At 73.8% G+C, this 57,671-nt stretch carries 43 protein-coding genes, 1 tRNA gene and 2 pseudogenes (1 of these 46 only partly in view); 22 read left to right on the top strand and 24 right to left on the bottom strand.

Translation table 11 applies throughout. The features are described from left to right. The 4 genes in view from ACIPAE_RS32210 to ACIPAE_RS32195 are tightly spaced (at most 39 nt apart) and all read left to right on the top strand, a layout consistent with a single transcriptional unit that may run on beyond the window. Positions 1-89, top strand: the final stretch of a protein-coding gene (locus ACIPAE_RS32210; protein WP_328472709.1) for a sugar ABC transporter permease. Its footprint begins 877 nt before the window's first position; 89 of the gene's 966 nt are visible here — the last part of the coding sequence; the start codon falls outside the window, past its left edge; the stop codon is at positions 87-89. Beyond that, the gene (locus ACIPAE_RS32205; RefSeq protein WP_328474830.1) at positions 89-925 is read left to right on the top strand and encodes a carbohydrate ABC transporter permease; all 837 of its coding nucleotides are present in this window, start codon (positions 89-91) and stop codon (positions 923-925) included. The genes ACIPAE_RS32210 and ACIPAE_RS32205 overlap by 1 nt, the downstream gene beginning before the upstream one ends. 12 nt (positions 926-937) lie before the next feature. Then, on the top strand, positions 938-1,558 hold the full coding sequence (locus tag ACIPAE_RS32200; RefSeq protein ID WP_402450089.1) for a hypothetical protein: 621 nt from the start codon (positions 938-940) through the stop codon (positions 1,556-1,558). A 39-nt stretch (positions 1,559-1,597) separates the two neighbouring features. Next, on the top strand, positions 1,598-2,833 hold the full coding sequence (locus ACIPAE_RS32195; protein ID WP_402450088.1) for an epoxide hydrolase family protein: 1,236 nt from the start codon (positions 1,598-1,600) through the stop codon (positions 2,831-2,833). 182 nt (positions 2,834-3,015) lie between these two features. Here the strand turns inward: ACIPAE_RS32195 and ACIPAE_RS32190 are convergent, their stop codons facing one another. The 4 genes from ACIPAE_RS32190 to ACIPAE_RS32175 all read right to left on the bottom strand — a co-directional run bounded on the left by ACIPAE_RS32190 (position 3,016) and on the right by ACIPAE_RS32175 (position 7,361). Next, the gene (locus ACIPAE_RS32190; RefSeq protein ID WP_402450083.1) at positions 3,016-3,987 is read right to left on the bottom strand and encodes an acetylxylan esterase; all 972 of its coding nucleotides are present in this window, start codon (positions 3,985-3,987) and stop codon (positions 3,016-3,018) included. A 366-nt stretch (positions 3,988-4,353) separates the two neighbouring features. Continuing rightward, positions 4,354-5,442 (bottom strand): hypothetical protein, encoded by a 1,089-nt coding sequence (locus ACIPAE_RS32185; RefSeq protein ID WP_402450080.1) that lies wholly within the window; start codon positions 5,440-5,442, stop codon positions 4,354-4,356. A gap of 135 nt (positions 5,443-5,577) precedes the next feature. After that, complete coding sequence (locus tag ACIPAE_RS32180; RefSeq protein WP_329362044.1) at positions 5,578-6,420, bottom strand: DUF1206 domain-containing protein; 843 nt, start codon at positions 6,418-6,420, stop codon at positions 5,578-5,580. A 110-nt stretch (positions 6,421-6,530) separates the two neighbouring features. Beyond that, positions 6,531-7,361 (bottom strand): SDR family NAD(P)-dependent oxidoreductase, encoded by an 831-nt coding sequence (locus tag ACIPAE_RS32175; protein ID WP_402450077.1) that lies wholly within the window; start codon positions 7,359-7,361, stop codon positions 6,531-6,533. An 89-nt stretch (positions 7,362-7,450) separates the two neighbouring features. On the opposite strand from ACIPAE_RS32175, the gene ACIPAE_RS32170 reads away from it, so the two are divergent. Together ACIPAE_RS32170 and ACIPAE_RS32165 are read left to right on the top strand one after the other, a co-directional pair. Further along, positions 7,451-7,996 (top strand): TetR/AcrR family transcriptional regulator, encoded by a 546-nt coding sequence (locus ACIPAE_RS32170; protein WP_402450075.1) that lies wholly within the window; start codon positions 7,451-7,453, stop codon positions 7,994-7,996. Between the two features lie 104 nt (positions 7,997-8,100). After that, positions 8,101-8,475 (top strand): annotated as a pseudogene (locus tag ACIPAE_RS32165) (phosphogluconate dehydrogenase C-terminal domain-containing protein); the annotation flags it as partial. Positions 8,476-8,555: 80 nt separating this feature from the next. On the opposite strand, the gene ACIPAE_RS32160 reads toward ACIPAE_RS32165, so the two are convergent. Further along, complete coding sequence (locus tag ACIPAE_RS32160; RefSeq protein WP_402450073.1) at positions 8,556-9,716, bottom strand: nuclear transport factor 2 family protein; 1,161 nt, start codon at positions 9,714-9,716, stop codon at positions 8,556-8,558. A gap of 93 nt (positions 9,717-9,809) precedes the next feature. On the opposite strand from ACIPAE_RS32160, the gene ACIPAE_RS32155 reads away from it, so the two are divergent. Beyond that, positions 9,810-10,727, top strand: a complete 918-nt coding sequence (locus ACIPAE_RS32155) for a LysR family transcriptional regulator (RefSeq protein ID WP_402450071.1) — start codon at positions 9,810-9,812, stop codon at positions 10,725-10,727. A gap of 375 nt (positions 10,728-11,102) precedes the next feature. Further along, a complete protein-coding gene (locus ACIPAE_RS32150; protein WP_402450069.1) occupies positions 11,103-12,404 on the top strand; it encodes a PQQ-dependent sugar dehydrogenase in 1,302 nt (433 codons plus the stop codon). Positions 12,405-12,425: 21 nt separating this feature from the next. Here the strand turns inward: ACIPAE_RS32150 and ACIPAE_RS32145 are convergent, their stop codons facing one another. Further along, positions 12,426-13,172 (bottom strand): TetR/AcrR family transcriptional regulator, encoded by a 747-nt coding sequence (locus ACIPAE_RS32145; protein WP_329362051.1) that lies wholly within the window; start codon positions 13,170-13,172, stop codon positions 12,426-12,428. Positions 13,173-13,426: 254 nt separating this feature from the next. Here ACIPAE_RS32145 and ACIPAE_RS32140 point away from each other — a divergent pair, with 254 nt between their 5' ends. After that, the gene (locus ACIPAE_RS32140) at positions 13,427-15,655 is read left to right on the top strand and encodes an MMPL family transporter (protein ID WP_402450067.1); all 2,229 of its coding nucleotides are present in this window, start codon (positions 13,427-13,429) and stop codon (positions 15,653-15,655) included. 81 nt (positions 15,656-15,736) lie between these two features. Here the strand turns inward: ACIPAE_RS32140 and ACIPAE_RS32135 are convergent, their stop codons facing one another. From ACIPAE_RS32135 to ACIPAE_RS32095, 9 genes are all read right to left on the bottom strand, one after another. Then, positions 15,737-16,564 carry an SDR family NAD(P)-dependent oxidoreductase gene (locus tag ACIPAE_RS32135; protein ID WP_402450064.1) on the bottom strand — a complete coding sequence of 276 codons (828 nt, stop codon included), beginning with the start codon at positions 16,562-16,564 and terminating at the stop codon, positions 15,737-15,739. Between the two features lie 246 nt (positions 16,565-16,810). After that, positions 16,811-17,332, bottom strand: a complete 522-nt coding sequence (locus tag ACIPAE_RS32130; RefSeq protein WP_402450061.1) for a MarR family winged helix-turn-helix transcriptional regulator — start codon at positions 17,330-17,332, stop codon at positions 16,811-16,813. A 188-nt stretch (positions 17,333-17,520) separates the two neighbouring features. Continuing rightward, positions 17,521-18,204 (bottom strand): hypothetical protein, encoded by a 684-nt coding sequence (locus ACIPAE_RS32125; RefSeq protein WP_402450059.1) that lies wholly within the window; start codon positions 18,202-18,204, stop codon positions 17,521-17,523. A gap of 100 nt (positions 18,205-18,304) precedes the next feature. Continuing rightward, on the bottom strand, positions 18,305-20,335 hold the full coding sequence (locus ACIPAE_RS32120) for a hypothetical protein (protein WP_402450056.1): 2,031 nt from the start codon (positions 20,333-20,335) through the stop codon (positions 18,305-18,307). Positions 20,336-20,341: 6 nt separating this feature from the next. Beyond that, positions 20,342-21,988 (bottom strand): heparinase II/III family protein, encoded by a 1,647-nt coding sequence (locus ACIPAE_RS32115; protein WP_402450053.1) that lies wholly within the window; start codon positions 21,986-21,988, stop codon positions 20,342-20,344. 1,040 nt (positions 21,989-23,028) lie between these two features. After that, a complete protein-coding gene (locus ACIPAE_RS32110) occupies positions 23,029-23,796 on the bottom strand; it encodes an SDR family NAD(P)-dependent oxidoreductase (RefSeq protein WP_402450050.1) in 768 nt (255 codons plus the stop codon). A gap of 89 nt (positions 23,797-23,885) precedes the next feature. Next, on the bottom strand, positions 23,886-24,794 hold the full coding sequence (locus ACIPAE_RS32105; RefSeq protein WP_329362066.1) for a carbohydrate ABC transporter permease: 909 nt from the start codon (positions 24,792-24,794) through the stop codon (positions 23,886-23,888). Continuing rightward, the gene (locus ACIPAE_RS32100; protein ID WP_329362068.1) at positions 24,784-25,767 is read right to left on the bottom strand and encodes a sugar ABC transporter permease; all 984 of its coding nucleotides are present in this window, start codon (positions 25,765-25,767) and stop codon (positions 24,784-24,786) included. The genes ACIPAE_RS32105 and ACIPAE_RS32100 overlap by 11 nt, the downstream gene beginning before the upstream one ends. Beyond that, positions 25,767-27,065, bottom strand: a complete 1,299-nt coding sequence (locus ACIPAE_RS32095; RefSeq protein WP_402450047.1) for an ABC transporter substrate-binding protein — start codon at positions 27,063-27,065, stop codon at positions 25,767-25,769. The genes ACIPAE_RS32100 and ACIPAE_RS32095 overlap by 1 nt, the downstream gene beginning before the upstream one ends. A gap of 182 nt (positions 27,066-27,247) precedes the next feature. On the opposite strand from ACIPAE_RS32095, the gene ACIPAE_RS32090 reads away from it, so the two are divergent. Further along, a complete protein-coding gene (locus ACIPAE_RS32090; RefSeq protein WP_402450211.1) occupies positions 27,248-28,297 on the top strand; it encodes a LacI family DNA-binding transcriptional regulator in 1,050 nt (349 codons plus the stop codon). A 130-nt stretch (positions 28,298-28,427) separates the two neighbouring features. Here ACIPAE_RS32090 and ACIPAE_RS32085 read toward each other — a convergent pair whose 3' ends face one another. Further along, positions 28,428-29,327: a LysR family transcriptional regulator gene (locus ACIPAE_RS32085; RefSeq protein WP_402450045.1), complete on the bottom strand. Its 900-nt coding sequence runs from the start codon at positions 29,325-29,327 to the stop codon at positions 28,428-28,430. Positions 29,328-29,449: 122 nt separating this feature from the next. Here ACIPAE_RS32085 and ACIPAE_RS32080 point away from each other — a divergent pair, with 122 nt between their 5' ends. Beyond that, entirely contained in the window at positions 29,450-30,538 is a 1,089-nt protein-coding gene (locus ACIPAE_RS32080) for an alcohol dehydrogenase catalytic domain-containing protein (RefSeq protein ID WP_402450042.1), read from the top strand. Positions 30,539-30,579: 41 nt separating this feature from the next. Here the strand turns inward: ACIPAE_RS32080 and ACIPAE_RS32075 are convergent, their stop codons facing one another. The 3 genes from ACIPAE_RS32075 to ACIPAE_RS32065 form a co-directional block, all read right to left on the bottom strand. Continuing rightward, positions 30,580-31,794: a protein kinase gene (locus tag ACIPAE_RS32075; protein ID WP_402450041.1), complete on the bottom strand. Its 1,215-nt coding sequence runs from the start codon at positions 31,792-31,794 to the stop codon at positions 30,580-30,582. A gap of 2 nt (positions 31,795-31,796) precedes the next feature. Further along, on the bottom strand, positions 31,797-35,381 hold the full coding sequence (locus ACIPAE_RS32070; RefSeq protein WP_402450039.1) for a protein kinase: 3,585 nt from the start codon (positions 35,379-35,381) through the stop codon (positions 31,797-31,799). 526 nt (positions 35,382-35,907) lie between these two features. Continuing rightward, entirely contained in the window at positions 35,908-40,176 is a 4,269-nt protein-coding gene (locus ACIPAE_RS32065) for a collagen-like protein (protein WP_402450036.1), read from the bottom strand. Between the two features lie 196 nt (positions 40,177-40,372). Here ACIPAE_RS32065 and ACIPAE_RS32060 point away from each other — a divergent pair, with 196 nt between their 5' ends. The 3 genes from ACIPAE_RS32060 (at position 40,373) to ACIPAE_RS32050 (ending at position 45,028) form a co-directional block, all read left to right on the top strand. Then, on the top strand, positions 40,373-41,422 hold the full coding sequence (locus ACIPAE_RS32060; RefSeq protein WP_402450034.1) for a helix-turn-helix domain-containing protein: 1,050 nt from the start codon (positions 40,373-40,375) through the stop codon (positions 41,420-41,422). A 219-nt stretch (positions 41,423-41,641) separates the two neighbouring features. Continuing rightward, positions 41,642-44,224 (top strand): PQQ-binding-like beta-propeller repeat protein, encoded by a 2,583-nt coding sequence (locus tag ACIPAE_RS32055; RefSeq protein ID WP_402450031.1) that lies wholly within the window; start codon positions 41,642-41,644, stop codon positions 44,222-44,224. Between the two features lie 162 nt (positions 44,225-44,386). Further along, a complete protein-coding gene (locus tag ACIPAE_RS32050) occupies positions 44,387-45,028 on the top strand; it encodes a hypothetical protein (protein WP_329362085.1) in 642 nt (213 codons plus the stop codon). 119 nt (positions 45,029-45,147) lie between these two features. Here the strand turns inward: ACIPAE_RS32050 and ACIPAE_RS32045 are convergent. Both ACIPAE_RS32045 and ACIPAE_RS32040 read right to left on the bottom strand, forming a co-directional pair. After that, positions 45,148-45,222: transfer RNA gene (locus ACIPAE_RS32045), tRNA-Trp, on the bottom strand. A 266-nt stretch (positions 45,223-45,488) separates the two neighbouring features. Then, a complete protein-coding gene (locus ACIPAE_RS32040) occupies positions 45,489-46,976 on the bottom strand; it encodes an MFS transporter (RefSeq protein ID WP_402450028.1) in 1,488 nt (495 codons plus the stop codon). Positions 46,977-47,089: 113 nt separating this feature from the next. Between ACIPAE_RS32040 and ACIPAE_RS32035 the strand changes: the two genes are divergently transcribed. Then, the gene (locus tag ACIPAE_RS32035) at positions 47,090-47,986 is read left to right on the top strand and encodes a LysR family transcriptional regulator (RefSeq protein WP_366411749.1); all 897 of its coding nucleotides are present in this window, start codon (positions 47,090-47,092) and stop codon (positions 47,984-47,986) included. 83 nt (positions 47,987-48,069) lie between these two features. Here the strand turns inward: ACIPAE_RS32035 and ACIPAE_RS32030 are convergent, their stop codons facing one another. From ACIPAE_RS32030 to ACIPAE_RS32020, 3 genes are all read right to left on the bottom strand, one after another. Continuing rightward, entirely contained in the window at positions 48,070-48,648 is a 579-nt protein-coding gene (locus ACIPAE_RS32030) for an alpha/beta fold hydrolase (protein ID WP_402450025.1), read from the bottom strand. A gap of 126 nt (positions 48,649-48,774) precedes the next feature. After that, a complete protein-coding gene (locus ACIPAE_RS32025) occupies positions 48,775-49,035 on the bottom strand; it encodes a hypothetical protein (RefSeq protein ID WP_402450022.1) in 261 nt (86 codons plus the stop codon). Between the two features lie 121 nt (positions 49,036-49,156). Then, complete coding sequence (locus ACIPAE_RS32020; protein WP_329362095.1) at positions 49,157-49,777, bottom strand: L-threonylcarbamoyladenylate synthase; 621 nt, start codon at positions 49,775-49,777, stop codon at positions 49,157-49,159. Between the two features lie 174 nt (positions 49,778-49,951). Here ACIPAE_RS32020 and ACIPAE_RS32015 point away from each other — a divergent pair, with 174 nt between their 5' ends. The 7 genes and pseudogenes from ACIPAE_RS32015 to ACIPAE_RS31985 all read left to right on the top strand — a co-directional run bounded on the left by ACIPAE_RS32015 (position 49,952) and on the right by ACIPAE_RS31985 (position 57,518). Then, positions 49,952-51,175: a hypothetical protein gene (locus ACIPAE_RS32015; RefSeq protein WP_402450209.1), complete on the top strand. Its 1,224-nt coding sequence runs from the start codon at positions 49,952-49,954 to the stop codon at positions 51,173-51,175. 168 nt (positions 51,176-51,343) lie between these two features. Next, positions 51,344-52,729 (top strand): MFS transporter, encoded by a 1,386-nt coding sequence (locus ACIPAE_RS32010; protein ID WP_402450019.1) that lies wholly within the window; start codon positions 51,344-51,346, stop codon positions 52,727-52,729. Positions 52,730-52,859: 130 nt separating this feature from the next. Continuing rightward, positions 52,860-54,566 (top strand): purine-cytosine permease family protein, encoded by a 1,707-nt coding sequence (locus tag ACIPAE_RS32005; RefSeq protein WP_402450016.1) that lies wholly within the window; start codon positions 52,860-52,862, stop codon positions 54,564-54,566. A gap of 26 nt (positions 54,567-54,592) precedes the next feature. Next, positions 54,593-54,982 (top strand): annotated as a pseudogene (locus ACIPAE_RS32000) (GntR family transcriptional regulator); the annotation flags it as partial. Between the two features lie 103 nt (positions 54,983-55,085). Continuing rightward, the gene (locus ACIPAE_RS31995; protein ID WP_402450014.1) at positions 55,086-55,523 is read left to right on the top strand and encodes a UTRA domain-containing protein; all 438 of its coding nucleotides are present in this window, start codon (positions 55,086-55,088) and stop codon (positions 55,521-55,523) included. Between the two features lie 142 nt (positions 55,524-55,665). Next, positions 55,666-57,132 (top strand): amidase, encoded by a 1,467-nt coding sequence (locus ACIPAE_RS31990; protein WP_402450012.1) that lies wholly within the window; start codon positions 55,666-55,668, stop codon positions 57,130-57,132. Positions 57,133-57,221: 89 nt separating this feature from the next. Continuing rightward, positions 57,222-57,518 carry a hypothetical protein gene (locus tag ACIPAE_RS31985; RefSeq protein ID WP_329362107.1) on the top strand — a complete coding sequence of 99 codons (297 nt, stop codon included), beginning with the start codon at positions 57,222-57,224 and terminating at the stop codon, positions 57,516-57,518. Positions 57,519-57,671 lie beyond the last annotated feature (153 nt).

The following is a 57,671-nucleotide window of genomic DNA, read 5'->3' as shown; positions in this document are numbered from 1 at the left end:
GGCTGATGCTGCTCGCCATCGCGGCCGTCACCGCGGTGATGTTCAAGGTCTCCCGGGCCTGGGTGTTCTACGCGGACGAGGCGGAATGATGAACCTGACCATGCGACGCTGGCTGCCCCACACGGTCGCCCTGATCGCGCTGCTCGCCCTGCTCTACCCGCTGCTGTGGCTGCTGGTGACCTCCGTGAAGCCGGCCGACGAGGTGGTGACCAGCGTCAACCTGTGGCCCAGCCACTTCGAGTGGAGCAACTACAGCACCGCGCTGGACGGCGTCTCGGGCGTCTCGGTGACCCGGCTGCTCGGCAACAGCCTGCTGATCAGCCTCGGCGCGGTGGTCGGGAACGTGATGTCCTGCTCGCTGGCCGCCTACGCCTTCGCCCGGCTGCGGTTCCGGATGCGCGGCCCGATGTTCGCGTTCACCGTGGCCACGCTGATGCTGCCGCAGCACGTGGTGCTGATCCCGCAGTACATCATCTTCAACAAGCTCGGCATGACCAACACCTTCTGGCCGCTCATCCTGCCGAAGTTCCTCGCGGTGGACGCGTTCTTCGTCTTCCTCATCGTGCAGTTCATGCGGAACCTGCCCAGGGAACTGGAGGAGGCGGCCCGGATCGACGGCTGCGGCCCGTTCCGCTCGTTCTTCCACATCGTCCTGCCGCTGAGCCGCCCCGCGCTGATCACCACCGCGATCTTCTCGTTCATCTGGTCCTGGAACGACTTCTTCGCGCAGATGATCTACCTGTTCTCGCCGCAGAAGGCCACCATCACGCTGGCGCTGCGGAACTTCGTCGACCAGTCGAGCACGTCCGCCTACGGGCCGATGTTCGCGATGTCGGTGATCTCCGTCCTGCCCATCGTGCTGTTCTTCTTCGTCTTCCAGCGCTACCTGGTGCAGGGCATGGCCACGTCCGGACTGAAGAGCTGAGGAGGGTTCCCGATGACGTCGACCCACGTACCCGATCAGGCCCGCCGGGCCCGGCGCGAGCCGGGTGAGGTGTTCGGCTCCGGCTTCACCCTCTTCGCCGACATGCTGCTGGTGGGCGTGGTCACCGCGGTGGCCTGCCTGCCGGTGGTCACCGCCCCGGCCGCGCTCTCCGCCGCGAGCGCCGTGCTGCGCCGGTCCGCCGGCAGCGGAGTCCAGGTCAAGGTGGGCGACCTGTCGGCCGAACTCCGGGCCCGGCTGACCCTGGCCACGCTCGCCAAGGGCCTGGTGCCGCCCGCGTTCGGCGTGCTGTTCCTGCTCGACGAGCGGCTGCTGCGCTCCGGGCTGCCCGGGGCCGCCGCGATGGCGCCGGTCCTGCTGCTGCTCGCGCTCGGCGCCGCCGCCGTCGGCCTGCGCGCGGTCGCCCTGGACGGGCCGCACCGGCTCTCCGGACGGGAGGCGCTGGCCCGCTCGCTGGCGGACCCGCGCGGCACCGCGCTGCTGGCCGCCGCCGTGGTGCTGGCGGCGCTGCTGCTGTGGGCCCTGCCGGTGCTGCTGCCGCTGCTGCCCGGGCCTCTGGCGTTCGCCGCCACCGCGGTGGACCTGCGGGACTCCGCCCACCGGCAGGACGGATGACCGGTCCCGCCGGTCGGCGGCCCGGTAAAATCCCCCGCCATGACCTCCGCGCGCACGTTCGCACTGGAACCCACCCCGATCCACGTGCCCGACGAGGTCCTCGACGACCTGCGCGCCCGGCTGCGGCTGACCCGGCCGCCGCTGGACGAGGGGAACGAGGACTGGTCCTACGGCGTACCGGCCGGCTATCTGGGCGAGTTGGTCGCCTACTGGCGGGACGCGTACGACTGGCGCGCGGCCGAGCGCGCCATCAACGCCTACCAGCACTACCAGGTGGACGTGCGGGGTGTCCCGGTGCACTTCCTGCGCAAGCCCGGCCGCGGCCCCCGCCCGATCCCGTTGATCCTCACCCACGGCTGGCCGTGGACGTTCTGGCACTGGTCGAAGGTGATCGACCCGCTCGCCGACCCGGCCGCGTTCGGCGGCGACCCCGCCGACGCGTTCGACGTCATCGTGCCCTCCCTGCCCGGCTTCGGCTTCCCCGGCCCGCTCACCGGCTTCCCCGACGTCAACTTCTGGAAGGTCTCCGACCTCTGGCACACCCTGATGACCGAGACCCTGGGGTACGCGAAGTACGCCGCCGGGGGCTGCGACATCGGCGGGATCGTCACCAGCCAGCTCGGCCACAAGTACGCCGACGAGCTGTACGGCATCCACATCGGCTCCGGCCTGCCGCTCGACTTCTTCACCGGCCCCCGCGCCTGGGACTTCGCCCGCAACCGGCCCCTCACCGACGACCAGCCCGCCGACGTGCGCGCCCGTATCGTCGCGATGGACCGCCGCTCGGCGTCCCACCTCGCCACGCACATGCTCGACGGCGCCACCCTGGCCCACGGGCTGAGCGACTCCCCCGCCGGACTGCTCGCCTGGCTGCTGGAGCGCTGGAACGCCTGGAGCGACAACGGCGGCGACGTCGAGTCCGTCTTCAGCAAGGACGACCTGCTCACCCACGCCACGATCTACTGGGTGAACAACTCCATCGCCACGTCGATGCGTTACTACGCCAACGCCAACCGCTACCCCTGGGCCCCTTCCCACGACCGCACCCCGGTGGTGCAGGCCCCGGTCGGCCTCACCTTCGTCACGTACGAGAACCCGCCCGGCGTGCACTCCGCCGACGCACGCGTCCAGGCGTTCGTCTCCGGCCCGCAGGCGCGGTGGTTCCACCACGTCAACGTCAACGCCCATGACCACGGGGGCCACTTCATCCCCTGGGAGAACCCCGACGCGTGGGTGGGCGACCTGCGCGGCACCTTCCGGGGCCGCAGGCCCTGAGCGCACGGGAGCGCCTGGGGGTACCCGGGAGCACCCGGGAGCACCCGTGAGCTCCCGTGGGCGCCCGGCCCGGCGGTCACGGGCCGGGCCGGGGCTGATTCGCTCATGCGTATGAGCTTGGAAAGGGCACGTCGCGGGGATGTGTCCATACGACGCGCGGAAATCTCCTCGCGGGGCGGTCGTCACCCCTCGGACGTCAGGAACTCCCGCTGGGCACGCAGCAGTCGGGCCTCGTCCCGGGCGAGTCCGGGGTGGTCGAAGTGGCCGGCCGCCAGGACGAACAGCTCCTTCGGCCCGGCCAGCGCGTTGTACACCGCGAACTGCCCGGGCGGCGGCACCGAGGGGTCGAAGAGCGCCGCACCGACGTGCACGGGGACCCGTATCCGCGTGGCCGCGACGGCCGCGTCGAAGTAGCCGAGCACGTCCGTCACTTCGGGGTGCCGGGCGTGGTGGCCGCGGACCGCCTCGCCGCTGCCGGTGCAGGGCAGGGTCAGCCGCAGCGGGTGGTTGCCGAAGCTCGGCACCACCAGCGCCCCGCGCGCGAACCGCTCGTCCCAGGGCAGCGCGAGCGCGCCGATCCCGCCGCCGAAGCTCACCCCGGTCAGTGCCAGCCGGTCCGCGGCCGGCGGCACCAGCTCCAGCAGGGCGGAGGCCGCGCACCACACGTCGGCGGCGCATCCGCCGTGCACGTAGCTCTCCCGCGAGCCGATGCCGTGCAGCACGTGCCCGGCCGAGACCGGGGGGATGTCCGGGTCCAGGCTGCGCGTCCCCAACCCCCGGGCGCACGGCCAGATCGCGGCCGTGCCCGGCGGCGGGAGCGGCACGTCGACCGCGGCCCTGCCACCGTAGCCGTGCAGCACCACCATGCCGCGCGTGACGTGGCCGTCGGCCGGCACCGTCAGCCAGCCGCCCACCCGGAAGCCGCCCGCCGAGGTGTACGACACCGCGTGGACGCGGACCCCGTCCCGCTCCTCCTCCACGGCGCCCACCCGCGGCGCCGTGTCGACGGCCCGCGCTTCGGCGTACCTGCCGCGCCAGAAGTCGTCGAAGCCGGGCGGCGGTTCGGGCACGCCGACCTCCAACAGCCGGTCCAGGTCGTAGCCGTGGGTGGGGTCGAACGGGAAGTCGTGGGTGCGGATGGTCTCGACGGTCACGGGCGGGCGTCCTCTCCTCGGTGCCTTCTGGTCGGACCTGCTGCTCGGTCCTTCTGCCCAGCTCGGGACCACCCTGCCGGGCCCGGCGAGTGCGCCGCCAGTCGGGATGATCGACGCGCGCGGTGGAGGCGGCTCCCCTCGGCGCGTCCACAGCTCGATCTCTCGCGTCCACCCTCGATTTCCCGCGTCCACGTCGAGCCCCGGGCGCGCTCGTCCCGCTCCCGGCGAGGTGGTGGTCGTCCAGGAGGACCCCGCGCCCCGGGCCACGCGGCGGCGGACCGGGGAAGGCGTCCAGGTGAGCCCGCCGACGGGTCACCCTCGCTCGCCCGAGCGGCGGTGACCGGCACCGTGCGGCCCCGGTCCGCGCTACGAGGCCGCCCCGGCGTCCTTCCGCGGGGCGGCCGACGTCCGGTAGGGGCAGGCGAGTTGGCGCCGGATCGCCGGCGCGAGCAGATCCTCGGGGCCCTTCAGCGCGTCCGCCAGCTTCCGGTCGGTGGGGAAGACCAGCTCCGCCGCGACGTTGTCCTGCACGATCCGGGCCAGGTTGTCGAGGGCCACGAGGACCGGGTCGGCGGGGAGTTGGGCCGTCGGCAGGTCGATCAGGTGCACGTCCGCCGTCGCGGGGTCCAGGAACCGCTTGACGATGAGCGAGTTCTGGTTCGGCGCGGACGTCGTCCAGATCGACAGCACGACGACGTACAGGCCGGGCCAGTCCGCCTCGCCGACCTCGGCCCGCCACCGCTTCATGAGCCCTTCCACGCCCGCGATCTGCGCCCGGGCCGCGTAGCTGAGGTTGGTGCCGATGGCGTCGTCCAGGCCGCTCGTGAAGTGCTCGAACGACCGCATGTCGAAGGCGCCGCGCCGGACGGACCTCTCGGCGAACTCCACGGCGGCATCGAGGATCTGCGCACTGGACGCCGCCAGCTCCCGTGGCAGGCGCGCGTCGCCGAGCTGCCGCCGGGCGGTGGTCAGGGTGGCGCCGAACTCGCGGAGCGGGCCGACCCAGTCCTTCGTCCGGGGCCCCTTGAACGCCACCATCCGCAGGTCGTGCCGGTCGGGGCGGGGCGCGCCGGGCAGGCCCGGAACCCGGTGGTCCAGATACGGCGCGACGATCGAGTAGATGCCCAGCGGGGCGTGGGCGATCGACTTGGCCAGCGCGAAGAGCGCGGGGACCGGGTGCGCCGACTCCCGCGTCCCGTGGTGGACCAGGGTGTACAGGCCGCCCCGGTCGTCGTTCTGCACGACGATCACCGGGCCGAGCCGCCGGGCCAACTCGGCCCGGAGCGCGTCGTAGTGGCGCTGGGTGGCGGTGTCGACCGCGAGAACCGCGTGCCGGGCGGGCAGTTCCGGCGCCGCCGCGTCCGGTCCGGCCGCGGCCGCGGCGTCGGCGCCGTCGAGGAGTGCCAGGGCGCCGACCGCGGTGGCGGTGCCGAGAAAACTTCTGCGCGTGCTCACCCTCCGTCCATTCCCGCCACTCAATGCGAACATTCCCGTACGAACGCCGCTGCGAGGGTGAAATATGGGTCAAGTCTCAGAAAAGCGGAGGAAACGGAGCCAACGAGGGCATGAAGCCAGCCCGGCCCGGAGTCATCAGAGCGCGCGCCAGCGGGCGCTGGCCCAGGAGAAGCCGCCGAAGGCGACCAGGCCCACGGCAACGAGCACCAGCAGCCACGGGCCCGCGGGCGTCCCGGCGAACGACCTCAGCGTGTCGTCCATGCCCTTGGACTCGCCCGGCCGGTGCTGGACCGCGGCCACCACCGCGAACACGCCGGCCGTCGCGAAGAGGACACCTCGCGCCGCCCCGCCGGACACCCCGAGGAAGTCCACGACGCGACGCTGCCGTACCGACATCTCGCCCATCTTCAGGTGCTTGTGGAACTTGCGCATCACCGCACGGGCGGCGATCCACGCGCCGGCGCAGGCCACCGCGACCCCGGCGACGCCGGCGATCCACTGCCCGCCCGGCCAGTCGAGGACCCGGGCCGTCACGTCGTCGGTCCGCTTGTCGGTCGAGCCGCTCCCGCTCCCCTTGTCGCCCACCGCGTAGGCGAGGACGGAGTACGACACGAACGCGTAGAAGACGCAACGCCCCGCGGCCGCCGCGCGCTTGGCGGGCTTGCCGCCGTCGGGGCCCGCCTGGCCGAAGGCCGCCTCGGAGAGCCGCCACAGCGCCATGCCCGCCAGCCCCGCGCCCAGCAGCCACACCAGCACCTCGCCGAACGGCTCGTGGGCGATCTCCGCGAGCGCGCCGCCCCGGTCGGCCTGCTGCCCGCCCGCGTCGGAGAACGCGACGCGCACCGCCAGCACGCCGACGAGTACGTAGATCACGCCGCGCGCCGCGAAACCGGCGCGCCCGCCCCACTCGACGGCCGTGCCGCCGGCCGTTCTCCCGATGCCGCGCCGGCCGGCCGCTGTCCCTGCTGAAGTGTTCACGCCGTCCGCGTGCCCGCGACCCGGACGTTCAGACCTGCCCATCGCCGGCCGGCCGCTCCGATCGGCGTACCGGAGCGGCCGGCCCGCCGCGGCTGCCGGTGGCGGGCACCTCAGCCGAACGCCTTGCCGGAAAGGTCGTCCCATGCCTCCCACTCGGTGATCCGCCGGGCGTACTCGGCGCGCATCAGCGGGAGCGGCTGGTCACCCAGGAAGACCCGCAGCGGCGGCTCGTCGGCGTCGGCGATCGCCAGGATCGCCGCGGCGGTCGCGTCGGGGTCGCCGCGCCGTGCGGAGGCGCTGACCGGCAGGTTCGCACGGAACTCCGCGTACGCGGGCGAGTGTTCGGCCTGGTCCGCCGAGGCGCCCTGCCAGTCGGTGGCGAAGCCGGCCGGTTCGACCAGGGTCACCTTGACGCCGAACGGCCGGACCTCCATGGCCAGGCTGGACGTCATACCCTCCAGGCCCCACTTGGAGGCGTGGTAGAGCCCGAGGCCGGGCAGCGCGAACACGCCGCCGACCGACGACACCTGGATGATGTGCCCGCTGCCCTGGCCGCGCAGCACGGGCAGCGCGGCCTGCGTCACCCACAACGGGCCGAACAGGTTCGTATCGATCTGGCGCCGCGCCTGCTCCTCGGTCACCTCCTCCACCATGCCGAACAGCCCGTAGCCGGCGTTGTTGACGACCACGTCGAGCGTGCCGAACCGGGCGTGCGCCTGCGCGACGGCGGCGAAGCAGGCGTCGCGGTCGGTGACATCGAGCCGGATGGGGAGCACCGCGTCGCCCCACTTCTCGGTGAGCGGGGCGAGCGTGCCGGTGTCGCGGGCCGTCGCGGCCACCCGGTCGCCGCGCTCCAGCGCCGCCTGCGTCCACACCCGGCCGAAGCCGCGCGAGGCGCCGGTGATGAACCACGTCTTGCCTGTCGTGGTCTTGTCTGTCATGTCGGCCTCCCTGAAGTAACCATCTAGATACTTTTATAGGCAGGGCTTTTCTCATTGTCAATAACTGTCTGGTTATTTACGATGGGGGCATGGCACGGGACCCGGACAGGACCAGGGAGAAGCTGCTGCACGCGGCGGTGGCCGAGTTCGCCGCCCACGGCGAGGCCGGCGCGCGGATCGACCGCATCGCCGAGCACGCGGGCGTCAACAAGCGGATGATCTATGCCTACTTCGGCAACAAGGAGGCGCTGTTCGCCGCCGTCCTGGAGCACTCGCTGGGCCAGCTCGTCGAGACGGTGCCGCTGACCACCGACGACCTGCCGGGCTACGCGGGCCACCTCTTCGACTACCTGATCGACCACCCCGAGCGGCACCGGCTCGCCCTGTGGCGCGTGCTGGAGGGCTCCCGGTCGACCGAGGCGGAGGAGCGTTCCACCGCCGAGAAGCTGTCGGCGCTGCGGGACGCCCGCGCGCATGACAGCGGCCTGGACGCGGCCTCGCTGCTGGTGTTCATCATGGCGCTGGTACGCGCCTGGCCGAGCACCTACGACAAGATGACCCGGCCCTCCTTCGCGGACGCCGCCGCCCAGCGCGCCGCGGTCGTCGAGGCGGTCCGCCGGCTGACCGCGACCTAGGGTCCGCCGCGCGGAGCCCGGCGACCCGCCCCGTACGGACCTCGGCACCCGCCGTACGCGGCAGGCCCCGGTGGCCGCGGGAGCTTCGCATCGCGGCCCCGCAGATCGCGGCCCCGCAGGAGGTCGTCGCCGCGTACGAGGGCGGCGACGAGGCCCAGCAGAATCCGGCCGGCTCCGTGATCCGCGTGAGGTACGCGCCCGCGGTCGATGTCCACCGGGTCACCGTCAAGCAACCCGCCGTGCTGGAGTCGACGTTGGTCGAGACCACCGCCTGCATGGCGGGCGCGCCGCTGACGGAGGCCCTGCACGAGACCGTGCGCACCGTCGGCGTGCCGGAGAAGGCCGCCCGCGCGATGCCGCTGGGCCGCACCCAGGTCGCGCCGGCCAACACCCTCAAGGGCTCCCACCCGTTCTCCGACGCCTGCCTGATCGCCACGGACCACGGCCGGGAGTCGATCGTGCGCGACGACTGGAAGCGGAGATCAGGCGCTGACCCTCGCGCGGACCGCGGGGAGCGGCGGACCCGCCTCGGTACGAGCCGGACGTCTCTTCCGCCGCCTCAAGGGTGCCGGTGGTACACCTTGTTGGCGATACGCCAACCGTCGCCGCCCTGGACCAGCAGGAAGAGGTCGGTGAAGGTGTCCGGGCCGTGCCGGAGCGTCATGGTCGCGGTCGCCACGGTGCCGCGGACCTCGACGGAGTCGATACGGCGCGAGCGGGCCGGCTCGTCCGGCGCCGGCCGGCCGCCGAACAGGGCGCAGTAGTCGTCCAGTCGCCACGACACGAACGCGCCGTCCCGCAGGCCCTCGATGTGCGCGGTGGGCAGGAACGCGTCGCGGAAGTGGCCGGGGTCGCCGGTGGCGTGCCCGCGCTGGTAGGCGCGCAGCGGGGCGAGCACCGCGTCACCGGGGGCGGGCACGGTGGCGGCGAGGGCGATGTCGGCGTCAGAGCCGGCCGGGCAGGCGGCCAACTCGGCCGCGCCGCGCAGCGGGACGTCCGACGCCGCCGCCAGCAGCGCCATGTCCTTGGCGAGCGTGCCGATCGTGAACTCGGCGGCGGCTAGGGCCGGTTGATCGCCGAGAAAAGCTCGCTTGCGGGTGACGAGACCACCGAGGTGCCCGAGTTCGAGGACGTCCAGTGCCTGGGCGCGGGGCACGCCCAGGGCGTCGGCCTGCCGCAGCGACTCGCCCAGCGCGAGCACCGCGCCGGCCAGCGAGCTGTTGGCAACCAGCTTGAGCGCGGCGGCGGTTGCCGCGTCGTCCACCGCCCGCACGGTGCCGAGCGCCGCCAGGACCGGTCGCGCCCGGTCCAGCGCGGGGCCCTCGGCGGCGGCGAGAATCCGCAGCGTCCCCGCGGTGGCGGCCGGCACCGAGCCGAGCACCGGGGCATGGACGTAGGACGGGCCGAACTCCCTTGCCAGCAGCGCTGCTTCGGCGGGGGCGATGGTGCTGGTGTTGAGCACGAGCGTGTCGGGGCGCAGCGACACGCGGACCCGGTCGGCGACCTCGCGGCAGGCCGGGCCGTCGTACAACGCCAGGAGCATCACGTCGGCCTTCGCCACGGCGTCGTTCGGGTCGCCGGTGGTACGGACGGCGCCGGCCGCGCGCCCGGAGCGCGTCCAGCCGACGACGTCCCAGCCCTCTCCGGCCAGCCGTGCGGCGATCGCGGCGCCCATCCGGCCCAGGCCGAGGACCGCGACCGTGTGCGGTGTGGTGGTCATACGTCCAGCCTGGTACATCGCGATGGCTGCGACAAGCGCAGATCTCGCAGGTCAGCTCTGCGTGATGCGCATGGCAGCGGGCATACTGGCGTCATGGATCTGCTGGTGTGGCGGGCGTTCGTGACGGTGTGCCGGCTCGGCTCGCTGTCGGCGGCGGCCGAGGAGCTCGGGCACACCCAGTCGGCGGTCTCCCGGCAGATCGCCGGGCTGGAGCGCCGACTCGGCGTGCCGCTGGTGGAACGCCACGCGCGGGGGGTGCGCCCGACGCCGGCCGGCGAGGTGTTCCGCCGCCACGCCCTGGTCGCGCTCAACGAGGCCGAGCGCGCGGTCCGCGCCGTCCGCGACCTGCGCGACGGGGTGGCCGGCCGGCCGCTGGCCGTCGGTGCGACGCCGTCCCTGGCGGCCGGGGTGGTGCCCGCGGCGATCCGCCGCCTGCTGGACGCGGAAGGCCCCCTCGGCTGGAGCCTGTCGCCCGGGCTGAGCGCGGACCTGCACGACCGGGTGGCCGCCGGCGATCTCGATGTCGCCGTGGTCACCGACGCGCCGCCCGGGCTCCCCGACGATCCGCGGGTCGAGCGGCGGTTCCTCGGGGTGGACGCCATGGTCGTCGTGCTGCCGGCCGGCCATCTCCGCGCCGGGCGCGGCCCCGTACCCGTCGAGGCGCTGGCCGGCGAGACCTGGGTCGAGGACAACGACGGCTCCGCTGCGCTGCTGCGCCGGCACGCCGCCCGCGCCGGCGTCACCGCCCGCATCGACCTGACCGCCGCCGATCTGCCCGGCAAGATCGCCCTGGTGGCGACCGGCCACGCCGTCGCGCTGATCCCCGGGGTGCTGAGGTCCGCGCTCCGGACCGACGTCACGACCGTGGCCCTCGTGGACCCTCCGACCCGTGGCGTCTACGCCCTCGCGCCCCGTCGCGACCCGCACCCGTCCACCGCGGCGCTGCTCGACCGGCTCGCGACGGCCTTCACCCCCGGTGCGCCCTCCGCCCCGCCCGCTCAACGGACTTGAGCCGACCCCGACCGTCCCGCGCCTTCCGGTGCCGCCCGCCGGCGGTGCGCGCGGGCGTCGGCGGTCCGGGCGCCGGGCAGTACGACGGCCCGACCCGAGCGCGGACCCGGACTCGCACCCCGACGCACACGCCGACCCACGCCCCGACCCGCACCCCCGCGCACGGATCGGCGGGCCCCGGGCCCGGGAAGGAACGGGAAGGAACGGGAGGGAACGGGAGGGGCCGTTCGGGCGCTGGTGCCCGGTGCCGGTCGCGGCGGGCCCGGGCATGGGGTAGGAGTGGCCCGAGGGCCCGGACCGGGCCCGGTCGGCATACGGCATACGGCATACGGCACACCGGCGCACGGCACCGGGTACGAGAAGGGCGACCGTCGGATGACGGCAAGGCGCAGGACACTGACGGAGCACGCGGACCGCTTCCTCCCGCAGCGGCGGATCGGGGCCGCGGGCCGGCGCGGGCGGGGCACCGCGGTGGGCGCCGCCGCGGTGGCGGCCGTGCTGCTCGCCGGCTGCTCGTCGGGATCGGGCGGCAGCACGTCCACCCCGTCCGGCGACGCCGGCGCGTCGTCATCGGCGTCACCGTCGGCGAGCGCGTCGGCCCCTGCCGGTACCGCGGGTTCCGCCCCCGCCTCGGCACCCGCGACCGCGACGCCGACCGCGACCGCGGGCGCCGCCTCCGGATCGGCGGCGGTCACCCGCACCGTCGCCAAGAACCTGGACGTGCCGTGGGGCATGGCCGCGCTGCCCGGCGGCGACCTGCTGGTGAACTCGCGCGACACCGGGGTGATCCAGCGGATCGCGGCCGGCACCGGCAAGCGCACCGTGGCCGGCACGGTGCCCGGGGTGGTCTCCACCAAGAGCTCCGCGGGCGAGACCGGCCTGCTCGGGCTGGCGCTCTCCCCGGACTTCGGCGCGAACCAGCTGATCTACGTCTACTTCTCCACGGCGACCGACAACCGCATCGCGAGGCTGACGTACACGCCCTCCGCGACCGCCGGCCACCAGCTCGGCAAGCTCGACGTCATCCTCAAGGGCATCCCCCGCAACATCCACCACGACGGCGGCCGGATCGCCTTCGGCCCGGACGGCTTCCTCTACGCGGGCACCGGCGACGCCGAGAACAAGACCCTGCCGCAGAACAAGTCCTCGCTCGGCGGCAAGATCCTGCGGATGACGCCGGACGGCAAGCCGGCACCGGGCAATCCCTTCGGCCACTCCGTCGTCTACACCCTCGGCCACCGCAACGTGCAGGGCCTGGCCTGGGACCCGTCCGGGAACCTGTGGGCCTCCGAACTCGGCGACAAGAAGGCCGACGAGCTGAACCTGATCAAGGCCGGCCACAACTACGGCTGGCCCGCCACCCAGGGAAAGACCAGCCACCCCGGATACACCTCGCCCGTCGCCCAGTTCGGCACCGAGCAGGACTCCCCCAGCGGCATCGCCTGGGCCGACGGCTGCATCTGGATGGCGGCCCTGAAGGGCGAGCGGCTGTGGCGCATCCCGCTGAACGGCACCAAGCTGGTCGCCGCGCCGCAGAGCAAGCTGGTCGCCACCTACGGCCGGCTGCGCACCGTCCTGGCCTACGACGGCGGGCTGCTGGTGACCACCAGCAACACCGACGGCCGGATCAGTCCGAAGCCGGGTGACGACAAGATCCTGATGGTGAAGGTCAGTTGACGCCCCGTCAGTGCGTAGGGATCAGGCCGGCGCGCTGACCGCGGCGGGTATGCGGCGGTGGACGTCCTGGAGCATGTGCGCCATCGCCATCCGGAAGATCTCGGCCTGGCCGTCGCCGATGAACGAGGTCTGCCCGAAGACCTCCAGGACGACGAGGCCGTGCACCCGCCCCCACGCGTCGACGAAGAGCGCGATCGCGGGCGGCGGCAGCTCGCCCGGCCCTTCGGCCGGCAGGCTCTCCAGGTGTGCCAGGAGTTCGGGTGAGAGCGCTGAGGTGTCGGCCGCCGCGAGTTGCTCCCTGCTGAACCCGTCGAACAGCTCGCGCTGGAAGATGCCGGCTATCCGGCGCATCGCCTTGGTGGTGGCGCCCTCGGCGGGGGCCGCATAGCCGCGCAGCGGCGTGCCGAAGAGGAGTTGGAACCGCTCGGGGTGGGCCATGGCCCAGCGGCGGTAGCCCTCGGTCGCGGCCACCAGGCGCGGCACGTCCGAGGAGTCCGGCACGCCGTCGAGGGCGGCCTGCAGCGCGTCGGCCAGGTCTTCGTACTCCTTGGCGACCAGCGACGTGACGAGGGCTTCCCGCTTCGGGAAGTAGTGGTAGAGGGCCTGCACGGTCATGCCGAGGCTGCGGGCGACCGCCCGCAGGGACAGCGCCGCGGGGCCATCCTCGGCGATCTGGCGCTCGGCGGCCTCCAGGATCTCCCGGACGGCGGCGGCCCGGCGCCGCTCGCGCAGGGTGGGCGGGGCCGTGGCGTGCTCTTCTGCGGGCATGGAGCCACCGTACGGCCTGCGCCTTCTGGCGGTCTTCAGGAATTCGAACACTGTCAGGTAAATCTCACACTGCCAACTCCCGCTCCGTCTCACTAACGTCGTTGCCGCGACGAAGAGCGCGGTGCCGGTGCCGGTGGCGCGCCAGGTTCCGACGCGCGCCCAGCCGCCGTCGAGCGCCGCGTGGTTCCCCCCTGCCTCCCGGCCGCCGCCACGTCGCCTTCACCGCAAGCGCAAGGACAAAGAGGAGATCCCGCGTGTTCCAACGCATAGCCGAACTGGCGATCCGCCGGTCCCGGCTGGTACTCATCGTCGCTGTCGTGGCAACGGCCCTCATGGGTGCCGCGGGCAGCGGCGCGTTCACCAAGCTGTTGGGCGGTGGATTCGACGACCCCTCCTCCCAGTCGACCCGGGCGAGCAACGTCATCGACCGGAAGTTCGGCGGTGAGACGAACCTGGTGCTGCTGGTCCGGGCCGGCGGCGGCCGCATCGACACCCCGGCCGCGGAGCGCAGCGGCCGCGCGCTGGAGGCCGACCTCAAGCACGAGAGCACCCTGGCGAACGTCGTCTCGTTCTGGGACACGCACAGCGCCCGACTCCGTTCGCGGGACGGCCGCGAGGCCATGGTGCTCGCCCACGTCAAGGGCGACGAGACCCAGCAGAAGAAGAGCGCCGAGCACCTCATCGACACCTACAGCGGCACTTACGGGCACACGCTCACCGTCAAGGCCGGCGGCGGCGCCGCGGTGAACTCCGACATGTCCAAGCAGGTGGTGAGCGATCTCTTCCTGGCCGAGAGCATCGCCATCCCGCTGACCCTCGTGCTGCTCCTGTTCGTCTTCGGCAGCGTGGTCGCCGCGCTGCTGCCGCTGGCGATCGCCACCATCGCCGTGCTGGGCTCGTTCGCCCTGCTCTCCCTGCTCGGCAGCCTCACCAGCGTGGCCGACACCGCGACCAACCTCACCACGGCCCTCGGCCTGGGACTGGGCATCGACTACGCCCTGCTGATGATCAGCCGCTTCCGGGAGCAGCTCGCGACCGGGGCGAGCGTGGACGACGCGGTCCGGCGCACCGTACACACCGCGGGCCGCACCGTCGCGTTCTCCTCCGCGACCGTGGCCGCCGCGCTGGCCGCGCTGCTGGTCTTCCCGCAGTACTTCCTGCGCTCGTTCGGCTACGCCGGGGTCGGGGTCGTCGCCATCGCGGCCCTCAGCGCCCTGTTCGTGCTGCCGCCGCTGCTCGCCGTCCTGGGCCACCGGGTCAACAGCGGGCGGCTGCCGTGGCTGAAGTCCGAGCGCTCCGGCGTGCGGGAATCCGCGTGGGGTCGGCTGGCGCGCACCGTCATGCGGCGGCCCGCGCTCACCGCGCTGCCCGTGCTCGCGGTCCTGCTGGTGGCGGCGAGCCCCCTGCTGGGGATCACCTTCGGCACTCCGGACGAGCGCGTGCTGCCCACGAACGCCGAGAGCCGCCAGGTGTCCGCGGCGCTACAGAAGAACTTCGACGGCAACGACGACACGGCCTTGCAGATCGTCATCGACCAGCGGGTGGGCGAGGGCCCGTTGGGCGCGTACGCGACGGAGCTGTCCCGTCTCAAGGGCGTGGAGCGCGTCGAGACCAGCACCGCGACCTACGCCGGCGGGCAACGCTCGGCGGCCGACCCCGGCAGCGCCGGCCTCGGCCGGCCGGACGCCCAACGGATCAGCGTGGTCAGCTCGTTGACGCCGAGGTCGGACGACGCGCAGGACCTCGTCCGCGAGGTGCGGGCGCTGGCTCCGCCGCCCGGCGCGCACCCGCTGGTGGGCGGGCAGGACGCCGAACTGGTCGACGCCAAGCACTCCATCAGCAGCCACCTCCCGCTCGCCATCGGCCTGGTCGCCCTCACCACCTTCGTGCTGCTCTTCCTGTTCACCGGCAGCGTGGTGCAGCCGCTGCGCGCCCTGGTGCTCAATGTGATCACCCTGGGAACGACCCTCGGCGCCATGACGTGGATCTTCCAGAGCGGCCACCTGTCGGGCCTGTTCGGCTTCACCGCGCAGCCGATGGAGGTGTCGATGACGGTGCTGATGTTCTGCATCGTCTTCGGCCTGTCGATGGACTACGAGGTGTTCGTCACCAGCCGGATCAAGGAACTCCACGACCAGGGCGAGGACACCGGGTCCGCCGTCGCCAACGGCCTGGGGCACACCGGCCGCATCGTCACTGCGGCCGCCTGCCTGCTCGCGGTCAGCTTCTTCGCCTTCGGCACGGCCAAGGTCAGCTTCATGCAGATGTTCGGCCTCGGCAGCGGACTGGCCATCCTCATCGACGCGATCGCCGTCCGCGGGGTCCTGGTCCCGGCCGCGATGCGGCTGCTGGGCCGCTCGGCCTGGTACGCGCCCGGGTTCCTGCGCACGCTGCACGGACGGATCGGCCTCAGCGAGGGCGGGCCCGAACCCGTCGCCGCCGCACCCGAGTTGCCCCAGGTGAAGGACACCTCGGCAGTCTGACGGCCGGCCCGGACCCGCACGTGGGGCGCCTGACCTGGCGGTTGCCGGGGCGGGCGCCCCTCGGGCGTGCGACGGGCGCCGTCATCGCGGCAGGCCGGCGAGGAGCCGCTCGGTCATCTCGTGCAGGCGGGCGGCGTCCGCCGGGTCGAACGCCTGCCCGTCGGTGGGGACTTGGCGGCCCTCCAGTACGGCGGTGAGGCGGGCGGGCGGCTCGTCGAGGAACGGCTGGATCTGCGCGAGGGCCTCGGTGACGGGCTTGCCGGTCGCCTTCAGCCGGTCGACGGCGGCCGCGGTGGCCGGGTCGTACTCCCCCGCGAAGCTGGTGGACACCACCCCGGGGTGGTTGAGGACGTAGTGCACGGGGGTGTCGGCGTGCAGCCGGGCGAAGTGGACGCCGAGCAGGTCGCAGAGGGCGCCGCCGTGGCCGAGGGCGCCGGTGCCCGGGTAGCCGTGGCGCAGTTGCAGGTCGTTCCAGCGGACCGGGCCGGCCTGGCCGGAGCCGCCGAAGTTGAGCACGACGGCTCGCTCGGCACGGCTGAGCGGTGCGATCAGCCCGTGGCTGAGCAGGTGGCGGCTGAGGTAGTACAGCGCGAAGTTGCTCTCCAGCCCGTCCGGGGTCTCCGCCCGGGTCGAGCGGTGGAAGCGCGCGCCCAGCACCAGCAGGTCGACGGCCGGGTAGCCGCGGGTGATCTCGGCGATGACGCGGTGGTTCTCCGCCACCCGGCTCAGGTCGGCCCGGAGGAACCGTGCCCGGTCGCCGGCGCCGCTCCGCTCGGCGGCGGCCAGGAACGCCTCGCCCTTCTCGGCGCTGGTGCCGACGATCAGCACGTCGTGGCCGCGCTCCAGGTAGCGGTCGGCCAGCGCGCGGCCGATGCCGTCGGTGCCGCCGGTGATGACGGTGGTCCCCATGGTCTCCCCCAGGCTCTCTTCAACTAGTTTGATCAATCAAAGCAGATTGCCGGGAGGCGGGCAACGCGCTTGCGGGGGTGGGGACTTCGGCACACCTCGGGGACGCGGGGCGAACTTCCCTGGCGGCGGGGGCCGTCGGGTGCGGGTGCGGGTCCGTGTGCGGGTGCAGGGAGACTCGGGCGCGCTCGGGGCGGGGGGCCGGGGGCCGGGGGCCGGGGGAGGTCGGCGCGGGGGCCAACGCGGCGGTCAGTCGAGCGACTTGACGTAGCCCGCCTCGACCATGCCCGCGAGCATGTGGTCCTGGACCTGGATCAGGGTGTCGGCGGCCCGGCCGAGCTCGTCCGGCACCGCCTCGGTGAAGACGGTGGCGAGCAGTTCGCAGCGTGCGGCCCGGACCCGCGCGAGGGCCTCGCGGCCGCGTTCGGTGATCGCGATGACCCCGGAGCGGCCGTCGGACGGGTCCCGGAGCCGGCTGACCAGCGCGTCGGCCTTCAGCTGGCGAAGCTGGAGGGAGACCGTCGAGATGTCGATCCGCAGGCACTCCGCGATGTCCGACACCCGCATCGCGCCGGCGACGTCGAAGTGCTCCAGCAGCCGCAGCGCGCTCGCCGGGATGTCGCACCCCGACCGGCGGGCCACCTCGGCCCGGATGTACTTGCTCTCGCTCCACCGCATCAGCGCCGACAGCGCCACTTCCAGGCGGGCCAACTCCGGCGCGGCGGAAGGATTCCTCGGTGCGCCCGCGGACACCGGCGTGGATGGGGCCATTGCTCCAGGCTACAAGGGCGGCGCTTCCCGCGGGGCGGCGCTCCGGCAACGATCGGCGCCGCGCGCCAGGCTCGTGTCAGGCGCGTGTCAGTCGGCAATGCGGGCGTCCGTGCGAGCCTCGACGGGCCTCCCGGGCCGACCGAACCGACCGGGCGCCGGTCGCGCCCCGCGGGCCGACGCACCTGCCGCTACAGGGGCGACGGCGCCGGCCTCGCGGGACCGTGTGGAGCCGCCGACGACGCCCTTACGGACGGGCCACGGCCGTACGCACCCGGCGCCACGCGAAGGCCGGCCGGTGTCACCGGGGCGGCCAGGGACAGCGCGGCCATCAGCGGCAACGTCGGCCCGAGCAGCACCGGTCCGAGCGGCACCGGCAGCACCGACAGCGGCAGCACGGCCACCGCCGCCACGAGGCCGAGGGTGCGCCGCGGCGAGCCGAACGCGAAGACCGCCGCCGCCTGGTGCAACTCCCTTCGCTTCGCGTCCGGTTGGAGCGTCGTCGTCACCGCGAGGGCGACGGCGTAGACCGCCGCCGCGGCGAGCAGGACGGCCTGCACGGGCAGCAGCGCCAGCGCGGGACCGCTCCGCCCCACCAGGAACACGGTGTTGGAGACGCAGAGCAGCAACACCGCCGTGCCGACGAGCGCTTCGCCCCGCAGCCGCCGCCACTGCGCCGGGAAGGCCCGCAGCGTCGCGGTGAAGCAGCGGCCCGAGCCGTCGGTGCGCCAGCTCTGCAGCGCGGTGGCGGCCGCCGCCAGGGCCGGCAGCCAGGTGACGACGCCGAGCGCGAGCACGCAGAACGCGGCTCCGGCCAGGGCCGGGTAGGCGACGAACTCCGCGGCGCGCAGCGCCTTGCGTTCCCAGCCGTCCATGAGTGTGCTCCTGCCGATCGGTGTGCCGTGGATGTGCGGTGGAGGGAGGTGAGGGGTCGGAGGTGGTGGGCCGGAGGTGGCGGCCGGCGCCGGCTCGCGGTCAGCTCAGGATCGCGGTGACCGGCTCGCCGGACGCCAGGAGTCGCTGCCCTCCTCGGTGCACCGTGCGCGCCCCGACCACCGCGGTGCGGCCGCCCGACATGACGACGGCGGCCGCGTCCGCCCGTACACCGCCCGCGTCGATCCGCCGGGTGAGCGGGGCGAGCAGCACCGTTTCGGCGTCCTCGCCCCGGCCGACCCGGACACCCCAGCCCTCGGCCGTATCGAGCGCCACTGCGGCCGCCGGTGTGGCGTCGAAGGCGTCGGCGCACTCGATGACCGTCAACAGCGCTGTCTCCCGGGCGGGTTCGGTGGTCAGGTGCAGGGTCTGGAGGGTCTTCTCGATCCGCAGACTCGGCGTGCTGGACGTGGGGTTCGCCTCGATCGGAGTCGCGAAGCGCGTGGCGCGCACCGTCCGCGGGGCCAGCCGGGTCAGCCGCGCCTGGGCCGGGCCCGACGCCAACAGCCAGCTCTCGCCGTCGAGTTCCTCGGCCGGCCAGTCGGAGTGCAGCACGAACGTCCACTCCCGGGGCTGCCCGGCCGCGAGCAGGTCGAGCACGACGACCCGGCCGCGCGGGGTCACCACGAGCGTGCGGTCCAGCCGGGTCACGCCGAGTTCGGCGGGGAACATGCAGGCCGTCTCGCTGGTGGCGTGCGCGAACCCGCCCTCGGCGAGCACGTCCCGCACCCGCGGCCGCCGCTCGTAGGGGATGTCGCGGTAGACGTGGTAGCGGTCCTCGTCGGCCCAGCCCTGTCCGTCGACCAGCACCAGGTTGTGGTGCGCGGCGCGCTTGCGGTTGCTGTAGCCCTCGTCCACCGCGAGGAAGGCGCCGCGCGAGGCGATGACGAACGCGCCCGCGTCGGGGTGGTGGTGTCCCGCGCTGGCGGCCTCCCAGCCGGTCGCGCGCCGCAGCCGCTCGCCCTCCTCCCACGCGTGGTGGCCCCCGCCGGGTGCCGCCTTGAAACTGACGACGGTGGCCGGGGCGTCCCAGCCGGTGCGGGCGGTGATCTGCCCGAGGTCCGGGAAGTACGCGGTGGCCGGTGTCTCCCCGCCCGGGGCGCGGGTGGGTATCCGCGGGTCGTACCAGAGCAGTTCGAGGTACGCCTCGGGCATCACGCCGGGCCGGACCCCCGACGCGTACGCCTCGCGCCAGAAGTGCCGTTCGGCGACGAGGGAGCCGAGCCACTGGGCGGTGGGGTCGGCGTACGCGGCGGCGAGCCGGTAGTACAGGGCGACGCTGTGGCCGCTGCGACGGTCGTGGCAGTCGCCGTGGTCGATGTTCTCCTCGAAGGTGCCGCCGGCCGACTGGTGCAGCCGCCAGTTCGTGGTGTTGCGCAGGAAGTCGCACGTCTTGAACAGGTCGGCGCCCTCGACCCGTTGGACGAGGTCGGCGTGGATCGCCAGCCAGGGCACGCCGTAGCGCCAGTAGACGACGCCCTCGGAGTCGGAGCCGTCGCGGGCGAGATGGGCCAGCACCGTCTCCAGGTTGGCGCGGGCCGCGTCGGACCACTCGGGGCGGCCGAGCGCGTAACCGGCCGTGGCCAGCCCGGTCCAGCAGATCCAGTTGTGGTTCTGCCAGTAGGCGTCCGTCCACCACGTGCCCTTGTTCTGCTGGACGTACGCCCAAAGCCGCTCACCCTGGAGGGTCAGCTTCTCCCGCAACTCCGCGCGCCGGTCCGGTTCCAGGTCCTCGCCCAGCCAGGAGTACGCCAGCGACAGCCCGTGCAGCAGCCAGCCGGCGTCGAGGTCGTGGTCGGGCATGCTGGCCTTGCCCCAGTGCGGGTAGGCCACGCACGCGGAGATCCAGCGCCGGCACTCGTCGAGGTAGCCGCGCCGGCCGGTGAGGCGGTAGGCGAGCGCGAGGTTCGCGGCCGCGGGGCCGAAGTACGTGATGCTGGCGGTGGGATGCTCGGCTGGCGGCGTCTGGCCGCGGTACCAGTCGCACTGCTCGTACAGCCTGCGCCACTGCGCGGCCCGCACGGTGCGCAGTTCGGCCCGCAGCGTCTCCAACTCGCCGTCGAGTAGTAGCACTTCGGCTCACTCTCCCAGGTCGTGGTGGTCGGTGGTGCCGTCGAGGAGTTCGACGGCGAGCAGCGAACCGTCCAGCCGCATGGCGCGGACCGGGGACAGCCCGCGGCAGTAGGCCGAGGCGAAGACGACGCGGCGGCCGTGCGCGGACCAGTCGGCGCCCTGCCGGACGGCCGCCGGGTCGTCGGCCGGTCCCGGGTGCGGCCGGACCGCGAACTCCGCCTGCACCGAGGCGACATGGCTGCCGGTGAGGACCGGGCCCGCCTCGTCGCCCCAGACGGTGCGGACCACGCCGTCCGGGCCGCGCACCGCGTCGAACTCCACCGCCGGGCGCAGGTGCGCGGTGAGCGTGCGCTCGCGGTCGGCCTCGACGGTCAGCACGTCGAGCAGGTAGCCCGCGGCCGCGGTGACCGTGCGGGTGGCGGTCACCCCGTCGTACGCCTGCGCGCACACGCCGTGCGCGGCGCGCTCGTCCGCCCGGTCCAGCCGCGCGTCCACCTGCCGCTGGTCCGCGCCGTCCACGCTGAAGGCCGGGTGCGCGGCGGTCGAGGCGTAGTACGCCCGGAAAGCGCGGTGCGCGTACGGCACCTGGCCGGGGTCCGGCTGCCACGCCACGCCGTCCGGGCCGTACAGGTACAGCGCGAGCTTGTCCTGGTGGCCGTGGCCGCCGCCGTGCGGGCCGGCGTCCAGGACGGCGTGCACGCCGCCGCCCCTGACCACCGCGAATCCGGCGTCGGGGAAGGACCGGCGCGGCCGGGAGTACGGCCACGGCAGCGCGGGGCCGTCGAACCAGCCCTCGACGTCCGGCGCGGGCGCCGCGGACCGGGACCGGACCCGGTCCAGGACCTCGGCCAGCGGTTCGCCGGTGAACAACTGGTGCACCAGCAGGCACACTTCGTGCAGCTCGGCCAGGGCCTCGGCTCGCCGGTAGGGCCCGTCGTGCAGCTCCGGCAGGTCGCCGTCGGGCGCGGCGGTCCCGGCCAGCGCGGCGGCCATCGCCGCGAGCCGCTCCCGGTCGTCCGGCGCGATCCGGGCCGGGTCGCAGCCGCGCAGCGACAGCAGGTAGGCCCGCAGCACGAACAGGTGGTAGTAGGTGCTGCCTTCCCACTCCCATCCGTCGGGGTGGGTGGCCAGTCCCGGGTGGCCGCGCAGGTCGCCGTCGCGGCGGCCGCGGCAGACCACGGCGGCGGCGTTCAGCCACGCGGTGTAGTTGGAGCGCTCGTCGCCACGGGCCACCAGCCGCTCGCGGGCCGCCTCCGCGGAGTGCGCGAGCGCGGCGAGCAGGCGTGCCACGGCCGCGCCGCCGGTGCTGGTACCGGTGCCGGTGCCGGTGCCGGTGCCGGTGCCGGTGCCGGTGCCGGTGCCGGTGCCCTCGCCGCGCTCGGCGAGGCTCCAGGCCGCGTGCCCGATGTTCACCGCCCAGATCGCCTCGGTCAGCGCCTGCTGGAAGAGCCGGCCGCGCAGCATCCAGTCGGGCGCACCGCTGTGCTCCCCCGGCCTGGTCAACTCCGCGTACAGGGCCGCGTACCGCTCCAGTCCCCGGGCCGCGCTCACCCGATCCGCGGCATCCTCGGACGCGGCCAGGTGCCGCAGCCGCAGCGCGCACACCTGATGGGCGAGCACCGTCCAGGCCCCGCGCACCTCAGCGGTGTCCACCCGGCAGCCATGCGGACACACCGCTCCACCCGCCGGAAACCTCCCACCGAGCAGATCCCCATGCCCGAGCTCCGTACCGTGCACGGGACACACGTAGGCATGCCACCACCCACCCCGCTCTCCCGGCGGAACGACCACGTACCCGCGCTCCCCCGGCGGGGCAACCGGGTGTCCGTGCTCCGCGGCCGGGTTCACCGGGTCCGCCGGGATGTCCGGGTTACCTGTCTCCCCCGCCGGGTTCACCGGGTGGCCGTGCTCCCCTGCCGGGGTCACCAGGTGCCCGCGCTCTCCCGCCGGGGTGACCGGGTTTCCGCTTTCCCCTGCCCGGATGACCGGGTGGCTGTGCCTCCCCGCCGGGTTCACCGGGTCCGCCGGGATGACCGGATTACCCGTCTCCCCCGCCGGGGTCACCAGGTGTCCGCCCTGCCCTGTCGGGACGACCGGGTGTCCGTGCTCTCCCGCCGGGCTGACCGGGTTTCCGCTCTCCCCTGCCCGGATGACCGGGTGGCTGTGCTCCCCCGCCGGGTTCACCGGGTTCACCGGGTCCGCCGGGTCCGCCGGGGTCACCCGGTGCCCGCCCTTCCCCGCCGGGATGACCGAACTTCCGCGCTCCCCCGGCGGGGCCGCCAGGCGTTCGGCCTTCCCGTCGATGCCCCCGGTGCCGCCGGTCATGTCGGTCGCGCCCATGCCCTCAGCCCCGTCCCTCGCACTGGCCTCACCGGCCGTGCTCGCTGTGTCGGTTCCACCGCTGCCGCCGATCCTGCCGGTTCCGCCCATCCCCTCGGCTCCGCCGGTCGTGCCGCTCTCACCGGCCCCGCCGATACCGCCGACCTCGGCGAGCAGGCCCGGTACGCCCACACCCTCGGCCCCGCCGCTCGCGCTGCTCTCACCGACCCCGATCACCCCGCCCGTGTCGCCAGTCCTGTCGGCTCCGCCCGAACCGTCCGCCCCGCCGGCCGTGCCGGCCGCACCGGGCGCACCGGCCGTGGCGGCACGGCCGGTGCCACCGACCGCACCGGCCGTGCCCCGCGCGGACGCGCTCATCGCGGCCACGCGCCGCCGCCGATGTCGAAGGTCGCCCCGGTGAGGTAACCCGCCTCGTCCGAGGCGAGGTAGACGGCCGCGCCGGCGACGTCGTCCGGGACGCCGCCGCGGCCGATCGGCAGGCCGCCGACGATCTTCTCCTGGACCTGCGGGGCCGTGAAGGTGCCGTGGAAGGCGGTGTCGCCGATGAAGCCGGGGGCGAGGGAGTTCGCGGTGATGCCGTCCTGGCCGAACTCCTTGGCCAGGCCCTTGGTGAACCCGACGACGCCGGCCTTCGCCGCGGCGTAGGCCGCCGCACCCGGTCCGCCGCCGTCGTGCGCGGCCTGGGAGGCCATCGTGATGATCCGGCCGCGGCGGCCGGCTTCCCGCAGATACGGCACGGCGGCGCGCACGGTCCGGTAGGTGGCCGTCAGGTTGACGTCGATGACGGCGTGGAAGTGGTCCTCGGTCATCTCGGCGACCGGCACCCGCGCCACGAGGTGGCCGGCGTTGGTCACCACGATGTCGAGGCCGCCGAGGAAGCCGGCCGCCGCGTCGACGAGCGAGGTGACCTCGGCGCCGTCGGTGACGTCGGCGTGCAGCGCCGTGGCCTTGCGGCCGAGTCCGGCGATCTCGGCGGCGACCTGTTCGGCGCCTTCGGCACTGCGGCCGTAGTGGACGGCGACGTCCGCGCCGGCGGCGGCCAGGCCGCGGGCGACGGCGGCGCCGATCCCGTGGCCGGCCCCGGTGACGAGGGCGCGGCGCCCGGTGAGATCGAACGGCATGGGGGTGCCTCCTGGTGTGCGGTGGGTGAACTGCGAGGGGTAAGTACGAGGAAAGAGAGGAAGGGCGGTGAACGGGCCTCGCGGCGCGGTCACTTGATGCCGGAGTTGGCGAAGCCCTGCACGAAGTAGCGCTGGGTGAAGAGGAAGAGGACGACCATCGGCACGGTGGCCATCGTGGTGCCGGCCATCAGGTAGGCCCACGCGTTCTGGTCGGACTGCTGGAAGCTGGACAGCCCCACCTGCAACACCCGCTTGTCGGGGCTGCTGGTGACGATCAGCGGCCACAGGAAGTTGTTCCAGCTCGACTCGAAGGTCAGCAGCGCCACCGTCGCGATGGCCGGCTTCACCTGCGGCGTCATCACCCTGGCGTAGATGCCGAACTCGCCGAGCCCGTCGATCCGGGCCGCCTCCTCCAGTTCGCGCGGCAGCGACAGGTAGAACTGCCGGAACAGGAAGATGGCGAACGGGGTGAGCGCCCCGGGGACGATCAGCCCCCACCACGAGTCGAGCCAGCCGTGCCCGCCGCGGCCGAGGTAGTCGTTGCCGCCGAAGAAGGGCATGCCCTTCGCGATCAGGTACTGCGGCACGACCTTGGTGTAGGTGGGGATCATCATCATGGCGAGGATCGCCATGAACAGCGGTGTCCGGCCGCGGAACGGCACCCGGGCGAGGGCATACCCGGCCATCGAGGCGAGCAGCAGGTTCAGCCCCGTGTGGCTGACCGCGATCACCAGGCTGTTCAGGGAGTACGTGCCGAACGGCGCGTAACTCAGTGCCGTCGAGTAGTTCGACCACCGCCAGTGCTGCGGGAGCAGGTGCGGCGGATAGGACGCGAGGTCCGCCTCGGTCTTCACCGAGGTGAGGACCATCCACACGAACGGGGCGATCATCGCCAGGGAGACCAGCAGCAGCACCAGGTGCAGTGCCGCCCTGCGCAGCCGCCGTGCGAGCAGCGGGTCGAGGGACCGTATCCGGCCCCGGATCGGCTCAGCGGACATCGTCCTCCCTCCCCGTCACTCGCCGGCTGATCAGCATGAGCACCAGCAGGAAGGCGAAGAGCACCACGCTCATCGCGCACGCCTGGCCCATCTGGAACTCCTTGAACGCCTTGGTGTAGATCTCGTACGTCATCACGGTCGTGGAGTTGGCCGGCCCGCCGTCCGGCGTCAGCACGTAGAGCTGGTCGAACGCCTGGAAGGAGTCGATGATCGACACCACCAGCACGAAGAAGGTCGCGGGTTTGAGCAGCGGCAGCGTGATCGACCAGAAGGTGCGGGCCTTGGAGGCACCGTCGAGCGCGGCCGCCTCGTACACGTCCTGCGGCATCGCCTGGAGCGCGGCCAGGTAGATGAGCATCTTGATGCCGACGCCCTTCCAGATCGACACCATGATCACGGCGAACAGCGCCCAGCTCGGGTCCCCGAGCCACACCGGGCCTTTCACGCCGAACCAGCCCAGCGCCGTGTTGAAGATGCCGATCCGCGGCTCGAACATCCACATCCACACCAGCGCGATCGCCACCGTGGCGGTGATGTGCGGCATGAAGATCGCCGCCCGGTACCAGGCGCGCCCGCGGATCTTGTTGTTGAGCAGGACCGCGAGCACGACCGCGATGGCCATCGCCACCGGCACGGTGAAGAAGGTGAAGACCACGGTGTGCCAGATCGAGGCGTTCCAGGTGCTGTCGGAGAAGATCGCCCGGAAGTTGTCCAGGCCGGTGAACGTGGCGGTGCCGGCGAGGATGTCGTAGTTCATGAACGCGAGCACGAACGTGGCGGCCACGGGTACGCCGATCCACCACACGAGGTGGATGGTGGCCGGGGTGAGCATGAGCAGCGCGACCCGGCGGCGGTCCCGCCCGAACTTCGGCCGCCGGCCGCCGCCGTGCCGCCGTGTCGACGGGAGCGGGAAGCCGCGCGGCGGGGGTGGGCCGCCGCGGGGGTGCGGGGCCTGCGCGGTGGGCGCGGCCATCAGGCGTCCTTGGCCATGATCGCCCGGGCCTTCTCGGCCAGCCCCTGGAGCGCCTTGGCCGGGGTGGTCCGGCCGAGCAGCGCGCTCTCCAGCGCGGGCTTGAACTCGTCGCGGATCTCCAGCCAGGACGGCACGCCGCCCTCGGAGAAGGCGTGGTCGAGGTTCTGCATGGCGAAGCCGACGAGCTTGTCGTCCTTGACGTACGCGGAGTCGGCGGCGCTGTTGACGGCGGGGAGGTTGCCGCGCTGCTGCGCGGCCTGCGGGGAGACCTGCGCGCTGGAGAGGAACTCGACCAGCTTCTTCGCCTCCTCGCGGTGGCTGGAGCGTGCCGCGACGGTGGCCAGGGTGCCGCCCTGGAACATCGCCGGGCGGGCCTGGTTGAGGGTGAACCCGGCGACCTTGTCCTCCTTGATCAGGTCGGGCGCGGCCGCCTCCATCTGCCGCCACAGGTCGTTGTGGCCGACCGCCATCGCGGCCCGGCCCTGGGTGAGCGGAGCGGCGACCGCGCTCGTGCTGGAGAAGCCGTAGTCCTCGATCCTGTCGTTGCGGACGACGTCCACCATCCACTGGAGCGCGTCGATCGCCTCCGGGGAGTCGAAGGCGGGCTTGCCGTCCTTGAACAGGTCGGCGCCGAAGGCCCACATCAGCGGCAGGAAGGTCTGCCGGATGTCGTTGCTGAGGATGTCCACCCCGGCCCGTTGCAGGGTGCCGCCCTTACGGACCGTCAACTCCTTTGCCATGTCCTTGAGTTCGGTGAGATCCTTCGGCGGCGCGGTGATGCCGGCCGCCGCCAGGATGTCCTTGCGGTAGATGCCGAGCCGGGTGTCGAGGACGACCGGCCGCGCGTAGGTCCTGCCGTCGTAGACGCCCGCCTCGACCACCCGGGAGTTGTAGACCTTGCCCAGTTCGGCCGCGCTGGTCTCCAGGTCGGCGAGCACCCCCTTCTTGGCGAAGGGCGGTATCCAGCCGACCCCGATCAGCATCACGTCGTACGGCATGCCGCCGACGATCGAGGTGGTGAGCTTCTCGTTGAGCTTGCTGTAACTGGTGTAGTCCGGTTGGACCGTGACCCCCGGGTTGGTCTTCCGGAAGTCGGCGATCAGCGACTCCAGCAGCTTCTGGCCGTCGGAGCGGTCGAAGATCGGGGTGATCATCCGGAGCGTGCCGCCGCCTCCGCCGCCGCCCGACGAGTTCGGCGCCGGACCGCCGCACGCGGCGAGCGCGGCGCCGGCCACCGCTGCCGTACCGAGGCCGAGGAAGTGTCTGCGGGACAGTGCTGCTGAGCGTGTTGGAGGCATGACTGAACTCCCGTCGGCGAGCAGGTTCGCCGTGGTAGAAGACTCGCTTGGTCTTGCGCTGACGCCAGTGCATCGATTTACTTGGCTGCGTTGCAGAGCAGACTAGAAATGTCACCAGAGAGTGTCAACATGTGTGAAACACATTGGTTATCAGCGCGAGTGAGGGTGGGGCCTTGAGTGGTGTGACGATCTACCAGGTGGCGGCGGAAGCGGGCGTCTCGCCGAGCACCGTCTCGAACCTCCTCAACGGGCGGCACGCCAAGATGCAGCCGGAGACCCGGGAGCGGGTGGAGTCCGCGATACGGAAGCTCGGCTACCGCCCGAACCGGGCCGCGCGGCAACTGCGCACCGGGCGGGTGCAGACGGTCGGCCTGATCGTGCCGTCGGTGGCCAACCCCTTCTGGGGGACCTTCGCCCGGCACTTCGAGGCGGCGGCGCTCGCCGACGGGTTCTACGTGCTGCTCTGCAACAGCGAGCGCGATCCGGTCCGCGAGCGCGGCTACGTCGAGGAGTTGTGGGACGACGGCATCGGCGGGGTGGTGCTCTGCTCCTCGCTGCCCTCGCTCGACCACCTGCGCCCGGTCGTCGAACGCGGCCTGGCGCTGGTCGCGTTCGACCGCACCGCGCAGCCGGGCGACCCGTCGACCGTGGTGAACGTCGGCACCGACAACGTGCTCGGCGCGCAGATGTCCGGCAGCCATCTGATCGAACTCGGCCACCGCCGCTTCGGGTTCGTCTCCGGCTCCATCGGCAGCGTCAACCGCTCCGAGCGGTACCGCGGTTTCCGGCAGGCGCTGGAGGCGGCCGGGCTGCCGGAGGACGCCATCACCGTCTCCTCGGCCGCCGCCACCGCGAACTTCGACGACCGCGACTCCGCGGAGATGGGCCGTACCGCGGCCCGCGAACTCCTGGACGGGGAGCATCCGCCCACCGCGATCGTCGCCATCAACGACGTCTGCGCGCTGGGCGTCTGCGCGGGGGTGCGCGACGCGGGCCTCGAAGTCGGCCGGGACGTCTCGGTCGTGGGGTACGACGACATCATGCTGGCGCAGATGGCCATGCCCGGGCTGACCACGGTCCGCCAGCCGATCGCCGAGATGGCCACGGGCGCCTTCGCGAAGCTGCGCGAGCAGACCGAGGCCGAGACGGCCACCGCCGGCCACTCGGTGCTGCACCGGCCCGAACTCGTCGTCCGCGGCTCGACCGGCCCGGCCCCCGCGCCACGGACCTGACGGCGGGGCGCGGGTCCTGACGGCGAGGCCCTGACGGCGGGGGCGGCCGGGCGCCCCACCGGAAGGCGGCGCCACCGGTGCGCCGTGCGCCGCCGGGTCGAAGGGCCGTCACCCGCCGGTCGGAGGGCCGTCACCCGCCGGTCGAAGCCGCCATGACCGCGCGGGTGACAGCCTCGACCGCGGGGGTGGGGCGGCCGGGAAGGCGGGCCAGCAGCACCCGGCGGATCTCGGGCGGCGCGCCCTCGACGCGCAGCAGGATCACACCCGGGGGCAGCGCCGCCGAGGACCGGGAGGGCACCGTCGTCACGCCGAACCCCCGTGCGACGAGCCGGAGTTTGGTCAGCCAGTCGGCCGCGTGGTGGGCGACGCGGGCCCGCCCGGGCAGGCCCGGCCAGACCCCGAGCAGCGGCTGCGCGGACGAGGAGGGGGTGGCGATCCAGGCGGCGTCCACGAGTTCGTCGACGTGCACCGCGGTGCGGCCGGCGAACTTCCCGTCCGACGCCGCCGCGACGGCCAGTTCGGTGTCCTCGACGGTCTCCAGGCGCAGGCGCGGCGACTCGCCGTCCGACGGCCTGTGCGGCGGGCGGGAGGTCAGCAGGGCCAGGTCCGTCGAGCCGGCGCGCAGCGCCCGGATCAGGGCGGGCGTGCTGCCCTCGCTCGTCGTCACGGTGATCCGCGGGTGGGCCGAGAGCCGGTCGAGCACGTCGGGCAGGACGGCCCAGCCCGCGCTGGGGAACGTGCCCAGCCGCACCGCCTCGGTCCGCGAGCCGGCGCCGGCGAGTTCGCGCTCGGCGTCCGCGACGGAGTCCAGGATGGTCCGGGCGTGGCGCAGCAGGACGAGTCCCGCGGGAGTCAGCCGCACCCCGTCCGCGTGGCGCTCGAACAAGGCGGCGTTCGCGTTCCGTTCGAGGGCGGCCGCCTGGCGCGAGACGGCCGACTGCGTGTAGCCGAGGTGGGCCGCGGCAGCGGTGAAGCTGCCGGACTCCGCGATCTGCCGCAGGACCCGCAGGCCCGCACTGGAGATGTCCATGCGCACCAGGCATACCACGCATGCTCGATCGTCGCTTCCCGCATGACCGCCCCGGTCGTAGCGTCGATACCGGAAACGCGGAGGAAAGACCCGGAATCACGGACGAAAGACGAGGTCATCACGTGCGAGCAGCGGTTCTCACGGAGTTCGGCGCGCCGCTCACGGTGCGGGAGGTGCCCGCCCCCGAGGCGGGCGGCGGTGAGGTGGTGGTCGACGTGCTGGCCGCCTGCGTGCCTCCGTACACCGCCGAGGTCTTCAGCGGCGAGCGCAACTACCCGCTGGTCCCTCCCGTCGTGCCCGGTGTCGGCGGTGTGGGCCGGGTGGTCCACGTCGGGCCGGACGCCACCCGGCTGCGGGCCGGCGACCTGGTGTGGTGCGACTCGACCGTGCGCTCCCGGGACGACGCCCTGGCCCCCGACATCACGTTGCAGGGCTGGAGTTCCCGTGGCGACGGCGGCGCACGGCTCGCCGAGCACCTGCACGACGGTTCGTTCGCCGAGTCGATGCGGGTGCCGACCGAGAACGTCTTCCCGCTGCCGGCGGCGGCGCGGTCCGATCCGGCCCGCTGGGCCGCGCTCACCGTGCACGCCATCCCCTACGGCGGGCTGCTGGCCGGCGGGCTCGAAGCCGGTGAGACGCTGCTCGTCAGCGGGGCCACCGGGAACCTCGGCAGCAGCGCGGTCGCGGTCGCCCTGGCGATGGGGGCGGGCCGGGTGGTGGCACCGGGCCGGAACCAGGCCGCACTCGACCTGCTCGCCGACCGGTTCGGCCCGCGCGTGCGACCGGTCCGGTTGACCGGGGACGAGGCCGCCGACCGTGCGGCGATGTCCGCGGCAGCCGGCGGCCCGGTCGACATGGTGATCGACCTGCTGCCGCCGCGCGCGCCCGGCTCCGTGACGCGCACCGCCGCCATGACCGTACGGGAGAACGGCCGCGTCGTCCTGATGGGCGGCGTCGGCATGCTCGGCGGCGAGGACCTCGTGCTCCCGTACCGGTGGATCATGCGCAACTCGATCACCGTGCGCGGGCAGTGGATGTATCCGCGCTCCGCGAACGTGGGCATCGTCCGGCTGCTCGCGTCGGGCGCGCTCGACCTCGCCCCCGAACGCGTCCGGTCCTTCGGGCTCGACGCGGTCAACGACGCCGTCGCGTACGCCGCGGCGCACCCGGGACCGTTCGACCGCACGGTCCTCGTCCCGCCGGCCGGCTGACCGCCGTTACGTCAGACGGCAGACGGAAGACGGCGGGCCCCTCACAGCGTCCGTCGCAACGCCGAGGCCAGCTCGGACGCCGAGGACGGTGCCGTGCCGCCGGACTCGTCGAGGGTGGTGTCGATCAGCTCGGCGAGCCCGCGTGGCAGCGACGGCACGCGGGTGCGCACTGGCACCGGCGGCTCCCACAGCACGATCTCGGCGGGGTCCATGTCCGGGGGGAAGTCGCGTGGCGTGTGGCCGGTCAGCATCCAGTACAGGCAGGCCGCGGTCGCCCACAGGTCGACGTCGGGCCGGGAGTACTTGTAGTCGAGCAGCTGGCGGCGCGGCATGAAGGCGATGCTGCCGCCGACCGCACCGGTGTGGGTGCGCCCGGACAGGCCGGCGTAGTCGAACGCCTTCGCCAGGCCGAAGTCCGCGACCTTCAGCACCGGTTGCCGGCCGGGACCGTCCAGCAGCAGGTTCTGCGGCTTGATGTCACGATGCACCAGTCCGCGCGCGACCGCCGCCCCGCCGTCGGCGCGGCGTACCGTGACCTCGGCCTCGTGGGCGTACGCGAGCCCCTCCAGGGCCTGGAGCGCCAGGGGGACGGCCGTCTCGACGGGGAGCCGGCCACCGCTGCGCCGCACCAGGTCGGCGACGCTGCCGCCGGCGCAGTACTCGCACAGCAGCCAGAACACGCCGTCGCGCGCGGCGCTGTCGTGGAAGCGGACGATGTGCGGATGGCGCAGCGCCTTCGTGCAGTCGAGTTCCCGGCGGAACGCCTCGCGCGCGGCCGGGTCGACATGGCCCTGCGGGATCAGTGACTTCACGGCGACGAGCCTGCGGGAGCATGCGTGCCGGGCCAGTTCGACCACGCCCTGCCCGCCTCTTCCCAGCTCCCGCAGGACGCGCAGTCCGGGCGGCAGGTCGGTGCGGACGTCGGGGCGCAGCACCACCCGCACGGTCGTGCCGCCCGCGCGCAGCTCGTCCCCGTCCGCCAACTCCCGTGCGCCGGCGGCCTCGTCGATCCGCTCGCCGTTGACGTGGGTGCCGTTGCGGCTGCCCAGGTCGCGCACGAAGGCGTGCGGCGGCCGGACCTCGACCAGGCAGTGCCGGCGGGACACCTTGTGCTGCTCGGCGGCGATCCGGATACGCGCGTCCCGGCCGCGCCCGAGCAGGCAGTCGACGCGCTCGGTGAACACGTGCTCGTCGGTGAGTTCGGCCCCGTCGCCGGTCCGCCCGGTGGTGACGACGAGCACCGCGGTCCACGGCACGGTCACTCCCCGTCCGCGGGTGCGAGGGTGAAGTCCCAGGCCAGCTCCCACACCCGCAGGTTCGACCCCAGGTCCGTGGTGGCGAGCAGGGCGCCGTCCCGGCTCAGCTCGATCCCGCCGACGGCGGCCTCGTGGCCCTCCAGCGTCCGCAGGCAGCGTCCCGAACGCAGGTCGTACACCTGGACCAGCCCGTCCCAGCCGCCGGTGATCGCGAACGCGCCGTCGGCGCTGAGGGTGAAGGAGTAGGGCATACCGCAGGGCAGCGAGTGGAGCACCCGGCCGGTCGCGGTCTCCCACACCTGCACCGCGCCGCGGCCCGGGGAGGCGGCCAGCCTGCCGTCGGCGCTGAAGGCGCCGGCCGTCTGGCCGGTCGCGAACGCGCCGCCGCCCCGGACCGAGTACCGCAGCGACCCGCTCGCCACGTCGAACGCCGTGGTCATCAGGCCGGCGGAGAGGAACAGGGTCCGCCCGTCCGGGCTGAAGTCCAACTCCTCGTCGCTCGATCGGGACGGCAGGGTCCAGGCGGGGCGGTCCGCGTCCAGCGGCCACAGATGGACCTCGTGCTCGCCCGAGGGCCGGAACGAGGTGTCCGCGGCCGGCCGGGTCAGGCCGTGCGTGGCGGCGAACCTGCCGTCGGGGCTGAGCGCCACCGCGCCCACCTTCCCGCCGTGCGCCCGGAACTCGCGCAGGACGGTGCAGCCGGGCAGGTCGCGCAGGCGCACCGTGCCGCCCGCGTCGCCGATGAGTATCCGGTCGCCCGCGGGGTTCAGCGCGAACGTGCTGATCCGGCCGAACTCGTCGGTGAGCAGGTACTTGCCGCCGTCCTCCAGGCTCAGCAGCCGGATGGTGCCCGTGTTGGTCAGGACCGCCAGTACTCGCCCGTCGAGGGCGAACCGGATGTCCTTGGCGTGGCCGCCCTCACCGTGGTCGAAGGTGTGCAGCCGCTCCCCGGCCCCGACGTCCCAGACATCCACCTCGCCGCTCCACCGCCCGGTGGCCAGCAGGATTCCGTCATGGTCGAGCGCGGTGGTGGCGGGCTGGGTGAACTGCCGGTGCCCGTTGTACGCGTACAGCCCCCAGGCGCCGACCAGACCTGCCCTGCGGCCGTGCGCGCCCACCCTGGCCCACTGCTGGCGCACCTCGGGATGGCGGGCGAAGCCGGGCACCTGCTGTGCGGCGCGCAGCGTCTCGGCGGCGGGCGCGTAGCGGGCCGCGTCCGCGAGGTCGCGGGCACGTGCGATCAGCTCGCGGAACGTCTCTTCCGCGGTGGTGAGTTCACCGGCCGACCTCGGGCGGGCGTAGCACCACGGCGCACGGTAGCCGGTGCCGGGCAGCGAGCGCAGTACGACCGTGGAGCGGCCGCCGAGCACGGCCATCCGCCCGTTCGCCACCAGCGCCGCGCAGTTCACCGAGCGCGCGGCGGACGGCACCTCCCGGTCGAGGGTGCGCAGGCAGCGGCCGGTGGTCGGGGCCCATGCCTGGATCGGCACCCCGGCGTCGCCGGCGGTCAGGAGGGTGGGGCCGGCCGAGGCGACCGCCATGGACCTGATGTGCCGCAACCGGTGCGGCACTTCGCTCACCACCTCGCCACGGCGGGCGTCCCACACCGTGAGCGGCCCGTCCCACCAGGCGACCACGGCACAGCGGGCGTCCGGGGAGATGCCCACCACGTCCAACCCGTGGGCCCGCACGTCCCTGCCGTGCAAAGTCCCCCGGACCGGACCGACCAGGGTGGCCAGCAGCCGCGGCCCGGCCATGTTCCAGGTGCGGACGGTGCCGTCCCGGCCGGAGTCGTCGAAGGACGCGGACACGGCGCGGCTGCCGGTACGGCTCAGCGCGAGTGAGGTGACCGGGCCGTCGTGCGCCCGCACGATGGTGGCTCCGGCACTCATCCGATCCGGTCCCCAGAGCCAGATGGTGCCGTCCTGGTGTCCCACGGCCACGTGGCGGCCTTCGCCGCTGACCGCCAGCGCGCGGACGGCGGAGTGCTCGTCCTGCAACAGGATGCGCCGGCGGCCCCGGGCCAGGTCCCAGATCTCGACGGCACCGTCCGCGCGGGCCACCGCTCCCCGGGTGCCCGTCGCGTCCACGGCGAGGTGCACGACGGCCGGCCCGTTCCGGGTCAGGGTGCGCCGCGCGTGCCTTCGGCGCCGCTCGCCGGGCACCGACACCACCAGCCGGCCCGCGCGGTCACCGGACAGCACGAGGCGGCCGTCGGCGGTGACGGCGACCGCCGACACCTCCTCGGTGTGGCCGTCGAGGTCGGTGCGGACCGGCGGCGGCCGGCGCGCCAGCTCGGCCAGCGCCGCCGCGGCGTCCGCCGAGTCCGGGTCCGCGGCGGCCGCCTCGCGCAGCAACTCCCCGGCCCGCTGGTCCTCGTGGCGTTCCAGCTCCAGGCAGCCGAGCAGGAGGGCGCCGAGGCCGGCCGGGGCGCCGGCGACACGGGCCGCCGCCAGGTCGGAGGCCGCCTGCTCGCCGGTGACGCGGCCCGAACGCCAGCGGTGCAGGCCGAAGTTGTACAGCGTCGGGAGATGGTTCGGATCGGCGCCCGACGCCTGTCGCCACAGTGCCTCGGCCTCCTCGGCCCTGCCCAGGTCCAGCAGCGAGAGCGCCTGGTTGGACAGGCCGTCCGACAGCAGGCGCACCGGCCTGGGCGCGGGCCGCGGATGGGCGGTGCCGAGGGCCGCGCGGTACACCTCGCCGAGCGTCGCCGCGATCTCGTCGAAGCCGGACGGCCGGGCCGCCGGGTCCTCGGCGAAGCACCGGCTCAGCAACTCGCCGACCCCGGCGGGCATCTGAGGCACCCGGGCGTCCTCGGCGCCGCCGCCCCGCAGGAACGTCGCCAGCGCTTCCCCGGCGACCTGTCCACGGGCGGTGAGGCGGCGTCCGGCGAACATCTCCAGGACGCTCACCGCCCAGGACCACACGTCGGTCGCCGCGGTCAGCCGGGCCGGGCCGCGCCCCGCGCCCGCCGCCGCCTGTTCCGGGGAGCAGTAGGCGGGTGTCATCCCGGCGTACGTCGCGGTCAGCGGGTCGCCGGCCGCCGCCTCCGGCCGGTTCGCCGCCGGTCCCCCGACCAGGCCGAAGTCGGTGACCTTCGCCGTGCCGTCCGCCTGGAGCATCACGTTCGCCGGTTTGACGTCCTGATGGACCAGCCCGCTGTCGTGTGCGTACGCCAGCCCCCAGGCCATCTGCACGGCGATGTCCAGGACGCGGCTGAGCGCGGCCCGGTGGCCACCCTCGTACAGCCCGCCGCCGCGTACGGCCTGCGCCAGGCTGCCGCCGTCGACCCACTCGGCGAACACCCGGGGCAGCCCGTCGATGGTGCGCACGTACACGCAGTTGACGGTGTGCGGATGGAGCCCGAGTCCGACCCAGGTGCCCGCCTCGTTCTCGAACCGCCGCCGGTCGTCCGGCGTCCGCACCCGGTCGGGGCGCGGGGTCTTCACGGCGAGGTCCACCTGCCAGTCGCGGTGCCGGACCCGGTGCACCAGGCCCATCCCGCCGTCGCGCACCACGTCGAGGACCTCGTACAGCCCGAGGACGGTGTCGCCGGGCGCCCAGATACGGGCGGGTCCGCGTGCCACGGCGGCCTCAGCCGGCGGGGCCGGGCGGCGACGGCGGCGGGGCGGCCCCCGCGTCGCCGACGTGAAGGCAGTAGCGCAGCGGCATCCGGCCGACCCTCCCCCGATATGACGTCAACTCACCAACGTCAGGTTAGTGCCGTGGCCGGAAAGGTTTTGCCTGGTTCGCGGAGTCCGGTGCGATGCGTCGCAAGGCGGAGGATCGTGCTCGTACCGGGCGTACTCGGACGACTGCGACGACGCGGCGAGGTGCCGTGCCGGGCGCCGTGAACCGGTGCACCTTTCCGGTCACGGCACGAGCGGCCGGCGCGGCCGGCGGTTCACGCTTTGCGTCGCCGGCGCACGCGGAAGGCCGGTGCCCGGGGGGTCTGCCCCGGGCACCGGCCTGAGTGACCGGCCGGATCGGCCTGGTGGGCCGGGCCGGCCGGTTCCGCCGCGATCCGCCGCCGTCGGCCGTGATCGGCCGTGATCGGCCGCCGTCAGCTGTGATCGGCCGTGATCGGCAGCCGTCAGCCGTGATCGGCCGCGATCAGTAGCTGAACTGCTGGATCTGCTGGTCGTACGCCCCGAAGGTCCACCCCGTCCGCGTCGACGGGTCGAGCTGGATGGCGTCGGCGGGCGAGGCGTGTCCGCCGAGCGTGAAGCCGGTGAGCGTACGCAGCACCTTGCCCGTGGTCAGGTCCACCACGACCAGCCGGCCACTCGCGTTGTTGTCCGGGACCCACATGCCCGCCCCGAAGTACGCGGTGCCGGCGGGCGAGGAGTAGGAGACGACGGCGATCTTGTGGGTGCCGTCGACCGCGAGCGCGGCCGGCTTGCCCAGTCGCACCGTCACCGAGTCGCCGGCGGTGGCTCCGGTGGTCTCGTCGGTGCCGGAGATGACGCCGGTGGGCACGATGTTCACGCTGATCGCGGTGGCGAACAGGTTGTAGAGCGTGCCGTTTCCGTCGGAGGCGATGCCGTGGCTGCACGCCGAGGTGCTGCCGGCCGCGGTCACCGTGCGGGCGGCCAGGTCGACACGGGCGACGGTGGCGCTGCCCAGGCAGTTGAACGGCCCGGCCGGGCGGGCCAGGAACACCGCCCCGGTGGAGGTGTCGACGGCCAGCAGCCCGTACGACCCGACGAGCACGCCGGGCAGGTCGGCGGGGATGGGCGCCGCCGCCGTCCCGGTGGACAGGTCGACCGGCAGCACCAGGTCGGCGCTGTCGGCGCCGTGCAGCAGCAGGGCGCCGCGGCCGTGCGCGGCGTCCACCCGGCCGGTGACGTAGGTGTCCTCGGCGGCGGGCAGCACGGTGGAGCCCACGAGCGTGCCGGACGCGGTGTCCCACGTCTCGACCCGCAGGTCGCCGCCCGGTGCGGAGCGGTGCACGAGCAGCACGCGGTCGGTCGTGGCGCCCACCACCTGGTAGGTGGAACCGGCCGCGGTGTCGGCGGTGATGACGGCCCCGTAGCGGCCGGTCGCCGTCGCGTAGTGCCGCACCTCGGTGCCGCCGGACGCGGTGGTGAGGGCCACCACCGAGTGGTCGCCGTCGGCCGCGAAGCCGCTCACCGACGAGCCGTCGGGGGCGAGTCCGTCGTCGAAGGCGAGCGAGGACAGCGGGGACGCCTGGCCGACCACGTGTCCGGCGCGGTCCAGCGCGAGGACCCGCACCCCGTAGCCGTCGGAGCTGCCCAGGCCGAGCGCGGACGCGTCCAGCCGGACCGTCCCGGACGTGCCGGGCAGCACCCGGTGCGCGGCCGAGGGGGTGTCCACGCCGTCGTCGTCGAGCCCGGTGCCGTTGGCGTTGGTGAACGTGTTCACCGAGCCGAACGCGGTGGGCGCCGGCGCGGAGAACTCCAGCTCCGCGCTGTGCGCGCCCGGCACCGTACGCACGTCGTAGCGCACGTCGAACCGCGGTGCGGCGCGGGTGGGTTCGGCGGTGTGGCCGGCCGCGCCGCCGGCCGCGGACAGCAGCGGGGCGTCGGGGCGCTGGGCCGCGGTGGCGCCCGCGACCCGGATCGGGGCGAACTCGCCGTACCCGGTGAGCTGCGGGTTGCCGCCGTAGCCGAACTGCGCGATGCCGATCCCGTAGATGCCGCCGCCGTCGTCGAACGCGGACGCCGGGATGGTGACGGTGCCCTTGTCCGCGGTCAGCTCCTGGTGCCACGCGGCGGTGAACAGCGGGGCGAGCTGCGGGTTCCAGTGGCCCGCGGTGGAGACGACCAGCTGCGGGCTGGAGGTCTTCGCCACCCCGGTCAGGTCGTAGGAGACGGTCACCGCGTGCCCGGCGGCGACCACGGCGGGCGCGGTGGGAGCGGCCGCCTCGGCGTAACGCCCGTCGCTCGGGCCGACGGTGAGCGTACGCTGCCGGCTCGCGACGGTGCGGCCGCCGCTGACCACCGCGTAGGTGACGGTGACCTGCCGGTCCGTTCCGGAGACCACCGGCAGCCCCGCGGCGGCCAGCAGCCGGCTCGGCGTCACCCGGATCGCGGGCGAGTCGGAGCGCAGGACGGTGTGGCCGACGGTGAGGGTGTACGACGTCCGGCCGCCGGTCAGGCCGGTCACGTCGCCGGCGAAGGTGATCGGGCCGACCAGGCCCTCGCCGTCGCCGCCCGAGGCCATGTCGCCCAGGTCGATCCGGTCCTGGTCGGTGCCCTCCAGGAAGGTGCCGCCCAGGCCGCCTTGGGTGACCCGGTGCGCGACCGACAGCCGCACCAGTGCCGGGCGGGCCGGCGCCTTGCGGCCCAGCGCCCGCTCGGCGGCGGCGGTCACGTCGATCTGCGGGCCGACGTGCAGCGTGCGGTCGATCTGCGGCGGCGTCGGCACCGCGCGGCCGGTCTGCTCCAGCAGGTCGCGGACCTGCTGCGGGCTCAGCTCGCGGCCGTCGAGCCGGCCGGCCTGAAGCACCACGGCGGCCGCCGCGGCGATCTCCGGGGCGGATGCCGAAGTGCCGCCGTTGAGCGAGACGTTCACGTCCTGCGCGGAGCCTCCCGCGGCGTGCGAGAAGGCGAGGATGTTGTCGCTGGGCGCCGACAGGTCGACCCGGCTGCCGAAGCCTGAGGAGAAGCTGCCGAAGCCGCTGAGCCGGGTCTCGGCGGTGGTGGCCGGGCCGCTGGTGCCCTGCGCGAGCGTGTCGTCGAGCGTGCTGCCGCCGGCGGCTATGGCGCCGGTGTCCGGCACCCGGGTGGGCGTGGTCGACAGCGCGTCGTCGTCGATGGTGGTCGCCGGCGAGTGGCCCGGCGCGGTGTCGGTCGGGGTGCTGCCGCCGTCCGGGCCGACCGCGGCCGGGGTGTAGAGCCGGGTGCCGTCGTTGGAGGAGATCGACACCACGATGTGGTCCCGCTGCACGATCGACGCGACGACCGAGCGGATCACCGGGTCGTCCTCCAGGTAACGGCCGGGCAGTCCCTGGGAGTCGGTGCCGAAGCCGAGGCTCGCGGTGATCACGTCCGGCTTGGGCGACTGGTCGGCCGCGGCCAGCAGCGCCCCGGCGATACGGTCGGTGGTCGGCTGCTCGGGCACCACCAGCCGGTAGTTCGCGCCCGGTGCGATGCCGAGCAGGTCGGTGTAGCCGCTGCCGGTCGCGCCGTCGCGCTGCTGGTCGTGCGGCAGCGGCGCCATCACCCCGAAGTCGAGCATGACCTCGTCGAGGGAGGGGTCCTGCTGCTCGGTGGAGGCGGCGCCGTCCAGGCCGCCGGAGTCCTTGGCGACGTACGCCGGGATCAGCGGCATCGACGGCAGGTCGAGGTAGCGCTGCCCGTGCTGGAGGACGGTGGTCGGGCCGTTCCCCTGGACGTACGTGTCGCCGGCGTCGGCCATCGACTGGTCGGTGAGGTCGCCGATCGACACGTTGGTGATGGTCTCGCCGGCGCCGGGCTGCTGGCCGAACTCGCCGCCCAGCAGGGAGTAGGCGCCGACCGCGTCGACGCCGCCGGCGTCGAGGAACGCCTGCGCGGAGTCGGCGAGGGTGTCGTTGGCGGGGAGGGAGGCGGTGCCGGAGGTGCCGGGCGTGCCGGGGGTGCCGGGCTTGCCGGGGGTGCCGGGCTTGCCGGGGGTGCCGGGCTTGCCGGGGGTGCCGGGCTTGCCGGGGGCGGCCTTCGCGGCGGGGGTGTGCGCCGCCGTGCCGGGCGCGGTCGCCCCCTTCGGGAGCTGCTGCGCGCCGCTGTTCATGGTGTTGACGTAGCGGTCGGGTTCGGCCGCGACCACGCCGGGGCTCTTCGCCAACTCCCGTGCCACGGCTGCCGCGTCCTTCCCGGAGGTGCGCAGCACATAGGTCCGGCCGAGGTCGGGTGCGGCGGTGCCCAGCCGGCTGCGGGCGGCACCGGTCAGCGTCTCGGCGGCGGACTCGGACACGCCGGGCAGCAGCGGGCTCAGTGACTGCGCGCCGACCGACTTCAGCCGCGTGTCGAGCGCGGAGTTGCTGGTGTCGGGCCGGCGCGCGGCGATCCGGGTGCCGGGCACGCCGCTCCCGGTCACCGAGGTCGCGGCGTCCAGGGTCACCAACACCTGTCCCGGCACGACGCCTTGGCGCTGGGGCGGGGGCGGGGTCGGTGCGGCGGCCTTGCCGAGCGGGGACAGGGCCGGGGCGGGCAGGTCGGTGGAGGGGTTCGCCGAGGAGGCGGTCGAGGTGGTCGAGGTGGTCGAGCCGGATGCGTCCGGCGCGGCCGGCGCGGCCGGCGCGGAGAACGCCTGAGGGTGCGGGGTCGCCGCTGACACCGTTGTCGGAGCGGCCACGGCGGTGGCGACGGCCGCGACGACCGCCACCACGGCGGCACGTGCGCGACCGGGCGCGCTGCCCGGCAGGTTGGAGCGGTGCATGGAACACCTTCCGACGGAGGGAGTGCGAGTGCGGGCGCACAGGGAAGGAACGGGCGGCGCTTCCGGGGCTGCGTCGACACGGGAACGACACCCTGTGCGGTGGAAGATGCCAACTGCGGTGGATCATGCGCAAGATGTTCACGTTGGCCTGGTTGTGCCAGGTGGCTGCGGGCCGCCACACGAGTACGGAGAAACCATGAAACTTGACGTCCTGGGGCTCGGTGCGGAAACAGAGCGCGTCTACACGGCGCTGGTCGGCCTTCCCCGGTCCAGCGCCTCGGAGCTGGCCGAGGCGTCCGGCGGCAGCACCGCCGCCGTCGCGAAGGTGCTCGCGGCGCTCGTCGCCAAGGGCCTCGCGATCCGGGCGGGCGGCAGGCCGCCGCGCTTCACCGCCGCCCCGCCGGACGTCGCGGTCACCGCGCTGATCCAGGAACGCCAGCGCCGGCTCGACGCGGCGCGCACGCTGGTGCAGCGCCTCGCGGAGACGCACCGCGAGGCGCTGCGCATCAACGACCCTGACATCGCGGTGGAGTTGCTCACCCACCGTGACGACATCAGCGCGGCCGCCGGACGGCTGATCAACGAGGCGGAGCGCGAGGTGCGGGCGTTCGACCTGCCGCCGTACATCGACCGGCCGGGCAGCAACCTCCAGCACCAGTTGCGGCGGCAGCGCATCGGGGTGGCGCACCGGGTGATCTACTCGCGTGACGCGGTGGCGTGGCCGGGCCGGCTGCTCGACGACATCCTGCCGAGCGTGCAGGCCGGTGAACAGGCGCGGGTGCGCGGCGAGTTGCCGTTGAAGCTCGTCATACGCGACGACGTGGCGGCGCTCATCCCGTTCAGCCTGTCGGCCGGCGGTCACTCCGCGGCGTACCTGGTCCACCCGTCCCCGATCCTGGCGGCGCTGGAGGCGCTGTTCGAGGCGGAGTGGGACCGGGCGGTGCCGCTCGGCACGGGCGGGCCGGGGCTCTCGCAGGGGGCCGCGGGGGCGCCGGGGGCCGCGGGAGCCGGGTCCGGCGGGGTCGCCGGGTCCGCCGGGTCCGCCGGGTCGTCGGCTGCGCCGAGCGAGGAGACCAGGACCCTGCTCATGCTCCTCACCTCCGGGCTGACCGACGCCGCGATCGCCAGAACCCAGGGGTGGAGCCCGCGCACCACGCAGCGGCGCATCCAGGCCCTGATGACCGCCCTCGGCGCGACCACCCGCTTCCAGGCCGCCCTGGCCGCCGCCCGCCGCGGCTGGGTGTGACGGTGTGACCTCGCGCCGCCCCACCGCACCCCCGCCCGATCAAAGACCTTGCGCTCAGGGCGCCTTGCTCCGTCCACCGCACCCCCGCGTCCACCCGTTCCATAACGAAACGATAACGGGTCTAGTCCAGATTTCAGAGGTTGTTCACGTGCCGGTTCGCCGCTCCTCGCGGGGCCTACGCCGGTGCGGCCGAGGGTGGGGGCCATGTGCAACCACGACATGAGCCGACGTACGTTGATGGGCGCGGGCGCCGCCGCGGCCGCCGCGCTCACCTTGGACATCTCCCCGGCGCTGAGCGGGTCGGCAGCCGCCGACTCCGGCGCCACCGCGACGGTTTCGGGGGTGGTGTACCTGGACCGCAGGAAGAACGGGACGGCGGGCCACGGCAACCCCGGCATCGCGGGGGTCGCCGTCAGCGACGGGGTGCGGACCGTCCTGACCGACCGCGACGGGGCGTACCACCTGAGCGTGGACCCGGGCCGCCGCGCGCAGACCATCGTCTTCGTCTGCGTGCCCGACGGCTACACCGCGCCGCTCGACCAGTACCGCGTCCCCCGCTTCTATCGCCGGGTCGGCGCCCTGAGCGGCGGTTCCCAGGTGACCGCCGACTTCGGCCTCGACCGCGACCACGCCGCCGGCGGCAGCGCGTTCACCTTCACCCAGATCTCCGACACCCATGTGAACACCATCGACATCCCCGAGCCGCCGAGCGACGACAAGGGTGCCGCGATCGGCCGGATCAGCCGCTACCTGGAGCAGATCGGCGCGTTGACGGCCGCTCCCGCGTTCATCCTGAACACCGGCGACCTGTCCTTCGACGGCGCGGACGGGATGTTCCAGGGGCTGCTGGCCGCGTTGAAGAACTCGCCACTGCCGGTGTGGCCGGTCGTCGGCAACCACGACCACGGTGGCGGCGGCTCGTTGGGCACCGACCGCTACCGCTCCTACCTGGGCCCGGAGTGGTACTCCTTCGACTACCGCGGCTGCCACTTCGTCGTGCTGGAGAACAACGGCGGCTTCGGCGTCGCCGAGCAACTCGCCTGGCTCCAGCAGGATCTGAAGCTGCACGCGCGGGACGCCAAGGGCCGGATGAAGAAGCTGATCGTGGCCACCCACGAGCCCTGGGACACCCCCGCGGCCGGCGGCTCCGCCGTCCAACTCCAGGCGTACCTCGACGCGCTGGCCCCCTACGGACCGCGCACGCTGCTCAACGGCCACAGCCACGCGAACTACGTCTCCGAGCGCATCGCGCCCAACACGGTTCAGTACAACACCAGTTCGTCGAACTACAACGACGACCAGAGCCCGATGGGCTACCGCGAGTTCGCGGTCACCAGCAAGGGAGTCAGGAGCACCTTCCGGCCCTACGACTACGAGCGCCGCACCGCGTTCCTCAACCCCCTGCCCGGGCAGACCGTCGCCCGCACGCGCACCGACTTCCAGGTCAACGTGTTCGACACCTCGGCCGAGATCGAGTGGGTCCGCTTCCGCGTCGACGACCGCGGCGGCTGGAACGACCTGAAGCGCACCGGCCTGTTCACCTGGTCCGCCCCCTGGAACACCAGGCAGCTCGGCCTCGGGCGGCACACCGCGCGGCTGCGCGTCCACGCCCGCGGCAACACCGCCTGGAGCGCGGAGACCACGTTCACCGTCACCGCCGCGCCCGCCGCGGTCCCCGCCGTCGCCAACCGGCCCGAGTTGCAGCAGTTCCACGGCGGCCCCGCCCACACCGGCATCGCCGCCGGCCGGGTCGGCCCCGAGCTGGACCTCCTGTGGAGCCACCGCTCCGGCGCCGCCACCGTCATGAGCTCCCCGGTGATCGCCTCCGGCGTGGCCTACTGGGGCACTTGGGACAACGACGCCGAAGCCGGCAACGGCCTGATCGCCGTCGACACCGCCACCGGCGGGCAGTTGTGGCGCTTCCCCACCCGCTCCCAGATCCAGGGCACCCCCGCGGTCAGCGCCGACACCGTCTACGCCACCGAGGTGTACGGCCTGCTGCACGCGGTCGACGCCCGTACCGGAAAGCAGCGTTGGAGCCTGATGCTGCCCGGCGTCAACGCCACCCTCGGCGGCTGGGCGTACACCTCTCCCACCGTCGTGGACACCACCGTGTACGCCATCGGCTACGGGTCGACCCCCCAGTGCAGCGCCATCGACGCCCTCAGCGGCCGCGTCCTGTGGTCGGCGCCCCTGGACGGCGGCTGGTGGAACAGCACCGCCCCCACCGTGGTCGGCGACAAGGTCTACATCAACTCCAACCCCTCCGAACTCGTCATCCTGGACCGGGCCACCGGTACCCGCCTCGCGGCCTCCAGCCAGCTCGGCGCCCTGACCCACTCCACGCCCGCCGTCGACGGCGACACCGCGTACGCGGGCGCGTTCGGCAACATCCTGGTCGCCCGGGACGCCACCACCGCCGCCGAGAAGTGGCGCTTCACCTCCACCGGCCCCTCCGTGCACGAGGCCGCGCAGATGGGCTCCTCCCCGGCGGTCGACGGCAACACGGTCTACGTCGGGTTCACCGACGGCCGGGTCACCGCCGTCGACAAGGCCACCGGCGGCCAGAAGTGGAGCGTGATGACCGGCGCCGCGATCGTCTCCTCCCCGACCGTCGCCGGCGACCTGGTGTGGATCGGCTCCATGGACGGCTTCCTCTACGCCTTCGACAGGGCCACCGGCGCCAAGCGCGCCGCCGTCGACATCGGCGCCCCCGTCGACGGCACCCCCGCCGTCGCCGACCACCTCCTCCTCGTCACCGCCTACGACGGCAACCTCTACGCCCTCACCACCCGGCGCTGACCCCTCGCCCGCTGCGGCAGCCGGTGGACGGCCGGGTTGCCCCGAACGCCGGCCGGCTGCCGCACCGCACGCGGGAGTCCAGCCCGCGACCCCGCCCCCACCGGCCCCGTCGGCGGGCACACTGGCTGTGGTTCCAACTGCCACTCGCCGTATGGGGGGACGATGCTGACGCTGTCGATCTCGGTGCTGGCCGTACTCGTGTCGCTGGGATCGCTCTTCCTCGCGTACGCGTCGGACCGGCGCTCCGAGATGCCGGTGCTCCAGTTCATGTGGGAGAGCGGCCAGGGAACGACCGGCGAGCCGAAGTGGTGGCTGGTCAACGTCGGCGCCGGCCCCGCCACGAACGTCGTCGTCGCGCAGTCGCTCCGCACGGGTCTCGGCCGCGGCCTGGCCCACGAGACGTGGTTCAACCCGGTCCTGGTGCCGTCGATTCCGGCAGGCGGCAGGCTGGCCCTGGCGTGGCTGGGGAGCACGCAAGGTCTCGACTGCGGCTTGGGCGCGAGCTGTACGGACGTCCACCGGTTCTTCTACACCACCAAGTGCGGCGACGACGTGTCGATGTTCCACGTCGGCTTGCACCTGCCGCGATGGCCGCTGCTGAAACTCCACGGGGAGAAGGCGGTCAAGACCTGGTGGGGCGTGGAGGATCTGTCCGGTCCGGAGTGGTCGCACGCCGCGGCGGGGTGCGTGCGCAGGCGCTGGTGGCTGCCGCGGCGGTTCGGGCTCAGCCGCCGCCTCGGGGGGTGGGCGGACCCCGTGCTCTCCTACCGCCCGCAGGCCGCCGTCAGCGGCGCCCCGCAGTGACCTCGCCGGCTCGGCTCAGCCGGCTCCACAGTGCCCGAAAGCCCCGCCGCTGCCAGAGATCCCGGCCCCCTCCGCGAGCGGAAACGTGTCGGAGGAGGCGACCGGCCGGGCGAGGTGGACGAAGCCGACCGGATTCGAACCGGCGTCCTCGCGGTTTTGGAGACCGCGCGCGTCGACCGCTGCGCTACGGCTTCGCCCAGCCGGAATCCTAGGCCCCCGCGCCGCGGACAGCTCCGGCTTCCGGTGCCCCTGGCGGCGCGGGCCGGCCGAAGGATCGTCACGACCGATTGGTCCCGCCCCGTACGGCAGGCCCTGGTTGTCGGCTGGGCGCCCGCGCGCCCCGGTGCACCGTTCCGGCTCGACCAGTCGCGCGGCTTCGTTCCGTGGCCGGGGGCGCTGCGCGCGGAGCAGTGCGACCAGTGATCCGCGGCGGGAGCGGGAGCGCCCCGTACGGCCGGCGTCAGCGGCTGAGCGCTGCCGGTTCGGGGGATGCCGCGGGCGGCCCGGACGTGGAGCGCGCGGCGAAGGCGACGTCGGCCGCGGCCACGACCAGGGCAAGCGCGATGAAACCGATGCAGTACAGCAGCCCCTTGGCCGCCGCGGCGGGGAACCGTCGGTGCGACGCGCCCAGCGCGCCGAAGAACGCCGAGCTGGTGACGGCGAGGCCCACCGCCGCTCCGATGCGTTGAGCGGTCTGGAGCGCCGCGGCGGCGGTACCGCCTTCGGACGGGGGCACCTCGTGCAGCGCCAGCGTCAGGTTCGGCCCGACGACCACCCCGCTGCCGGCGCCGGCGAGCAGGAACGGCCCCAGCAGGACCAGCCAGATCGGGGTGCCGTGCACGGTGCGGATCAGGACGACCGTGGCGGCGAGCCCGATCACCACGGTGACCGCGCCGAGCAGGACCAGGAGGCGGCCGAGCCGGATGACGAACCGTCCGCTCAACGCGGCGCCGGCCGCGGCGCCGACCGCGAACGGCACCCCGGCCGCACCCGAGGCAAGTGCCGTGTAGCCGAGCCCCTGTTGGAGGTAGAGCGAGGTGATGAAGGGAATGGCGCTGTACCCGGCGAAGTACGGCACCCCGATGAGCGCGGCGAAGACGTACGACCGCTGCCGCAGCAGCGCCGGATTGATCAGCGGCTGCCCGCCGCGCCGGCCGCACCGTCGCTCCCACCCCGCGAAGCCAGCCAGGACCACCACGCCGAGGCCGACGGCCGGCCACCGCTTGGCGCCACCGAAGGAGGTCAACGGCAAGGTGACCGAGGTGATGCCGGCGCCGAGCAGCAGCACGCCGACAGGGTCGAACCGGACGGTACGGCCGCCTGTCCGGTCGAGCCGCCGGCGGTCGTGAGGGATGCGACGCGCCCCGAGGGCGTACGCGAGGACGCCGATCGGCACGTTCACCAGGAACACCCACCGCCAGCCGTTCGCGTTCCCGGCTCCCTGGACGATCAGCCCGCCGGCCACCGGCCCGACGGCGGTCGCCGCCGCGATCATGGCGGCGTACCAGCCGTAGGCGACACCGCGTTCCCGCCCGACGAACAACTGCTGCATCACGCCGACCACCTGCGGCGTGAGCAACCCGCCCGCGACCCCCTGGGCCAGCCGGGCGGACACCAGCCACTCTCCGGACAGGGCCGACCCGCAGGCCAGGCTGGTCACGGTGAACAGCACCAGGCCGGACAGCAGGAGCGTACGGCGTCCGAACACGTCGCCGAGCCGGCCGGCGGGCACGAGCACCAGTCCGAAGGCCAGCGTGTAGCCGGTCACCGTCCACGACAACTCGCCGGAGGAGACGCCGAGCCCGGCCTGCATCGACGGCATCGCCACGTTGACGATGCTCACGTCGAGCAACGTCATGAACCCGGCGATCAGGCACACCGCGAACGCCGACCAGCGCCGCGGGTCCGTGCCGCGCCCCGGATCGGGTTCGGCGATTGATTCGACCACTCGCACTCCCTGGTTTCCCGTTCGTCCGGTCACCAGTCCACTGGGCTCGGCGAGGGGTGGTCAATGACCGATGCGCCCGTAGACTCATCACCGAACGGAATCGATGGAGATCAATGATGGAGCTCCGGCAACTACGTTATTTCGTCGCTGTCGCGGAGTTCGGACACTTCGGCCGGGCCGCGGCGCACCTGCACATCGTGCAGCCCGCGGTGAGCAAGCAGATTGCCGGCCTGGAACGCGAACTCGGACTCGACCTGTTCGACCGCTCCCGCCGGCAGGCGAGGCTCACCTCCGACGGCGAAGCCTTCCTGCCGCACGCGCGCCGGGTGCTGCGCGCCGTCGACCGGGCCGCGACCGCGGCGGCGGACCTCGCGGCGGGCTCGACGGGAACGCTGCGCCTGGGCGGCAACCCCGGTCTCGGCCGCCGGCTGGAGGACATCCTCACCGAGTTCCGCGAGCGGCGCCCGGCCGTCACGGTGCACCTGACGACGACCCGGTCGGCCCCGGAGAAGGTCGACGCGGTGCTGGGCGGCGACCTCGACGCCGCGTTCGTCGCGGCGGTGCCGAGGAGCCCGCGCCTGAGGGTGCGTCATCTGTGGGACGAGCCGCTGCTCCTCGCGGTACCCGCCGGCCGCGCGCAGGCCGCCGCCGGCCTGGTCGGCCTCGCCGACCTGCCGCTGTCGAGGACGACCCGCGAGGAGAACCCCGACACGTTCGACCTGATCACCGACGCGTGCAAGGCGGCCGGCTTCACGCCGAGGCCCGGCCCCACACTCGTCACGGCGCAGGACATCCTGCTCGGCCCGGTCGCGGCGGGACAGTGCTGGACGGTGCTGCCCGCGCACACCGCGCACGCGGACTCGGCCGCCGTGGCGTTCGTCGAGCCGAACCGGCCGATCCTGGAACCCACGTCGTTCGTCCTGCCCTACCCCTCCGCCCGCCCGGCCGCCGAGGAACTGCTCGCCGCCGTGCTCCAGGTGACGAAGCAGCGGACCGACGACCGTCGGTGACGACCGGCCGCCACGGCGAGCAGTCACGACGCGCGGGTCACGACCGGCGGGTCACGGCCGGCCCGATCCGGCGGCCGGTACGGTCAGCGGGTGGCCGTCACCATGGCTTCGTTCTGCGCCTCGACGATGTCGGGACGGTCGACGGGGATGCCGTGCGAGCTGTGCGCGGCCGTGACCAGACGCCGGTTGGGCGCCTCCTTCGCGAACGCGGCCTGCGCGGCACGCCACGCCCGCGCGTCGGGCGGCGAGGTCGGGAACAGCGTCTGCTCGGACACGATCGCAGTGGCGGGCACGCTCACCGGCCACGCGGTCCGTTGGTACGCGTGCTGGTCCGCCACGTAATCGGCGGCGACCGCCGGCAGTTGACGGTCCCCCTTCGTCACGGGCTTGCCCTTCAACGCGTCGACCTGCGCCTGGGTGGCCGCCGCGACCCGGACCACCTCGGCATCCGCGGAGAACCGCGGCACGCTCGCGTCCACCAGCACGGCCCCCGCGAACTGCCCCGGGTGCCGCCGGGTGGCAGACGTGGCGATCTCCCCGGCCTCCGAACGCGCCACCAGGATCACGCCATGGGTGGCCCCCAGATCGGTGAGCCCGGCCTCCAGATCCGAGACCGCGCTCCGCACCTTCCCCGGACCCGGCACCGCGTCGCCGGCACCCATCCCGTCCCGGAACAGTGGGTTCCCCGCGTTCCCTCGACGAGTTCAACCCTGCCGTGCCCCGCACACCCGCACCCTGCGGCCGAAACCCCGAACGGGGTGGACAAACCCCCGCCCCCAGCCGGGCTCCTACTCGAAGCGCGTGGGGTCGCCGGCGCCGTGATCCCCGGACGTCCCGCCGCCGTGAGGGATCGGTGGCACCGGGTCCGAGCGGTCGCGCTTCCGGCGCTCGCTCCACCAGTCGCCGCCCTGGAACACCAGCAGACCGCCCAGGAACGAGGACACCCCGGCGTACGCGAGGCCGCGCCCGTGCATGCCCTCCGCCCAGTCATCCGCGGCAACCGTCACGGCAGCCATCAACAGCGACCGGCCCAAGTTCACAAGACGCACCACGCCGCCTCCCCCCGACACCCGACCACCAGGGTGCCCTATTCCGACACCGCCGGGCCATGGACTCCCGGCACGCACGGGCGCCGGCGCCCCGGCAGACGTATGCGGGCCGGGCGGGCTCCTACTCGAAGCGGGTGGGGTCGCCGGCGCCGTGGCGGAGGATTTCGCTCGCGCCGCTGGAGAAGTCCACGACGGTGGTGGGCTCGGTGCCGCAGTCGCCGGAGTCGACCACGGAGTCGACGACGTGGTCGAGCCGTTCCTTGATCTCCCAGCCCTGGGTCATCGGCTCGCCCTCGTCGGGCAGCAGGAGGGTGCTGGAGACGAGGGGTTCGCCGAGTTCGGCGAGGAGCGCCTGGGTGACGACGTGGTCGGGGATGCGTACGCCGACGGTCTTCTTCTTGGCGTGCAGCAGCTGCCGGGGCACTTCGCGGGTGGCCGGGAGGATGAAGGTGTAGCTCCCCGGGGTCGCCGCCTTGATCGCCCGGAACACGTCGTTGTCGATCTGCACGAGCTGGCCGAGCTGCGCGAAGTTCTGGCACATCAGGGTGAAGTGGTGCCGGTCGTCGAGGTTGCGGATGGACCGGATGCGGTCGATCCCGTCGCGGTTGCCCAGCCGGCAGCCGAGGGCGTAGCAGGAGTCCGTCGGGTAGGCGACGAGCGCGCCGGACCGGATGCTGTCGGCCACTCCGCTGATGATGCGCGGCTGGGGATTCTCAGGATGTACGTCGAGGTATCGCGCCATCGGCCAAGCGTAGTACCCCGCTTGCGCTTTGCTGTCCGCCCAGGTCAGGCGCGTCGGCGGGGGTACGGGCGGCACGGAGTGGCGTAGTTCACGAAAAGAGCGCAAAAGGAACTTTATGCCATCAGCTGTCCGTCTGTTCTTGCGGTTGACCGTGAGAGGTGGGCAGTGTCTGACATGGGAGCGGGACGGGTCGGCGACGGGCCCCCGGAGCAGGGCGAGCAGGTGGAACAGGCCGAGCGCCCCGACCTGGGCAAGCACCCGGGGAAGGGCTCGCACGCGGAGCGAAGCGCGGAGGCGGAGCAAGGCGCGGAGGCGGACCGTAGCCCGGGGAAGGGCCGGCGCCTCGACCTGAGCGTGCCGCAGGTGGCGGGGAGCGCCGTCGCCGCGGTCGTGGCCGCCAAGCTCGCGTCCAACCTCGGCGTGTACGGGACGATCATGGGCGCCGGAGTGGTCAGCGTGCTGGGCACCTGCGGCGGCTCGCTCCTCCAGCACGTCTTCCACCGCACCGGCCGGCACGTCCACGAGGTGGCCGGGCACGTCCACGGGGCTGCGACGCAGGTCAAACCGAAGCTCCTCCGCTCGGCGACCGAGACGGCGGCTGCGGCGACGCGCCCGGCCGCCGATACGGGCACGGCCGCCGCGCGTACGTTCACCGCCGTGGAACCCCCCGCGCCCGCCGCGCCCGCCGCTCCCACGGCGATCGGTCCCGTGATGGACACGACGGTGGAACCGGAGGCGGAGCCGGCGGCCGACGCGACGAGCCCGTTCCCCCTGGACGCCACCGGCACCTTCGCGGGCCCCACCGCGTACACCGCGTACACCTCGTACACCACGCCCACCGCACAGATCGATCCCGAGAGCACCGGCTACTCCGAGGGCACCGTGCACCGCGCCCGCGGGCTGCGCTGGAAGCGGCCGGCGGCGGCGGTGGCGCTCGCGTTCGGCCTGACCATGGGCGGCATCACGGTGTGCGAACTCGCCTCGGGCCAGAACATCAGCGGCCACGGCAGCGGCACGACCATCGGCAACGCCTTCACCGGCGGCAACTCGTCGCACTCCAGGAAGACCCCGTCCCCCGGGACCACGGAGAGCCCCTCCGGCGACCCCTCCACCGGCACGCGGGACGGGGGCGACCCCACGCCGTCCGGTACCCGTCCGAGCACCGGCGGCACCGCGCCCACCTCCCCCACCCCCTCCCGGACGCCGAGCACCGGAACCGGAACGGGCGGCGGCGCGAACACGGGCGGCGGCACGGGGACCAGCGGCGGCACGGGTACGGGCGGCGCCGGCACGGGCGGGTCCGTCCGGCCCTCCCCGTCCGCCCCGTCGGTGTCCCCCTCCCCCTCCGCCAGCGGCAACCCGGGCGGCGGCGGGGCCGACGCGCAGGACCTGCCGTAGCCCTCGGCCGCACCGTCCGGGACACCCGCGCCATCCGCCGCTCTCGCCCCACCCACCCCACCCCGTACATGTGTCGACGTCAAGTATCTTGACGTCAAGCAATATCCCGGGGCAGACTCACGTGGTCTCTCGATATCGAGAGACATTCGCGACGAAGGGGGCGGGCACATGCGCGGCGGGGGAACCGGCCGGCCGGTCCGGGAACAGCGGCACGGCAGCCTGATCGCCCAGGTACGGAACCCGCCGGGTGGCCGAGACGCGCGGACGATGCTCTTCGCCCTGCTGCTGGACCGCACCGGCTCCGGCATGTGGTCCGCGGTCTCGGTGCTCTACTTCACCTTCGTGACCGGGCTCGACGCCCGGCAGGTCGGGCTGCTGCTGGGCGTGGCCGGCGCGACCGGCATCGCCGGGTCCCCGCTGGCCGGCCGGCTCGCCGGCCGGTTCCCGCTCCGCCCCCTGCTGCTCGGGTCCCACCTGCTGCGGATGGCGGCCGTCGTCCTGCTGCTGGTCTGCGGCGACTTCGGCACGCTGCTGCCCGTGGTCGCCGTCATCTGCGTCGCCGACCGCGCGGCGAAGACGTGGGAGACGCTCTTCGCCACCCGCGCCGCGGGGCCGGAGCGCACCCGGTACCGGGCCCTGTCGCGCGTCATGATGAACGCCGGCTACGGCGTGGGCGCGGGCGTCGCCGCCCTCGGACTCGCGGTGGGCACCCGCGGCGCGTACACCGCCCTCGTGCTCGGCAACGCGCTGTCCTTCCTGCTCGCCGGCGCGCTGGTCGCGCGCACCCGCGAGTCGCGCCGGTCGTACGAGGCACCGGCGCGGGAGCACGGCGGCGCCGTCGGGCCGGCACCCGGCACGAACCCCTGGCGCGACCCCGGCTACCTGCTGTTCGTCCTGCTCGACACACCCCTGAACATCGACGACGCGATCCTCAACGTCGGCCTGCCGCTGTGGCTGGTGAACCACACCAGCGCGCCGCACACCGTGGTGCCCGCGTTCCTGATCGTCAACAACATCCTGGTCGTCGGCTGCCAGATGCCGGTGTCCGCCCGGATCGACGGCCCGCGCCGCGCACTGGGGGCGGTGGTGGCGTACGGCGGCGCCCTGCTCGCCTGCTGCGTCCTGGTGGCGCTGTCGGCCGGCGGGGGCCCGGTCACCGCCTCGGTGCTGCTGCTGGCCGCGGCGGTGGCGGTGACCGGCGCGGAGATGATGCGGGCGGTGAGTTCGTGGGAGCTGTCGGTCTCCATGGCGCCGGCCCGGTCGCAGGCGGCCTACCTCGGGGTCGCCGGGGTCTCGCAGGGCGTGGCGCGGTCGGCCGGCCCGGTGGTGCTCACCGGCGCGGTGATGGTCGCCGGTCCGGCCGGCTGGCTGGTGCTGGGGACCGCGGTGGCCGGCGTGTCGCTGGCCCAACGCCGCTGCTCCGCACGCCGGCTGGACACCCTGCTCCCGCCGGAGCGGCCTGGCCCGAAACAGCCGCCGCGGGCGGCCGGCGAGCGGCGCATGGCGGCCGGGACCGGCGTTCCGGCCCCGGGCGCGGCCGATCAGCGCAGGTAAGCGGGGTGGGCGCGGCCCGGCGGGCGGCGTAGCGAGGCGTAAAGCGGCGCGGCATCCGCACGAAACACACCATTCATAGCTTCCCGGCCAAGCCGCCTGCGACGGCTCCGCTACGAAGGAGATGGTGGGTATGGGCCTGGCCGACAACCCGGAGATGGAAGACTACTCGCTACGTTTCACCCCCGCGGCCTTCCGCAAGTGGTCGCCGTGGATGGTGTTCCTGTCCTGCCTGGTGGGCATCTCGGCCATGGCGGGGTACGCCCTGGACGCGGCCTTCGTCGACGCGTACGGCTTCGGCAACGCGCTGGTCGGCTTCCTGGTGGCCGCGGCGGTGACGGTGCCGCTGACCTTGGTGCTCGCCTTCGCCATCGCCCGCAAGCACGTAGACATCGACCTGCTGACCCGCGGTTCGGGCTTCGGCTACCTCGGCTCGACTCTCACCTCGCTGGTGTACGCGACGTACACGCTGATCTTCCTCGCCTACGAGGGCGCCATCATGGCGCAGGCGGTCACCGCGCTGACCCACCTCGACATCCACCTGTCGTACGTGCTCGTGGCCGCGGTGATGATCCCGCTGACGCTGTACGGGATGACGTTCAGCTCCAGGTTCCAGGCGTGGACCTGGCCGTTGTGGGTGGCGCTGATCGGCCTGGCGGTGGGGGCGGCGATCACCTCGCCGGACGCCGGGCACCACATGACCTCGCCGGCCACCGTGTCGGCGTCGGGGGCGGCCGGGATCGGCGTGCTGGCGGTCTTCACCATCGCGGCCGCACAGCTGTCACTGGCCACCCAGATCGGTGAACAGGGCGACTACCTGCGGCTGATGAAGGACCCGGAGCCGGGCCGGGAGCGCGGCTGGCGGCTCGCGGTGATCTTCGGCGGACCGGGCATGTCGCTGTTCGCGGTGGCCATCTTCTTCGCCTCCACGCTGCTGGTCGGCTACGCCGGCACCAAGGCCGACGCGAGCGTGGTCGCGGTGCCGGTGGACCTGTTCACGGTGGTCTTCGAGCGGGTGACCGGCGGCCACACCTCGGCGCTGGTGCTGGCCGGCAGCCTGGTGCTGCTCTCCCAGCTCAAGATCAACATCATGAACACCTACTCGGGTTCGCTGTCCTGGTCGAACTTCTTCTCCCGGCTGCTGCACCGCCACCCCGGCCGCGCCGCCTGGGTCTTCTTCCAGGTCGGCCTGGCGCTGGTGCTGATGGAGCTGGACATCTTCCACCACATCGTCACGGTGCTGACCTGGTACGCCAACATCGGCGTCGCCTGGATCACCGCGATGTTCAGCGACCTGGTGATCAACAAGCGCTGGCTGCGGCTGAGTCCGCCGCAGCTCGTCTTCCACCGGGCACACCTGTACAACGTCAACCCGGTGGGCTTCGGCTCGATGCTGATCGCCGCGGCGGTGTCGATGACCGCCTCCTACAAGGTGTTCGGCCCGACCGCGGCGGCGCTGGCGCCGTTCCTGTCCGTCGGCCTGGCGCTGGTGCTGCCGCCGCTGATCGCCGCCGCGACCCGGGGCCGCTGGTACATCGCCCGGCTCAGCGAACTCCCCGCGGGCGCGGAGGAGTTGCCGTGCGCGGTGTGCGGCGGCGACTACGACGTGTCCGACCTGGCGACCTGCCCCTTCCACCGCGGCACGATCTGCTCGCTGTGCTGCTCGACCGAAGGCGCCTGCCACGACCGCTGCAAGCCGAACGCCTGGCGGCCGCCGGCCGGTGCCACGATGCTCGGCATGCCGGCGATGCCCGTCCTGGTCGCCCGCGGTGGCGACGATCCGGCCGCGGTGGGCGCGCACGCCGGTGGCCAGGCTGCCGTCGAGGAGGCCCAGGCGTGAGGGCATCGGCCGCGACCGCGGAACGTATGACGGAGACGGAGACGGAGCCGGACGCGGAACCGGCGCTGGAGCCGACGCTGGAACCGGACCGCGCGCCGCACCCGCCGGCCGCGGCGCCCGCCGAGCGCAACGCGCTCGTGCGGGACCGGAAACCCGGCGGCAACCGGATGCGGCCAGCATGGCACCGGATGAGACCCGTACCGCCTTCCCCCGGCCGCCGCGAGACCGCGCGCGTCCACGAGGTGCGCCGGCTGCGGGACATGATCAGGACCACCATCCAGCGCGACGGCTACCCCGGCGGCCTGCTCCCGCACGAGTCCGAGCTGATGGCCGGCCACGGGATGTCCCGGGCCACCGTCCGGGAGGCGCTGGCCATGCTGCGCGCCGACGGTCTGATCGAGCGCACCCAGGGCATCGGCACCCACGTGGTGACCGCCACCGTGACCACCGGCCTGGCCGAGGCACACGGCGCGGTACGGCCCACCGCCAACGGCCTCTTCGACCGGCGGATGCGCCCGGGTGCTGGACCGCAGCCGGATTCCGGTGCCCGGCACGGTCGCCGAACGCCTCGGCGTCCCGCTCGGCACCCCCTGCCTGCGCCTGGAGTACGTCGGCCTGCTCGACGAGGAACCGCTGCTCGTCGCCACCAACTACGCCCTCTACCCCGAGGCGGAGCGGCTGGGCGACAGCCCGTTCGTCTCGGACTGGTACGCCCTGATGGCGGCGGCCGGCGCGGCCTTCGGGCAGTCGGAGTTCGTGATCGGCTCCGAACTGGCCGACCCGCTCACCGCCGACATGCTGGGCCTGCGCCCGGGAGCACCGCTGCTCGCGATGGAACAGGTCATCTACGACCCGGACGGGCGGCCGTTCGACGTGGCGTTCATCTACACCCGCAGCGACCGGATGCGGTTCATGTCCAGGGCCGTGGTGGACATCCCGCCGCCGGCCGGCGCCTGAGCGCCGCACCGCGCCGCGCCGTTCCGGCACCCCGCCGTTCCAGCACCTCACCGCCCCACCACGCAGCCGCCCCAGCACGCGGCCGCGCCCGGTCGCGCCGCCGCCAACTCCCCTTCCCGCCAAGAACTTTGGAGCTGCCACCATGACCACCACGACCACCACGACCACCACAACAGCCACGACCACCGCCGCCACCGCCCTGCCGGTGACGCTCACCGACGCGGCAAGGGCGCTGCGCGAGGGCACCGTGACCTCGACCGCCCTCACCCGGGCCGCGCTGGCCGCCGCCGACCGGCTGGACGCGGCGACCGGAACGTACCTGCACCGGCTCGACGCCTACGCGCTGGCCACCGCCGAGCGCGCCGACCGGGAGCTGGCCGACGGCCTGGACCGCGGCCCGCTGCACGGCATCCCGTTCGGCGTGAAGGACATCCTGGCGATGGCGGAGGGCCCGACCACCGCGCAGAGCCTGATCCTGGACCGCCGGTGGGGTGCGGACAAGGACGCGCCCGTGGTCGCCCGGCTGAAGGCGGCCGGCGCGGTGATCACCGGCAAGACCTCCACCATGGAGTTCGCCTGCGGCATGCCCGACACCGACAAGCCGTTCCCGGTGCCGCGCAACCCGTGGGACACCGCGACCTGGCCGGGCGGGTCCAGCTCCGGCACCGGCACCGGAGTGGCCGGCGGGCTGTTCCTGGCCGGGCTCGGCACCGACACGGCCGGCAGCATCCGCATCCCGGCCGCCTTCTGCGGGGTGACCGGGCTGATGCCGACCTTCGGCCGGGTGCCCAAGTCCGGCTGCGTGCCGCTGGGTTACAGCCTCGACCACATCGGCCCGCTGGCCCGCAGCGCCCGCGACTGCGCGGCGGTGCTCGAAGTGCTGGCCGGCCCGGACGCCAGCGACCCGGACTGCGTGGACGCGCCGTTCACCGCTCCCGCCCTGACCGGCGACCTCACCGGCCTGCGGATCGGCCTGGTGCGCGAGCACCACTTCCCCGAAGGCAGCGACCCGGCGGTGGAACCCGCCTTCGAGGCGGCGGCCGCGGTGCTGGCCGAGCGCGGCGCGACCGTCGTCGAGACGGTGCTGCCGTACTGGTCGGAGATGATCACCGCCGACATGGTCACCATGTCCTGCGAGGCGCTCGCCTACCACCGCACCGACCTGTCCGACCGCTGGGGCGACTACTTCCGCTCCACCCGCGCCACCATCGCGCTGGGCGCGCTGGTCTCCGGTGCCGACTACGTCCAGGCCCAGCGGGTGCGCCGGGTCGCCCAGGACGCGCTCGCCCGGCTCTTCCGCGAGGTCGACGTCGTCGCCTGCCCGACCATCTCGGTCGGCGCGCCCGCCTACGAGTCGGTGGTCGACGCCGAGGGCCGGCTCGACGTGGAGGCGCTCTTCCGCTTCATCCACACGCCGTACTGGGACAGCGTCGGCAACCCCGTCATCGCGCTGCCGATGGGCTTCACCGCCGCCGGGCTGCCGCTGTCCCTGCAACTCGCCGGACCCGCCTTCGGAGAGGCGGTGCTGCTGCGGGCCGCCGACGCCTTCCAGCAGTCCACCGACTGGCACCTGCGGGTGCCGGCCGGCGCGGCACCGTACCCGGGCTGACCGCACCGGACCGCCCGCACCGCCCGCACCGCCCAGCCCCGACCCGCACCCCGGCGCGCCCGCGCCGCACCCTCGGAAGGACCCCCGCCATGAACGACGCATCGCCCAACAGCGCGACGCCGCACGCCGGTTCGGACGTTCCCGGCTCGCAGCAGACCGGTCCGCAGGACGCCGGCGCCGACGAGACGACCACCCGACTCCTGCTCGCCGCCGCCTCGTTGCCCGCCGACGCGGGCGAACTCGCCCTCCTCACCGCGCAGTACCCGCGGCGCCGCGCCGACGTGGACGCGCTCTACGCGGTGCCGGCCGCCCGCTACGCCGACCCCGCACTGCGCTTCCGGGCCGGCGCCACCATCGAGGAGTGGGCGCGGCCGGCGGCCGGCTGACCGCTCCCCCACGCCGACGGCCGCCGGGGGGGGCCCGGGGGGGCCCGGGCCCCCCGGGGGCCCGCCCCCCGGGGGGGGGGCGGCGGGCCGACGGGGGCGGCGGCGGTGGCCGAGACCGTGCAGGTGTTAGGGCCGAATCCGGGGACCACCCGG

Origin of the sequence: Streptomyces sp. NPDC087270 (assembly GCF_044744625.1) — a bacterium.
In the GTDB taxonomy this organism is placed as follows: Bacteria; Actinomycetota; Actinomycetes; order Streptomycetales; family Streptomycetaceae; genus Actinacidiphila.
This window is presented reverse-complemented; position numbering and strand designations above follow the sequence as displayed.

Excerpts from the sequence above, each read along its gene's own strand:
- ACIPAE_RS32055 (WP_402450031.1), top strand. The coding sequence starts at position 41,642 with ATGAGCCGACGTACGTTGATGGGCGCGGGCGCCGCCGCGGCCGCCGCG.
- ACIPAE_RS32005 (WP_402450016.1), top strand. The coding sequence starts at position 52,860 with ATGGGCCTGGCCGACAACCCGGAGATGGAAGACTACTCGCTACGTTTC.
- ACIPAE_RS32065 (WP_402450036.1), bottom strand. The coding sequence starts at position 40,176 with ATGCACCGCTCCAACCTGCCGGGCAGCGCGCCCGGTCGCGCACGTGCC.
- ACIPAE_RS32095 (WP_402450047.1), bottom strand. The coding sequence starts at position 27,065 with ATGCCTCCAACACGCTCAGCAGCACTGTCCCGCAGACACTTCCTCGGC.
- ACIPAE_RS32105 (WP_329362066.1), bottom strand. The coding sequence starts at position 24,794 with ATGTCCGCTGAGCCGATCCGGGGCCGGATACGGTCCCTCGACCCGCTG.
- ACIPAE_RS32195 (WP_402450088.1), top strand. The coding sequence starts at position 1,598 with ATGACCTCCGCGCGCACGTTCGCACTGGAACCCACCCCGATCCACGTG.
- ACIPAE_RS32085 (WP_402450045.1), bottom strand. The coding sequence starts at position 29,327 with ATGGACATCTCCAGTGCGGGCCTGCGGGTCCTGCGGCAGATCGCGGAG.
- ACIPAE_RS32030 (WP_402450025.1), bottom strand. The coding sequence starts at position 48,648 with ATGGGTGCCGGCGACGCGGTGCCGGGTCCGGGGAAGGTGCGGAGCGCG.
- ACIPAE_RS32150 (WP_402450069.1), top strand. The coding sequence starts at position 11,103 with ATGACGGCAAGGCGCAGGACACTGACGGAGCACGCGGACCGCTTCCTC.
- ACIPAE_RS32135 (WP_402450064.1), bottom strand. The coding sequence starts at position 16,564 with ATGGGGACCACCGTCATCACCGGCGGCACCGACGGCATCGGCCGCGCG.
- ACIPAE_RS32155 (WP_402450071.1), top strand. The coding sequence starts at position 9,810 with ATGGATCTGCTGGTGTGGCGGGCGTTCGTGACGGTGTGCCGGCTCGGC.
- ACIPAE_RS32020 (WP_329362095.1), bottom strand. The coding sequence starts at position 49,777 with ATGGCGCGATACCTCGACGTACATCCTGAGAATCCCCAGCCGCGCATC.
- ACIPAE_RS32175 (WP_402450077.1), bottom strand. The coding sequence starts at position 7,361 with ATGACAGACAAGACCACGACAGGCAAGACGTGGTTCATCACCGGCGCC.
- ACIPAE_RS32130 (WP_402450061.1), bottom strand. The coding sequence starts at position 17,332 with ATGGCCCCATCCACGCCGGTGTCCGCGGGCGCACCGAGGAATCCTTCC.
- ACIPAE_RS31990 (WP_402450012.1), top strand. The coding sequence starts at position 55,666 with ATGACCACCACGACCACCACGACCACCACAACAGCCACGACCACCGCC.
- ACIPAE_RS32125 (WP_402450059.1), bottom strand. The coding sequence starts at position 18,204 with ATGGACGGCTGGGAACGCAAGGCGCTGCGCGCCGCGGAGTTCGTCGCC.
- ACIPAE_RS32170 (WP_402450075.1), top strand. The coding sequence starts at position 7,451 with ATGGCACGGGACCCGGACAGGACCAGGGAGAAGCTGCTGCACGCGGCG.
- ACIPAE_RS32145 (WP_329362051.1), bottom strand. The coding sequence starts at position 13,172 with ATGCCCGCAGAAGAGCACGCCACGGCCCCGCCCACCCTGCGCGAGCGG.
- ACIPAE_RS32160 (WP_402450073.1), bottom strand. The coding sequence starts at position 9,716 with ATGACCACCACACCGCACACGGTCGCGGTCCTCGGCCTGGGCCGGATG.
- ACIPAE_RS32200 (WP_402450089.1), top strand. The coding sequence starts at position 938 with ATGACGTCGACCCACGTACCCGATCAGGCCCGCCGGGCCCGGCGCGAG.
- ACIPAE_RS32015 (WP_402450209.1), top strand. The coding sequence starts at position 49,952 with ATGGGAGCGGGACGGGTCGGCGACGGGCCCCCGGAGCAGGGCGAGCAG.
- ACIPAE_RS32035 (WP_366411749.1), top strand. The coding sequence starts at position 47,090 with ATGATGGAGCTCCGGCAACTACGTTATTTCGTCGCTGTCGCGGAGTTC.
- ACIPAE_RS32060 (WP_402450034.1), top strand. The coding sequence starts at position 40,373 with ATGAAACTTGACGTCCTGGGGCTCGGTGCGGAAACAGAGCGCGTCTAC.
- ACIPAE_RS32010 (WP_402450019.1), top strand. The coding sequence starts at position 51,344 with ATGCGCGGCGGGGGAACCGGCCGGCCGGTCCGGGAACAGCGGCACGGC.
- ACIPAE_RS32110 (WP_402450050.1), bottom strand. The coding sequence starts at position 23,796 with ATGCCGTTCGATCTCACCGGGCGCCGCGCCCTCGTCACCGGGGCCGGC.
- ACIPAE_RS32050 (WP_329362085.1), top strand. The coding sequence starts at position 44,387 with ATGCTGACGCTGTCGATCTCGGTGCTGGCCGTACTCGTGTCGCTGGGA.
- ACIPAE_RS31985 (WP_329362107.1), top strand. The coding sequence starts at position 57,222 with ATGAACGACGCATCGCCCAACAGCGCGACGCCGCACGCCGGTTCGGAC.
- ACIPAE_RS32100 (WP_329362068.1), bottom strand. The coding sequence starts at position 25,767 with ATGGCCGCGCCCACCGCGCAGGCCCCGCACCCCCGCGGCGGCCCACCC.
- ACIPAE_RS32205 (WP_328474830.1), top strand. The coding sequence starts at position 89 with ATGAACCTGACCATGCGACGCTGGCTGCCCCACACGGTCGCCCTGATC.